This is a genomic window from Romboutsia timonensis, assembly GCF_900106845.1.
Classification (GTDB): domain Bacteria; phylum Bacillota; class Clostridia; order Peptostreptococcales; family Peptostreptococcaceae; genus Romboutsia; species Romboutsia timonensis.
Map to the genome: position 1 here is coordinate 1570678 of NZ_LT629850.1, position 53538 is coordinate 1624215.

At 26.5% G+C, this 53538-nt stretch carries 45 protein-coding genes; 7 read left to right on the forward strand and 38 right to left on the reverse strand.

Features of this window, described 5'->3' with window-relative positions; genetic code table 11:
• Positions 1-109: 109 nt before the first annotated feature.
• Both BN7997_RS10140 and BN7997_RS10145 read right to left on the reverse strand, forming a co-directional pair.
• Positions 110-925 (reverse strand): HAD family hydrolase, encoded by an 816-nt coding sequence (locus BN7997_RS10140; RefSeq protein ID WP_071120671.1) that lies wholly within the window; start codon positions 923-925, stop codon positions 110-112.
• A 158-nt stretch (positions 926-1083) separates the two neighbouring features.
• Positions 1084-3144, reverse strand: coding sequence for an ATP-dependent DNA helicase (locus tag BN7997_RS10145; protein WP_071120672.1), 2061 nt, complete (start codon positions 3142-3144; stop codon positions 1084-1086).
• Between the two features lie 282 nt (positions 3145-3426).
• Here BN7997_RS10145 and BN7997_RS10150 point away from each other — a divergent pair, with 282 nt between their 5' ends.
• The gene (locus BN7997_RS10150) at positions 3427-4068 is read left to right on the forward strand and encodes a hypothetical protein (protein WP_071120673.1); all 642 of its coding nucleotides are present in this window, start codon (positions 3427-3429) and stop codon (positions 4066-4068) included.
• A 224-nt stretch (positions 4069-4292) separates the two neighbouring features.
• Here BN7997_RS10150 and BN7997_RS10155 read toward each other — a convergent pair whose 3' ends face one another.
• The 9 genes from BN7997_RS10155 to BN7997_RS10200 form a co-directional block, all read right to left on the reverse strand.
• Positions 4293-4514 (reverse strand): YdbC family protein, encoded by a 222-nt coding sequence (locus BN7997_RS10155; protein ID WP_071120674.1) that lies wholly within the window; start codon positions 4512-4514, stop codon positions 4293-4295.
• A gap of 99 nt (positions 4515-4613) precedes the next feature.
• Positions 4614-5771, reverse strand: coding sequence for an MFS transporter (locus BN7997_RS10160; protein ID WP_071120675.1), 1158 nt, complete (start codon positions 5769-5771; stop codon positions 4614-4616).
• A 341-nt stretch (positions 5772-6112) separates the two neighbouring features.
• Positions 6113-6631 carry a serine O-acetyltransferase EpsC gene (epsC, locus tag BN7997_RS10165; protein ID WP_071120676.1) on the reverse strand — a complete coding sequence of 173 codons (519 nt, stop codon included), beginning with the start codon at positions 6629-6631 and terminating at the stop codon, positions 6113-6115.
• Positions 6632-6686: 55 nt separating this feature from the next.
• On the reverse strand, positions 6687-7583 hold the full coding sequence (gene cysK, locus BN7997_RS10170) for a cysteine synthase A (RefSeq protein ID WP_071120677.1): 897 nt from the start codon (positions 7581-7583) through the stop codon (positions 6687-6689).
• 549 nt (positions 7584-8132) lie between these two features.
• Positions 8133-8933, reverse strand: coding sequence for a CPBP family intramembrane glutamic endopeptidase (locus tag BN7997_RS10175; RefSeq protein WP_071120678.1), 801 nt, complete (start codon positions 8931-8933; stop codon positions 8133-8135).
• Positions 8934-9189: 256 nt separating this feature from the next.
• A complete protein-coding gene (locus tag BN7997_RS10180; protein ID WP_071120679.1) occupies positions 9190-10380 on the reverse strand; it encodes a DUF819 family protein in 1191 nt (396 codons plus the stop codon).
• Between the two features lie 432 nt (positions 10381-10812).
• Positions 10813-12285: a protein adenylyltransferase SelO gene (locus BN7997_RS10185; protein ID WP_071120680.1), complete on the reverse strand. Its 1473-nt coding sequence runs from the start codon at positions 12283-12285 to the stop codon at positions 10813-10815.
• A 374-nt stretch (positions 12286-12659) separates the two neighbouring features.
• Positions 12660-13307, reverse strand: a complete 648-nt coding sequence (locus tag BN7997_RS10190) for a protein adenylyltransferase SelO family protein (RefSeq protein WP_083335088.1) — start codon at positions 13305-13307, stop codon at positions 12660-12662.
• Positions 13308-14053: 746 nt separating this feature from the next.
• Complete coding sequence (locus BN7997_RS10200; RefSeq protein WP_071120682.1) at positions 14054-14842, reverse strand: protein adenylyltransferase SelO family protein; 789 nt, start codon at positions 14840-14842, stop codon at positions 14054-14056.
• Between the two features lie 399 nt (positions 14843-15241).
• Here BN7997_RS10200 and BN7997_RS10205 point away from each other — a divergent pair, with 399 nt between their 5' ends.
• Both BN7997_RS10205 and BN7997_RS10210 read left to right on the forward strand, forming a co-directional pair.
• On the forward strand, positions 15242-15793 hold the full coding sequence (locus tag BN7997_RS10205; protein ID WP_071120683.1) for a hypothetical protein: 552 nt from the start codon (positions 15242-15244) through the stop codon (positions 15791-15793).
• Positions 15794-15977: 184 nt separating this feature from the next.
• On the forward strand, positions 15978-16805 hold the full coding sequence (locus BN7997_RS10210; protein ID WP_071120684.1) for a DegV family protein: 828 nt from the start codon (positions 15978-15980) through the stop codon (positions 16803-16805).
• A gap of 108 nt (positions 16806-16913) precedes the next feature.
• Here BN7997_RS10210 and BN7997_RS10215 read toward each other — a convergent pair whose 3' ends face one another.
• From BN7997_RS10215 to BN7997_RS10300, 20 genes are all read right to left on the reverse strand, one after another.
• The gene (locus tag BN7997_RS10215) at positions 16914-17534 is read right to left on the reverse strand and encodes a 3D domain-containing protein (protein ID WP_071120685.1); all 621 of its coding nucleotides are present in this window, start codon (positions 17532-17534) and stop codon (positions 16914-16916) included.
• A 642-nt stretch (positions 17535-18176) separates the two neighbouring features.
• Complete coding sequence (locus tag BN7997_RS10220; RefSeq protein ID WP_071120686.1) at positions 18177-20081, reverse strand: PTS fructose transporter subunit IIABC; 1905 nt, start codon at positions 20079-20081, stop codon at positions 18177-18179.
• Positions 20082-20107: 26 nt separating this feature from the next.
• A complete protein-coding gene (gene pfkB / locus BN7997_RS10225) occupies positions 20108-21043 on the reverse strand; it encodes a 1-phosphofructokinase (protein WP_071120687.1) in 936 nt (311 codons plus the stop codon).
• 138 nt (positions 21044-21181) lie between these two features.
• Entirely contained in the window at positions 21182-22945 is a 1764-nt protein-coding gene (locus tag BN7997_RS10230) for a BglG family transcription antiterminator (RefSeq protein WP_071120688.1), read from the reverse strand.
• A 164-nt stretch (positions 22946-23109) separates the two neighbouring features.
• Complete coding sequence (locus tag BN7997_RS10235) at positions 23110-23742, reverse strand: PglD-related sugar-binding protein (protein WP_071120689.1); 633 nt, start codon at positions 23740-23742, stop codon at positions 23110-23112.
• 541 nt (positions 23743-24283) lie between these two features.
• Positions 24284-25084: an urease accessory protein UreD gene (locus BN7997_RS10240; protein ID WP_071120690.1), complete on the reverse strand. Its 801-nt coding sequence runs from the start codon at positions 25082-25084 to the stop codon at positions 24284-24286.
• Positions 25077-25703: an urease accessory protein UreG gene (gene ureG / locus BN7997_RS10245; RefSeq protein WP_330385898.1), complete on the reverse strand. Its 627-nt coding sequence runs from the start codon at positions 25701-25703 to the stop codon at positions 25077-25079. The genes BN7997_RS10240 and ureG overlap by 8 nt, the downstream gene beginning before the upstream one ends.
• Positions 25704-25715: 12 nt before the next feature.
• The gene (locus BN7997_RS10250) at positions 25716-26417 is read right to left on the reverse strand and encodes an urease accessory protein UreF (RefSeq protein WP_083335089.1); all 702 of its coding nucleotides are present in this window, start codon (positions 26415-26417) and stop codon (positions 25716-25718) included.
• 23 nt (positions 26418-26440) lie between these two features.
• Entirely contained in the window at positions 26441-26911 is a 471-nt protein-coding gene (locus tag BN7997_RS10255; protein WP_071120692.1) for an urease accessory protein UreE, read from the reverse strand.
• Positions 26912-26923: 12 nt separating this feature from the next.
• Complete coding sequence (locus tag BN7997_RS10260) at positions 26924-27433, reverse strand: AmiS/UreI family transporter (protein ID WP_071120693.1); 510 nt, start codon at positions 27431-27433, stop codon at positions 26924-26926.
• Between the two features lie 17 nt (positions 27434-27450).
• Positions 27451-29169 carry an urease subunit alpha gene (ureC, locus tag BN7997_RS10265; protein WP_071120694.1) on the reverse strand — a complete coding sequence of 573 codons (1719 nt, stop codon included), beginning with the start codon at positions 29167-29169 and terminating at the stop codon, positions 27451-27453.
• A gap of 14 nt (positions 29170-29183) precedes the next feature.
• A complete protein-coding gene (ureB, locus tag BN7997_RS16060; protein ID WP_071120695.1) occupies positions 29184-29546 on the reverse strand; it encodes an urease subunit beta in 363 nt (120 codons plus the stop codon).
• A gap of 15 nt (positions 29547-29561) precedes the next feature.
• Positions 29562-29864, reverse strand: a complete 303-nt coding sequence (gene ureA / locus BN7997_RS16065; protein WP_071120696.1) for an urease subunit gamma — start codon at positions 29862-29864, stop codon at positions 29562-29564.
• Positions 29865-30044: 180 nt separating this feature from the next.
• Positions 30045-31031: an AmmeMemoRadiSam system radical SAM enzyme gene (amrS, locus tag BN7997_RS10280; protein WP_071120697.1), complete on the reverse strand. Its 987-nt coding sequence runs from the start codon at positions 31029-31031 to the stop codon at positions 30045-30047.
• On the reverse strand, positions 31021-32268 hold the full coding sequence (gene amrA / locus BN7997_RS10285) for an AmmeMemoRadiSam system protein A (RefSeq protein WP_334292254.1): 1248 nt from the start codon (positions 32266-32268) through the stop codon (positions 31021-31023). The genes amrS and amrA overlap by 11 nt, the downstream gene beginning before the upstream one ends.
• Positions 32269-32306: 38 nt before the next feature.
• Positions 32307-32441 carry a hypothetical protein gene (locus BN7997_RS16340; protein ID WP_330385877.1) on the reverse strand — a complete coding sequence of 45 codons (135 nt, stop codon included), beginning with the start codon at positions 32439-32441 and terminating at the stop codon, positions 32307-32309.
• 805 nt (positions 32442-33246) lie between these two features.
• A complete protein-coding gene (locus tag BN7997_RS10290) occupies positions 33247-33897 on the reverse strand; it encodes a nitrite/sulfite reductase domain-containing protein (RefSeq protein ID WP_071120698.1) in 651 nt (216 codons plus the stop codon).
• A 315-nt stretch (positions 33898-34212) separates the two neighbouring features.
• Positions 34213-34758 (reverse strand): NADH peroxidase, encoded by a 546-nt coding sequence (locus tag BN7997_RS10295; protein ID WP_071120699.1) that lies wholly within the window; start codon positions 34756-34758, stop codon positions 34213-34215.
• 273 nt (positions 34759-35031) lie between these two features.
• On the reverse strand, positions 35032-35199 hold the full coding sequence (locus BN7997_RS15615; protein ID WP_154665249.1) for a hypothetical protein: 168 nt from the start codon (positions 35197-35199) through the stop codon (positions 35032-35034).
• Between the two features lie 21 nt (positions 35200-35220).
• The gene (locus BN7997_RS10300; RefSeq protein WP_071120700.1) at positions 35221-37410 is read right to left on the reverse strand and encodes an alpha-galactosidase; all 2190 of its coding nucleotides are present in this window, start codon (positions 37408-37410) and stop codon (positions 35221-35223) included.
• A 142-nt stretch (positions 37411-37552) separates the two neighbouring features.
• Between BN7997_RS10300 and BN7997_RS10305 the strand changes: the two genes are divergently transcribed.
• Positions 37553-38416 (forward strand): AraC family transcriptional regulator, encoded by an 864-nt coding sequence (locus BN7997_RS10305; RefSeq protein WP_071120701.1) that lies wholly within the window; start codon positions 37553-37555, stop codon positions 38414-38416.
• A 100-nt stretch (positions 38417-38516) separates the two neighbouring features.
• Here BN7997_RS10305 and melB read toward each other — a convergent pair whose 3' ends face one another.
• Positions 38517-39890 (reverse strand): melibiose:sodium transporter MelB, encoded by a 1374-nt coding sequence (gene melB, locus BN7997_RS10310; RefSeq protein WP_071120702.1) that lies wholly within the window; start codon positions 39888-39890, stop codon positions 38517-38519.
• 726 nt (positions 39891-40616) lie between these two features.
• On the opposite strand from melB, the gene BN7997_RS10315 reads away from it, so the two are divergent.
• The 3 genes from BN7997_RS10315 (at position 40617) to BN7997_RS10325 (ending at position 44454) form a co-directional block, all read left to right on the forward strand.
• Positions 40617-41573, forward strand: a complete 957-nt coding sequence (locus tag BN7997_RS10315; protein WP_071120703.1) for a carbohydrate kinase family protein — start codon at positions 40617-40619, stop codon at positions 41571-41573.
• Between the two features lie 18 nt (positions 41574-41591).
• Positions 41592-43061, forward strand: a complete 1470-nt coding sequence (gene gtfA, locus BN7997_RS10320; protein WP_071120704.1) for a sucrose phosphorylase — start codon at positions 41592-41594, stop codon at positions 43059-43061.
• A gap of 418 nt (positions 43062-43479) precedes the next feature.
• Complete coding sequence (locus BN7997_RS10325; RefSeq protein ID WP_071120705.1) at positions 43480-44454, forward strand: LacI family DNA-binding transcriptional regulator; 975 nt, start codon at positions 43480-43482, stop codon at positions 44452-44454.
• A 390-nt stretch (positions 44455-44844) separates the two neighbouring features.
• Here BN7997_RS10325 and BN7997_RS10330 read toward each other — a convergent pair whose 3' ends face one another.
• The 6 genes from BN7997_RS10330 to BN7997_RS10355 form a co-directional block, all read right to left on the reverse strand.
• Positions 44845-45297: a MarR family winged helix-turn-helix transcriptional regulator gene (locus BN7997_RS10330; protein WP_071120706.1), complete on the reverse strand. Its 453-nt coding sequence runs from the start codon at positions 45295-45297 to the stop codon at positions 44845-44847.
• Positions 45298-45755: 458 nt separating this feature from the next.
• Positions 45756-47213 (reverse strand): MocR-like pyridoxine biosynthesis transcription factor PdxR, encoded by a 1458-nt coding sequence (gene pdxR, locus BN7997_RS10335; RefSeq protein WP_071120707.1) that lies wholly within the window; start codon positions 47211-47213, stop codon positions 45756-45758.
• A 430-nt stretch (positions 47214-47643) separates the two neighbouring features.
• Positions 47644-48855, reverse strand: a complete 1212-nt coding sequence (locus tag BN7997_RS10340) for a cation:proton antiporter (protein WP_071120708.1) — start codon at positions 48853-48855, stop codon at positions 47644-47646.
• A gap of 478 nt (positions 48856-49333) precedes the next feature.
• Positions 49334-49627 (reverse strand): nitrous oxide-stimulated promoter family protein, encoded by a 294-nt coding sequence (locus BN7997_RS10345; RefSeq protein ID WP_071120709.1) that lies wholly within the window; start codon positions 49625-49627, stop codon positions 49334-49336.
• Between the two features lie 10 nt (positions 49628-49637).
• Positions 49638-51611, reverse strand: coding sequence for an aminotransferase class I/II-fold pyridoxal phosphate-dependent enzyme (locus BN7997_RS15285; RefSeq protein WP_456300066.1), 1974 nt, complete (start codon positions 51609-51611; stop codon positions 49638-49640).
• Positions 51612-52113: 502 nt separating this feature from the next.
• Positions 52114-53325 carry a cation:proton antiporter gene (locus BN7997_RS10355; protein ID WP_071120708.1) on the reverse strand — a complete coding sequence of 404 codons (1212 nt, stop codon included), beginning with the start codon at positions 53323-53325 and terminating at the stop codon, positions 52114-52116.
• Positions 53326-53538: the final 213 nt, after the last annotated feature.

The window sequence follows — 53538 nt, forward strand, 5'->3', positions numbered from 1 at the left end:
TTATTCCCGCCAGTAAAGACTCTTAGTTTATACTAAGAGTTTTTTTATGTATAATAAATAATATAAATACACCTCTTAATAGCTATTTTGCCTTGAGGTGTATTTGTATTTAATCTATTGTTGCATATTCATTTTTTAAAACATATTTTTTAATAGTTTCAATTACTCCATTTTCATTATTAGTAAAATCTGTTTCAAAATTTGAAACTTCTTTAATTTTTTCATGACCATTTTTCATAGCATAGCTATAGTATGCATTTTCCATCATTTCTAAATCATTTAAGTAATCACCAAATACCATAGTTTCTTTTTTACTAATATTAAATTTCTTTTGAATTATATCTATTGCAGTTCCTTTGTTAGCATTACTACTATATATATCTAACCAATTAACTCCAGACGGTCTTACTATTATACCTGGTAAGTTAAATTTAGCAAACTCTTTATAACTATTAGTTTCTGTATTAACTAAATCATATATATTTACCTTAAATATTAAGTCTTTAACATTATTTAAATTATCTACATTAATTACGCTATCTTTATTTAAACATATATCTCTAATCTGATTTGCAATACTTTCATCCTCTATATAAAAACCTCTATCGCCAGATAAAGTTACATAAGAATTTGAAATATTTCTACCTATACTTATAAGCTTATCTATTGTATCTTTATCTAAAGTATTACAATAAATACATTCATCTCTATAATAAACACTTGAACCATTATCACAAATAAATATTATATCATTTTTATATTTCTCAAATCTATGTACTGCTTCTCTATAATTTCTACCACTTGCAATTGCAAATTTAATATTTTTTAAATTTAGTACTTCTATAATATTTCCAAACTCTTTTGGAATATTTCCATTATTGTCTAGTAATGTTCCATCCAAATCTGATGCAATTAATTTAATCATAACTATTCCCTCCCCCCTAATTTTATTTATATTAAACCTTAGCTATAAAAATTCACTTCGCTTAAACAACGTGTATGCGAAACATTTCATTTCCCCAACCATATATCCGTTGCTTGAGCCACTGCGTGGGCGAAGCATTTGAAATTTTATTAAATATATTATTTATTATTATCTATAAAGCTTTTAACTCTATCTAAGCTTCTTGTTGCAGTTTTTTTGTACTTAAAGCTACTAAGTACTTTATTCTTATAAGTAGCAGTTGATAATCTTTCATCTAAAATACATATTACACACTTATCATCAACACTTCTTACTCCCCTACCCACTGCCTGTTTTAATGTTATTATCATTTGTGGAAGCATGAACCTAGCAAAATAGTTTGGTCTCATTTTTAGTTTTTGATTAACTGGATCTCCTGGTGATGTAAAAGGCAATTTATCTATAACTATACATCTAAGTGATTGCCCTGGTATATCTATTCCTGTAAAAAATGATTTAGTAGCAAGTAAAGTACTATGATAATCTTCTTTAAATAATTCTGTAAGCTTATTTCTTCCCATATCACCTTGTGCATAAATTTTATGACCTATATTTTTTTTAAGTAATTCTCTTTTACATAAACTTAAATTTCTATTAGAAGTAAATAAACAAAGCACTCCTCCATCTGTAGCCTTTATTATTTTTTCTATTTGATTAGTCATAGTGGCTTCAAAGTTTTCATCATTTCCTGGCACTGCATCCTTTGGAAGATACCATAGTTCTTGATTTGTTAAGTCAAAGGGTGATTTACCCATAAACTCTACTACTTTATCTTTGTCTATTAAATTAAATCCTAAGTTGTTTTTTAAGTATTCAAAATTACCATCAACACTTATAGTAGCTGAAGTTAATATACAAGTTTTCTCAACTCCATCTTCTTCTTTTTCTAAAAAGTATCTTTTAAAAGTTTGTGATACATCTATACTTTTTTTACCGAGTACTACCACACCTTTTTCTATTTCAACCCACATTACTATGTTTTTATCCTGTAATATATCATCTACTCTATATATCATTTCTACCATATTTTCTATAGTAGTTATAAGAGTTTTTGTTACTACTAAAGCTGATTTAAAATCATCATTTCCACCATCGTCTTTTGGTGCATCCTCATTATTTTGGTTTTGTCCTTCTATATCTAAAACTTGTTCTACATTAAGTTTTACTTTTTTCAACCTTCTAATAGTGTCATTTAACATAAACACTAGATTTTCATTATCTGGTAAATCTTTTTGACTGTCTATTATTTTAGCTCTTAGGTATATAGTTTTTTCATATCTTTCTTCTATACCTTTGAAAAACTCCTTAGCATAGTTTGATAATTTTTCTGTATTTTCAAGTCCTAGTATTTCATTTTTACGACCTAGTTTATTTTCTATTTCTTTTATCTTTTTTTCTATATACTCTACAGTACCTATACTTACTTGACTTGCATTAAACTCCCTAAGTATATCTTCTGCTTCATGAGCTTCATCAAAAACTATAAGTGATGCATCATTAAATACTGCACTATTAGCATTCATACAACTAAATAACATATGATAATTTGTAACTACAACTTTTGCTTGTTGTGCTTTTTTTCTGTGTAAAGTATAAAAGCATTTATCTTTGTATGGACAAAAATTTGACTTACACTCTACACTATCTACTGTAGTTAGTTTTCTCATTTCATTACTTAATAAAAAGTCACTTTTAGTTAAATCTCCATCTTCTGTTTTTTGATAATAACTCCATAATCTATCCATTTCATTTTTATTAGTTAATGTTTGTTTTGCAAAAAAGTCTTCATCTTCTAGCTTATCCATACATAAAAAGTTACCAATTCCTTTTAATACTGCTGGTTTTATATTATTTGAAACTTTCTTATTTGGATATAATTCATCAAAAACATCTAATACAAAGGGCAAATCTTTGTTATATAACTGTTCTTGAAGTGATATATTTGAAGTAACTAAAACTATTCTTCCATCATAACCAGTTTCTATTAAATTCTTTATACTAGGTATTAAGTAAGATATAGATTTACCAAATCCACAAGGCCCTTCTAATATAAAGTGATTTTTATCTTTTATAGCTTTTTCAAGTAATATTGCTGCTTTTATTTGAGATACTCTTTTTTTATAGTTTTTATTTTTCTTTTTTAATATTCCGTTGTCTTTAAATATTTCCTTTATGTCCATAGTTATTACCTCGTTATATTATTTATCCTTTTATTGTACCATATATATCACGGTTATTTTTAGCTATTATATTTTTAAAATACTAAAGTATTATAAAAAATCTATACGGTTTATATTAATATAGATAAAGCTAATTATAAAAAATTAACTTTGTTTATATATATAATTAATATTTTTTATATTTTTATGAGTATATAGTAAATTTTTCAAATATTTCAAACTATAATCTTATATTATATGAATTGTTTAGGCTAATCCATTATAATCAGAAGGTGGGATTTTATGAATGAGAAATATATAGGTATTATTATTCAAAACCAAGATGAAAAAATCCTTTTATATGATGATACTTATTATATAAAAATTAAAGTAAATGAAAATGATAATATAAATAAGATTATAGCCTCTAAAATAAAGGAAACTGTAGATATGAATCTATTTAAAATAATTGAAACTTATGTTTATACTCCGGATTCTAAATTAGTTGACCTAAACATCATATCTGATGAAAAATTTATTATATATTTGGTAGAGGTCTGTATATATCATAATGAATTTAACTTTATCAAAAGAGAAGATTTGTTAGAAATTATTACTAATCATAGTGAACGAGATTTTTTCAAAAAAAATTTTGTAGATCATATTTTATATGAAAGATCTTCACGCTCTTTTATATTTAACAACATATTAATTATGTTTAATTTATTAATATACTTAGGCTTTTCTATTTCATTATCTAAAGCTACATTTTTTGCTATGTTATTTCTAATATTTAGTTCATATTTTATTATATCTAAATATGTGGTTCCTAAGTTCGTAAGATTTTTAGTAAACTCTAAAATTAGTACAAATACTATTAATAAACTTGATTTTCTTTCTTGTTTTTTATTAATCTTTCTTCTTATAAATATATATATTTTATAGTTTACTTTTTTTTAATAATAATTAAAAAGTCAAAGAATACAGTATTAAATTATTATATTCTCTGACTTTAGTTTACATAACTTAATTATTAAAATTTTAACTTCCTAATACTTAAAATTTTAATAAATTAAACTATCATACTTCAATCTTATTGCTCAGACTTATATCTAAAATTTATCATAATTGGATAATGATCTGATAAATCTACCCCTTATTGTATTTATTTATATATCCATATTATTTAATAATTTTTTAAGCTCTCTTAACTCATTAATAGATAATGTTATACCCTTACCCATTTTAGCATGATCTGGTGCCCAATCTCTTAAATCATATTTAGCTTCTCTATTATTCCAGCTTATAAGATTTAACTCTTTTGTCCACCCCGTACTACTTTCTGATACTGCTCCAATTTCTTCTACTATATCATATTTTATATCTGCCATTTTTATAATCCTTCTTTCTCTACTTAGTTTATCTAGTAAATAATATACCATTATTTTACAAATTTCTAAAATAATATATACTATCATTATAGTATAATTTTACTGTATATTTTTTCCACAATTTATACTTTTTCTAAAGTATATATATATTCCTCCTATACCTATAGATATTATAAAAAAGCAAGCTATAAATGCATATTTTAAATATATATCTGCATAAAAACCTATAATTATATTTATAAAAGCTGATATAATACTACCGAGCATTGAATATATAGATAAAATAGTAGCTCTATTTTTAATTATAGATTTATTCTTAATATCTAAAGCTATAGTAGATACAATAGATATTAATCCACTTAAAAGACATATAGCAATTATACTTATAAATATATTTCTTGTAAATATAAGTATAGCTACACATATTAGCATTATATTTAACATAAATTTTAATGTTTTATTTTGACCAAATTTTTCGCTAAGTATATAAGTTTTACAAGATAGTATTCCTAAAATCTCTGAAAATGCACTAATATAACCTAAATATTTAATATTAAATCCTATCTCTTCAAAGTGTATTTGACCTAAGTTTATACTTATACCATATGATATTTCAGATATTATAGCTATTGATATAACAAATACTAATATCCACTTTACATTACTAAAATCTTTAAAACTATCCTTTATTATTAATGATTTTTTATGATTTGATTTTTCGATCTTAACATCACTTGCAAAACATATTAATATAACACTTATACCATATGAAATAGTCGTCATAAATACTGCAACTTCCATTGATATAGATATGAAAAAATATGATGTTATAGCTGAAATAAAAACTGCTAAGCTATTAAAAGCATTGTACCTTCCAAATATTTTTTCACTCTCATTTTTGTTACATACATTATATAAAAACGCTGTATCACATCCTGAAGCTCCAGATATTCCAAGAGCTGTAAGTATTGTTTGACATAAAAATCCTACAAAACCATTGCAAAATAATAAACTAACTCTTCCTAAGAAGAATAGTAAATAAGATATAATTAAAGTCCTCTTGTAACCATATTTATCTGCAAAGTATCCCCATGGAATTTCAGTAATGACTACTATAAATAACAATATAAACTCTAAAATAAAAAACTGACTTACAGATAATCCTCTTTCTATTCTATATAAAAGGCTTATTGGTGCATAAAACACTAATCCTTGTAAAAATGATATTATATACATTAACTTTAAATTTCTTTTCATAAATTTGCCCCCTAGTTTTATGTTTAACTATTAGGGGCTTTAACATCTAGCATAAATATGATCCCTCCTAACTTTAAGTCTATATATTTTATATTTTTATTATATCTAACTATAATAATTTATGCATTGATATATTAAGTAAATAATCTGTTGTGCTAAGTTTTACTAAGCATATTAAAATTACTATATAAAGTTTTTTAACTAGCAAAATATAGCTTACTAGGCTCTAGTATTTTCAATAATCATACTTAACTAGCACAAGTAGCTAAATAGTATAAAAGTACTAAGTATAAAATAGATTGTTCTCTATTTATATTTAGTACTTTTATTAACTATATATATTATTTATTTATCTTAACAACTTTACCTGGTATACCAACTACAGTAGCACCTTCAGGAACATCATCAAGAACTACAGAGTTAGCACCTATTTTAGAATTTGAACCTATTTTTATATTACCTAATACCTTTGATCCTGCTCCAATTACAACATTATCGCCTACAGTTGGATGTCTTTTTCCCTTTTCTTTGCCTGTACCACCTAAAGTAGTTCCATGATATATTGTTATTCTATCACCAAGTTCTGCAGTTTCACCTATAACAACACCCATCCCATGGTCAATTAATATTCCTGCTCCAAGAGTTGCCCCTGGATGTATCTCTATTCCTGTTAAAAATCTTGCTATTTGAGAAATTAATCTTGCTAAAAAAAGTAAATTTTTCTTATATAAAAAATGTGAAATCATATGTGCTAATCTAGCGTGTATCGATGGATATAACAAAAACACTTCTAACTTTGTTCTAGCTGCCGGATCATTTTCCATTATATATTCTATATCTTTTTTAATTTTATAAAACATTTAAATCGACCCTTTTTTATTAAAATTTACTTTCCTTATTGCATAAATTATATAATTAAAATATTCCCATAGACATATATTTGTCTATTCCATCTGGTGCTACTGTAACTATCTTTTTATCAGGATACATTTCACATAATTTTAATGCCGCATATATATTAGCTCCTGATGATATTCCAACTAATATACCTTCCTTTTGTGCCATTATTCTAACACCTTCATAACTTTCTTCATCAGTTATAGTCATAACTTCATCTACAACATTTTCGTTATAATTTTTAGGTATAAATCCAGCCCCTATTCCTTGTATCTTATGAGATCCTTTTTTATTTTTAGATATAACTGGTGAACCTTCAGGTTCAACTGCAACTACTTTTATATTTGGATTTTGCTCTTTAAGATATTTACCTACTCCGCTTATAGTTCCGCCTGTTCCAACACCACATACAAATATATCTATATCCTTAACTTGATTATATATCTCAACACCTGTTGTTTCATAATGTGCTAAAGGGTTATATTCATTGTCAAATTGTTTTAAACTTATATAATTTGAATTTTCACTTAAAAGTTTATTCATCTTTTCTATAGAGCCTTTCATACCTAAAGACCCATCTGTTAATATAAGCTCAGCTCCATATGCTTTCATAAGAGTTCTTCTTTCTACACTCATAGTTTCTGGCATTACTATAATAACTTTATACCCTTTTAAACTTCCTATCATAGACAAGGCTATTCCTGTATTTCCACTAGTTGCTTCTACTAATACATCACCTTTTTTTAATAGTCCATTTTTTTCAAGGTTTTCTACCATATAATAAACTGCCCTATCTTTTATACTCCCTGCTGGATTATACTTTTCTAGCTTTACATATAGATTAGAATTTCCTATATTATTTAATTTAATCATAGGAGTGTTTCCAATCATATCTAATACATTATTATTTATCATGCTAATCCCCTTCCACTTTATTTAGTTCATTTATTCAATTCATACATTTAAGGTATTTTCATAGCATTTTAGTATGAATTTATACCTATTATATTTATAGATATTCAATTTCTAAAAAGTATAATATACTTTTTAATATAAAATTTATAATTATTTAATTTTAAATGTATAATCTTCAAAATCTAGTCAATAATTTAAATATAATCCTCATTATATTACTCATAATATGCTCATTATTTTTTTATTTTTTATACTCCACAAAAAAGACAGGTTTTTAACCTGTCTTTTTACTATCTATTTAATGCTTTTATTACAAATTGTATACAAACATTTTTAAAAAGAATCCTTTTCTCAACTTACATTATCTATACTTTAGTCTATATAGTAAAGATATAGTCCTTGCTATAAATTTTATAAAACTTTTAAATAAATGTATAACTTCTATATATTTGGGCATAATTTAAATACATCCTTATTATATTACTCATACTCATTTAATAAATATTTTTCATATTCCATAAAAAAGACAGGAATCGGGACCTGTCTTTTTTATATACTATTTATTAATTTTTCACTAAATACTAGTTTATTTTTAGAAAATGTATTCTTTTTCTGCTTTTTTATGATAATAGTCCATAATATAATTGATATTATAATATTTATAGGATTACAAAACAAATATACTTTTGATATATTTATTCCCATAGTAGAAGATGCTATAATTATAAAATTCCATAAAGTATGAAAAATTGCCAAAGGCAATATATTATTTAATATAATAGCCAGTGGTACAAAAGCAAACCCTAATAAACTTGAAGCTATTACATTAACTAAAGCTTGAATTAATGTTTTTCCAGCAAATATTGTTGTAATGTGCATAACTGAAAATCCTAAACTACTTATAATCATTGCACTTATTAAAGGTATTTTTCCCTTTAATGTGTTTAGTAACATTCCTCTAAACATTATCTCCTCTGAAAATCCTGCTATTACAGTTCCTATGAATATAAGAACTATACTTATTAAAGTAGTACTATTAAAGTATGATATGTTTTTATAAATCCCTTCTATAAATTTATATAACATGGATATTAATATAAAAATATATGGTATAAACCATACTAACTTATCTTTTTTTATCTTTGAAAATCCTATATTCTCCAATTTATAGAATTTTTTTATAATATAAACTATATATCCTGATGATATAAGTTGAATTATAGAATTTCCTATTAATTGAGCTAATTTATTATCGCTTGTGATATCAAAACTACTCATTATCATTGATCCAATTATCATTATAAGTTCATAAACTATTATTGATCGTATTGATATTTTTAAATCTTCCAAAGAATCCCTCCAATCCCTTTATTTCATTATATTATAACATAATTTAACATTATTCTCCTAATCATATTAATAATATAGTTTCCTTATACGTAAAAAGCCTTAAGTTAAATACTTAAGACTTTTTACTATTTAAAACTTTATAAATCTAGATTTCTTTGCTTTAATTTCTCTTTATTTATTAATATTAAACATATAAAAAAGGCTAGACTTTGGATACATCCATAGTTCTAACCTTTTTAACTATTTATAACTATTACTACAAAATAATTTGAAGTATATGTCCAACAATTATTCCTGCATAATTTCCTAAAACATATCCCCATACACCAGCTATCATTGTAGGAACTATTAAACTATTCCATCCTTTAGCTATAGCCATAGCCACAGCTGTAGTTGGACCTCCTATACAAGCATTCGATGCAAGTAATAGTTCGTCTAATTTAAACTTAAACATTTTACCAACTAGTAAAGTTACAACTAAATGTATAGACACTGCTAATATACAGAAAATTAATATAAATGCACCATTTTTTATTATTTCAGATATAGATGCAGGTACTCCAAGAACTACAAAGAATAAATAAATTAAAAATGTACCTATTTCCTCAGCTCCGTTAATTTCTTCTAATTGTTTAGAGAACACTGTAGCCACTATTAACATTAAAGTTGTCATTATTAGATACATATTTCCCAAAATAGAATTAGCTATTTTTAATATCATATTTGAAGTAGGTATTATTGCTGAGATATATTCAGATAATAAATTAGATAAACTTGCTACTGAAAAAGCAATTGCTAAAGAAACAGCTATATCCTTTAATGATATCTCTTTTTTTGTCCAATATGTAGAACTTCCTCCACTACTTTCTTCACCTTCTGTAGCCATACCCCATTTGTTTTTGAAAAATAATATTGAAGGTATTGACATAGTTACAAAGAAATATACAGCCATAACTAAATTATCAGCTACTATTGTTGCATTAGTTATATTTTCTGGAGTTTTAAAAGCATTTGTCATGGCAACAAAATTAGCTCCTCCTCCAATATATGAACCTGTCATCATTCCAGCTATCTCAGCTATATGTGGTATTAGTGAACTTAGTAAAAATGCTGATATAAACGTACCTGCTACTGTTCCTAGTGCTGATACATGAAATGCACCTAACATTTTTCCACTTTCATTTTTAACCTTTTTTATATCTGCTTTTAATAATAAAAGTGGTATTGCAACTGGTACTACATATGTCCAAACTGAATCATATACACTACTTTCTGTTGGTATTATTTTTAGATTTGCAAATATAATTGCTCCTAATAATGCTATAATTGCACCTGTTACCTTAGATGCCCATTTGTATTTTTGTTCAAGTACTATACTTATCGCAGACCAAACTACTAAGAACGTCCATAGCATCCACGTATTATCACTACTTATAAATGAGTTCATATTATCTCCTCCTCTTTATGTCTTACTCAAAGTGGATTTTACCATATATGATATATTTCATCATAGGACCACTCCCCTTGCTTTTTCAGTATATAGTGGTCTATAAAATAATAATAGGATACCAACATTGGTATCCTATTTCATAATATATAAAAATTATGAACCTTAGTTGTATATTACATATCTTAATAACAAAAACTAACATAGTCTAATTTTAATATATCATAAATTATAAAATTATTATATATAAATATTTTTAATATTAGTTTCTTAAAAGAGTAACATATGTATAGGCAAAATCATACAGACTTAATAAAATAGCTAGACATTTGAATATTAATGCCTAGCTATTTTTAACTATTATAAATCTCATAATTATCTAACAGAACTTTTATTTATAATATTACAAATATATTTTTTAATAATTTAATTTTATGTTCCACAATATGTTTTATAAGGACAACTTGAAGGTTTTGGAAGAGTTGTGTAATCATCTTGATCATTTGAATAATCATATGGTCTTGAAAGTACATTAAGAAGCTTCATCATAACACTTAAATCCCCTTTATCAGCAGCTTCTATTGCTTCTTCTACTCTATGATTTCTTGGAATCACATAAGGATTAGATTCCTTCATAAGTTTATTAACTTCTTCACTTGAATTTGGTTGTCTTTTTAGTCTTTCTTGCCAACTATCATACCAATTTTTAAATTCATCGCTAATAAACATACCTTTATCCATATTATTTTTAGTAGTTAAAGAAACAAAAGTATTAGTATAGTCTTCGTTATACTTTTCCATCATACTAAGTAAATCTTCAATTATAGCTTTATCTAGCTCTTCTTTATTAAATATACCAAGCTTTGATCTCATTATAGATATCCAATTATTGTAATATATCTCATCGTAATCAGAAATCGCCTCTTGAGCTATATTTATAGCTTCATTTTGATCTTCATCTAGAAGTGGCAATAAGCTTTCTGCAAATCTACATAAATTCCATCCTAGCATTTTAGGTTGATTTTTATATGCATATCGACCATATACATCTATTGAACTAAATACAGTATCTGGATTATAAGTATCCATAAAAGCACAAGGTCCATAATCAATAGTTTCTCCACTAATGGTCATATTATCAGTATTCATAACTCCATGTATAAATCCAATACATTGCCATTTAGAAACAAGACTTGCTTGAGCTTTTATTACTTCTTTTAAAAAGTTAATGTACTTATTTTCATCATCTTCTATATATGGATAATGTCTTTTTATTGAGTAATCAGCTAATTCTTTAAGTTGTTCTTTATTTCCCCACTGTGATATATATTGAAAAGTTCCAAATCTAATATGACTAGACGCCACACGAGTTAGGATTGCACCTTCTTTTACAGTTTCTCTAATTACAGTTTCTCCAGTTTTTACTACTGCCAAGCTACGTGTTGTTGGAATTTTAAGATTATACATAGCTTCACTTATTATATATTCACGAATCATAGGTCCAAGCACTGCTCTTCCATCCCCTCCGCGAGAATATGGAGTTTTCCCTGATCCTTTAAGTTGTATATCATATCTTTTTCCTGATGGTGTTATTTGCTCTCCTATTAATAAAGCTCTTCCATCTCCGAGCATCGTAAAATGCCCAAATTGATGCCCTGCATAGGCTTGTGCAATAAAAGCACCTTTCTTTATAGTTTCACTCCCAGATAGTATTTTTACGCATTCCTCAGTTTTTAAATAATTACTATCTAATCCCAACTCTTTTGCTAATGTGTCATTTAAAATAATTAATTGAGGAGATGATACAGGATTTAAATTTATCTTACTAAAAAATACCTTAGGAAGATTTAAATAACTATTGTCTAGGTTCCATCCTATTCCTTTAGATTCTTTTTTATCTTTCATTTTTTCTCCTTTATATATCGCTTATTAATTTACATTATATTAACTTGTAACCTATATCAAACTTATGATATGTATTTTATATTAATTTATTATACCCTTATTAACCTTTTCCAATAATTTTCTTATCTTATTAGAGTTTAAATTATAACTATATCAAAGCCTAATAAAGAATTTGTAGTTCCTTTATCAGTTGTTGTTGATATATATTCACTCTATCCTTTTAATAGCAATACGTTAAAATACTTGTTATATCAAACTCCAATAAAATCAAATGTAAAATAGTAGTTTAACTTATTATTTATATTACTTTTTTCTTTTTTTATATCCAACATATTCTATATTTCGACACTTTATCATATAATATAATTTAGTAATTATTTNTGTCTTTTTATTGAGTAATCAGCTAATTCTTTAAGTTGTTCTTTATTTCCCCACTGTGATATATATTGAAAAGTTCCAAATCTAATATGACTAGACGCCACACGAGTTAGGATTGCACCTTCTTTTACAGTTTCTCTAATTACAGTTTCTCCAGTTTTTACTACTGCCAAGCTACGTGTTGTTGGAATTTTAAGATTATACATAGCTTCACTTATTATATATTCACGAATCATAGGTCCAAGCACTGCTCTTCCATCCCCTCCGCGAGAATATGGAGTTTTCCCTGATCCTTTAAGTTGTATATCATATCTTTTTCCTGATGGTGTTATTTGCTCTCCTATTAATAAAGCTCTTCCATCTCCGAGCATCGTAAAATGCCCAAATTGATGCCCTGCATAGGCTTGTGCAATAAAAGCACCTTTCTTTATAGTTTCACTCCCAGATAGTATTTTTACGCATTCCTCAGTTTTTAAATAATTACTATCTAATCCCAACTCTTTTGCTAATGTGTCATTTAAAATAATTAATTGAGGAGATGATACAGGATTTAAATTTATCTTACTAAAAAATACCTTAGGAAGATTTAAATAACTATTGTCTAGGTTCCATCCTATTCCTTTAGATTCTTTTTTATCTTTCATTTTTTCTCCTTTATATATCGCTTATTAATTTACATTATATTAACTTGTAACCTATATCAAACTTATGATATGTATTTTATATTAATTTATTATACCCTTATTAACCTTTTCCAATAATTTTCTTATCTTATTAGAGTTTAAATTATAACTATATCAAAGCCTAATAAAGAATTTGTAGTTCCTTTATCAGTTGTTGTTGATATATATTCACTCTATCCTTTTAATAGCAATACGTTAAAATACTTGTTATATCAAACTCCAATAAAATCAAATGTAAAATAGTAGTTTAACTTATTATTTATATTACTTTTTTCTTTTTTTATATCCAACATATTCTATATTTCGACACTTTATCATATAATATAATTTAGTAATTATTTGAAAGAAATGAGGATTTATATGAGAAAAAAACTTACGTGTATAGACATATCAAAACTACTTGAATTAAAAAAGATATTACTAGAAGAAAAGTTTTTGAAAATATCAACTACATTTTTCTTAATATTTGACCCAGTATGTATATCTATATTTAACAATTATATTAGTAAAGATGTTAACGAATTATACCTATTATTAAGATTTGTAATGATGTTTTTCGCATTATTTAATCTATTTTTATTTACATCAAATGAGTTTATAACATTTTGTTGTAATCCATCAGTTGAAAAAGATTTAAATAATTTACGTGACTTAGATATTGAAAAATATAAAGATGCTTCTAATATTTTTAGAAAAATATTTTTTACTCATGTTAAATATTTATGTTTAGTAATATTATGTGTAATTTGTTTATANCCAATACATTGCCATTTAGAAACAAGACTTGCTTGAGCTTTTATTACTTCTTTTAAAAAGTTAATGTACTTATTTTCATCATCTTCTATATATGGATAATGTCTTTTTATTGAGTAATCAGCTAATTCTTTAAGTTGTTCTTTATTTCCCCACTGTGATATATATTGAAAAGTTCCAAATCTAATATGACTAGACGCCACACGAGTTAGGATTGCACCTTCTTTTACAGTTTCTCTAATTACAGTTTCTCCAGTTTTTACTACTGCCAAGCTACGTGTTGTTGGAATTTTAAGATTATACATAGCTTCACTTATTATATATTCACGAATCATAGGTCCAAGCACTGCTCTTCCATCCCCTCCGCGAGAATATGGAGTTTTCCCTGATCCTTTAAGTTGTATATCATATCTTTTTCCTGATGGTGTTATTTGCTCTCCTATTAATAAAGCTCTTCCATCTCCGAGCATCGTAAAATGCCCAAATTGATGCCCTGCATAGGCTTGTGCAATAAAAGCACCTTTCTTTATAGTTTCACTCCCAGATAGTATTTTTACGCATTCCTCAGTTTTTAAATAATTACTATCTAATCCCAACTCTTTTGCTAATGTGTCATTTAAAATAATTAATTGAGGAGATGATACAGGATTTAAATTTATCTTACTAAAAAATACCTTAGGAAGATTTAAATAACTATTGTCTAGGTTCCATCCTATTCCTTTAGATTCTTTTTTATCTTTCATTTTTTCTCCTTTATATATCGCTTATTAATTTACATTATATTAACTTGTAACCTATATCAAACTTATGATATGTATTTTATATTAATTTATTATACCCTTATTAACCTTTTCCAATAATTTTCTTATCTTATTAGAGTTTAAATTATAACTATATCAAAGCCTAATAAAGAATTTGTAGTTCCTTTATCAGTTGTTGTTGATATATATTCACTCTATCCTTTTAATAGCAATACGTTAAAATACTTGTTATATCAAACTCCAATAAAATCAAATGTAAAATAGTAGTTTAACTTATTATTTATATTACTTTTTTCTTTTTTTATATCCAACATATTCTATATTTCGACACTTTATCATATAATATAATTTAGTAATTATTTGAAAGAAATGAGGATTTATATGAGAAAAAAACTTACGTGTATAGACATATCAAAACTACTTGAATTAAAAAAGATATTACTAGAAGAAAAGTTTTTGAAAATATCAACTACATTTTTCTTAATATTTGACCCAGTATGTATATCTATATTTAACAATTATATTAGTAAAGATGTTAACGAATTATACCTATTATTAAGATTTGTAATGATGTTTTTCGCATTATTTAATCTATTTTTATTTACATCAAATGAGTTTATAACATTTTGTTGTAATCCATCAGTTGAAAAAGATTTAAATAATTTACGTGACTTAGATATTGAAAAATATAAAGATGCTTCTAATATTTTTAGAAAAATATTTTTTACTCATGTTAAATATTTATGTTTAGTAATATTATGTGTAATTTGTTTATATAAAGGAACTTCAATAATTTTTAATTCAGATTACATAGTTTCTTCTCTTTGTATAATATTGCTTAATATATTGATTGGACTTGTTTCTATATTTATAAATAAAAAATCTAAAAGTATAAATATATATTTTTCAAATCTTATAGCTATAATTAAATAATAAATTAATATATAAATATCAAAGTTAAAAGAGTATGACTTGAAAAATTTTTAAGTCATACTCTTTTATAAAATCCTTCACATATCAATTATTTTGATTATCAAAAAACTGTTTACTTTTATGCTTGTTTCATGATACTATAATATTACTTAGTTAATCAAAGTATTTGGAGGACTTATAAATAATGATAAAAATATTATGTGATAGTATAACGGATTTACCAATTGAAATAATAAAAAAACACAATATAGATATAGTTCCACTAACAGTTATATTTAATGAAAAAGAATATTTAGACAGAGTTGATATAACTACTAATGAGTTTTACAAAATGCTTAGAGAAAATGATACTATGCCTAAAACATCTCAGGCTACATATGCTCAATTTGTAAAATTCTTTGAAAAATATAAAGATGATGAAATTCTGTATCTTGCAGGTTCATCAGCTGCATCTGGAACTTACCAAAGTGCCGTACTTGCAAAAGGAGATGTAGATGCTAATATAACTATATTTGACACTTTCAACCTTTCTATAGGTGCCGGTCCACTAGTTATAAAGGCCTGTGAAATGGTTGAAAAAGGATTATCTGTTGATGAAATAGTTAAGAACTTAGAAAACCTAAAAAATGATATAGAAGTTATATTCTCTGTTGATGCATTAGAGTACTTAAAAAAAGGTGGTAGAATATCATCTACTAAGGCTGCTCTAGGAAGTTTACTTAATATAAAGCCAATACTTAATGTTAAAGATGGTTTAGTTGTTCAAAAATCTCAAGTAAGAGGTAAAAAACAAATATTCACTAGTTTAGTAAATTCTTTAGTTGAAAAGTATGGGGATGATTTAACTGATAGAATTATTTTTCTTGGTTGTGGAGACAACAAAGAAGATTTAGAAACACTAAGAGAAACTTTATTAAAACATGCTAAGGTTAAAAATGTTTACGATGTTAATATAGGATGTGTTATCTGTTCTCACTCTGGACCTGGAGTAATAGGAATATCTTGTATGTAATCTAAAATTCGCTTTGCTCAAAATATTACTTATTACAAAAAGTAGCTTATGATTAAATAAGCTACTTTTTATTATTTACTAAAATATATTTTATATTAAGATTTTATATTATTTTAACATGTAGATAGTAATATTTTTTACTCCCCACTCATTACATTTTGCTTCACTTTCCATAAATATATCTATTCTATTACCTTTTATAGCACTTCCACAATCTTCAGCTGTAAATACCTTGTCAAACTCAGGTATATAAACTTTTGAACCATAAGGTATTACACTTGGATCAACTGCTATAGTAGTTCCCTCTGTAGGTACAGTACCTGTAGATGTTATAGTGTCTCCTGCATAAGCTGTAGCCTTAACATCTAAACTTACTGTGTTACTTTCATCAATATTAGATGCATCTATAACTTTATTACCAGCAGTTATATATTTTGTATAAACATATCCTACAGTATCATTTATTTTTACCTTACTCCAATCGCCTTCATAATCTAATATAGTTACACTAGTATTTTTATCTAATACTTTATAGATATCTGAATTTGTTGACGCTCCTTTACGGAAGTTAACTCTATCTGAATTTACGTATCCATTATTATATGTTAATTCTTGTTGATTATCATTTTGTGTATTATCATTATTGTTTATTGTATCGGCAAAGGCTAATCTGTTAAAGCCTAACATAACAGTCATAGCAACTGTAGACATGATTAGTTTCTTTTTCATAATAGTCCCTCCAATTTTTTGTTACCGTTTTGTTACTTTTAGTATATCGTAAAATCTCTATAATGTCTTAAAAAATATAAAATTACATTTATTTACTACTTATTACAACTATTTCTATTTCAATTTTCATATATAAAATTTTCATTATATATCAACACCTACGCCCTTTCTTAGCTCTCTTTTTCTTTATAATATTTAGATTCAAACTATATTTTTATAGTAAAAATAAACAATCTAGTTCTAAATTATGTAAACCTTAATAATAAAAAGCTCATATGGCTTTAGTGACGAGTCGTCGAATTAGTTTATACCGCCAATGATATTTCACTCGCTACCACTTTGAAAAACGTATTTAGCGAAATATTTCGGACACATCTAATGCTGAAATTATCATTTTTTATGTTTTAAATTTATTAATCTTATCCTAAAATCTAAAATTTTTATATCATAGTTTCTTATACGTAAAAAATTCGCTTCGCTCATGTCGCCAACGACTTTGTCCGTTGCTCAAAATCTTTTTTACGCTCAAAACCAGTTGATTGATATTACTTACATTCAGAAGTTATCCACATTTTTTAAAATATTATAATATCCTTAAGCGTAAAAAAGCCCTATAGATAAATTTCTATAGGGCTTTTTATTTTATGCTTCTTTATCTAAAGGCTTTTTTAAAACTGCTAATAAAGCCATACCTACTATTGAGCCAACTACTATTGCTACTAAATACATAATAGGATTTGTAACAACTGGTACAACAAATATTCCACCATGAGGTGCTCTAAGTGATGCATTAAATAACATACTTAATGCTCCTGTAACTGCTGAACCTACGGCACAAGCTGGTATTACACGAAGTGGATCTGCTGCTGCAAAAGGTATTGCACCTTCTGTTATAAATGATAATCCCATTACATAATTTACTTTACCAGACTCTCTTTGTTCCTTAGTAAATCTATTTTTAAAGAATGTTGTACAAAGAGCTATTGCAAGTGGTGGTACCATACCGCCTGCCATTACTGCTGCCATTATTTCATATTGACCTGCATCAAGTGATGCCACACCAAATACATAAGCAGCTTTGTTTATAGGACCACCCATATCTATTGCCATCATAGCACCTAATACTAAACCTAGTAATACTTTTGAAGTTCCACCAAGACTAGCTAAGAAGTTAACCATAGCATTATTTATTGCTACAACTGGAGGAAGTATTATAAATGTCATTATTATACCAATTAAAAGTGTACCAAATAGTGGAAATAATAATACTGGTTTTATACCATCTAAAGACTGTGGAAGTTTACTAAATAACTTTTTAAGTCCTACAACTAAGTATCCTGCTAAGAAACCTGCTATTAAAGCACCTAAAAATCCTGCTCCACCATCTTTTGCTATAGCACCACCAACAAATCCTACTACAAGAGCTGGTCTATCAGCAATTGAATAAGCTATATATCCTGCTAAAACAGGTAGCATAAAACTAAATGCTAAATCTCCAATACTCTTTAATGTTGCTGCTACTGGAGTGTTTGAACCAAAGTTTGCTCCACCTACTTGACCAAGCATTGTATCTATTAAAAATGCTACTGCTATTAATATCCCACCTGCAACAACAAATGGTAACATATTTGAAACACCATTCATTAAGTGCTTATATATTTTTCTACCAATGCTTTCATTTTCATTATCTTCATTATTTGATACTACATCACCACTGTGATTATAAATTGGTGCATCACCTTTTGATGCTCTTTCTACAAGTTCATCTGCCTTGTGTATACCATTAGCAACTTTAGTTATTATAACTTTCTTTCCATTAAATCTTGCCATTTCAACATTTTTATCTGCTGCTACTATTATACAAGTTGCATTTTCTATTTCTTCTTTAGTTAATATATTTTTAGCTCCTGAAGAACCGTTAGTTTCTACCTTTATAGATACTCCCTTTTTCTCTCCAGCCTTTGCCAAGCTTTCAGCTGCCATAAAAGTATGAGCTATTCCTGTTGGACAAGCTGTAACTGCAAGTACTGTAGGGTATTTAGAATCAACAACTACTTCTTCTACAACTTCTATTGATTCTTCAGGGAATTTCTCACTTTCTTTTTTATCTATTAGAGCTATAAATTCATCTACTGAAGTTGCATTTATTAAGCTATTTCTAAATTCTTCATCCATAAGTATTGTAGATAATCTTGATAATACTTCTAAGTGAGTATCATTAGCTCCATCTGGTGCTGCTATCATAAAGAATAAATGAGATAAACTTCCATCAAAAGATTCATAATCTATACCATCTTTTGATACCCCTGCAGCTAAACACGCTTTATTTACTGCTTTAGTTTTTGCATGAGGTATTGCAACCCCTTCTCCTATTCCTGTTGTACTCATTTCTTCACGAGTTATTATTGCTTTTTTGTATTCTTCTTTATTATTTAAATTTCCACTGTTTTCTACTAAATCTATCATTTTATCTATAGCTTCTATTTTAGTAGATGCTACTAGATCTAGTGTTACAGACTTCTTATCTAATAAATCTGTTATTCTCATTTTAATCACCTTTCTATGATTTAAATTTATAATACATTATCATATTTTATATTTTTAACTTCTATCTCATTTACTAACCTATCTATATAATCTTTAGTTGCTAAATCATTTGAAAATGCTGTAGCACTTCCACATGCTGCACCTAATTTTAAAGCTTCTTCATATTTATTAGTATTTAAGTACCCTGCAATAAACCCTGCAACCATAGAGTCCCCTGCTCCTACAGAGTTTTTAACAGTTCCTTTTGGTGTGTTACTTAAAAATACCTCATTATTTTCTGTAAGAAGTAATGCGCCATCTTTTCCCATAGATATTAATACATTTCTTGCTCCCATATCTTGTAGTTTTTTAGCATACCTAGATATATCTTCTATAGAGTTTAGCTTTACATTAAACATTTCTTCTAATTCATGATTATTTGGTTTTATTAAAAATGGATTATATTTTAATACATTTAATAATAAGTTTTTAGTTGCATCTACTACAATTTTTATATTTTTATCTTCTAATCTCTTCATTATATTTTCATATAATTTATCATCTACAGTAGATGGTATACTTCCTGCAAGGACTAATATATCATCATTTTTTAAATTATCTATTTTATTATAAAGTTTTTGTAAATCTTCTTCACTAATGTTTGGACCATTTCCATTTACTTCTGTTTCTTCATTACTTTTTATTTTTACATTTATTCTAGTAAATCCGTTTGAAAGTTCAATAAAATCGCAGTTTAGATTTTTTGCAATCATAGAATCTACTATATATTTCCCAGTAAATCCACTTATAAATCCTAGTGCTATATTTTTATATCCTAATTCGTTAAGTATATTACTTACATTTATTCCTTTTCCACCAGGATATATATTTTCTTCATTTACTCTATTTACACTACCATGATTTAAGCTATCTAACTTTATAACATAGTCTATAGATGGATTTAATGTTACTGTATATATCATCTATTTCCCTCCTCTTGTTTCTTTATATTTATATAATAAATTGAAAATGTTTTCCGTGAAAGCCAAAAAATTTCTCTTAGTTAAAAGAGAAATTTATCTATATTTATTATTTATTAATTTTTAATTTATATACTTTAATTATTTAAATAAGTTTATAAACTTTTCATAGCTTTTATTTTCACATATACTTATTACCTTGGCAATAGAGTCTACCCTTTTGTATATTTTTGAAAATACCTCTTCATAATCTAGTATTTTATCTTTATCTAAAGCAAGCATTATAATAAGTCTTACTTTTCCTACTTCCCAGGAAATAGGTTCTTTTAATATTCCTATAGCTACTTTATTTTCGTATACTTCTCCTTTAGCACCATGAGGTATAGCTACCATATTTCCGATTTCTGTAGTTGCTATTGTTTCTCTTTCAAAATATGATTGCCTCATAGTATCATCTATATATCCTTTTTCAACTAACTTTTTAGACATTATATCTATTACTTGTGAACGAGTTTCAGCTTTTATATCCTTAAAAAATAATTCACTGCTAAATAAATTTTGTATATCTAAATCTATATAAACATTTTCTGTTTCAATATACTTTTCTATTAGTTTTATTTCCTTGTCAGTAAGCATTGGAGATACTTTTATTACATTAACATTTTCTAAATTTACTTCAACTGTAGATATTACAAAATCTATATCTAAAACATTTACATAATCTATTAAATACGAAGGGATTACTTTTATTATTTCTAATTTTCCTTTAAATATATTCTCAAGCTTAGATTTAATTAACATGGATGTACCTACACCGGAAGTACATACTATTATAGTTTTATATACTTTTTTTTCGTCCCTTTTATCAATTCTTTCAAGTGCTCCACCTATATGAAGGGCAATATTTTCAACTTCATCTTCACTTATTTCCATATTTAAGTTTTTTTCTATTGTCTTTTTCGCTATTTTCCCAAGCTCAAAGGCAAAAGGATATTTAAGCTTTATTTCCCCAGCAGTTATTTCATATTGATTTATACCTAAATCAGCTCTTTTGTATAAATTACTTATATGATTAAATAAACACTCTTCAAATACTTTATCATGTGATAGATTTATAGATGTTGCAATATTTAAATCTCTACAAAATTCTTTTATAGCTTTTCTTATTAAAAGTTGTTCATCTTCACTTATAGGCTTTTCCTTTTTACTTTTATATTTTTTTATATATTCTTTTATAAAATCACTTTGATTAGTATTATTTCTACTTAAGTATATACTTATATAGTTTACTATATTTTTAAACTCATTATCTGTTAAAATCATATTTTCATAATTTAATGTATCTAATAAAATTTTCTTTAGGCTAAATAGATTTTCAATTATATTATTATCTAAAAAGTCTTTTATACTTAAACTATTATCAACTTTATTTGAATAATTTATTATAAATTTGATTATATCTTCTTCTGATGCTTCTATACAAACTCCCTGTTTATGTTTTGAACTTATTTTTAAATTATATTCATTTAATATTTTCTTAACTTCTTTTAAATCATTTTTAACTGTTGAAAGACTTACATACATAGAGTCTGCTAAATCCTCTAGCTTTATAGTATCTTTCTCTGTAGAACTTATATTTATAATCTTCTTTATTATGTATTCAACCCTATCATAATTATATAAATCACTATTTTTAATGTCTATATCATCAAGATTTCCTTCTATCTTATACCCTACACCTCTTATTGATACAATTTCACAATTTTTAAGTTCTTTATTTACCTCCTTTATTTCATTTTGTATGGTTTTTGTAGAACATCCTATTTCTTGTGATAGTGCAAGGCTACTTACAGGTTCTACTGAATTTAATAATATTTTTATAATGCTTAATGCTCTTGTATTCATAGTTTACTTCACCTTTTGGTTGTATTTAAAGTATAATTATATTTTAAATATACTCTACTTTTATTTTTCTTGTCAAATAATACAAAGCTATTACAATGATAAGTAACTTCATTTAACCATATTATAAATTTAAGTTTGAATTGATTAAATGAAGTTACTGCAATTTATAATTTTTTTATAATTTTCGCTGTAGTTCCTTCCATAAGACAATTGTCTCCTACATCTTCTATTACTATTGATGCGTTTTTAACTATACTTTTTTTGCCTATATATATCTTTGGTATTACTAAAACATCTCTACCTATACTAGTTAATGAATCTACCTTTACAAGCTTGCCTAGGCTAGATGATTGTAATAAATTAACATAGTCTTCAACTATAACTTCTTCATCTATTATACATCCATTATTAATTATTACATGATTACCTATTTTAGTATTATCTTTTATATTAACTTCATCCATTATTATACTTCCTTTGCCTATAGATACATTCTCTCCTATATGCGTTTTAGGATGAATAACTGTGTAATAATCAAATTCCTGAAATTTATCTGCTATTTCTTGTCTAGTCTTATTATTTTTTATAGCTATTATAAAACTAGTGTCTTCATCATTATACAAATTAGCATTATCTATTTTATCTAGTATTTTATATCCTTTTACATCATTTTTTTCTTCGTTATTATCTAGTATGCCCTTTATACTTATTTCCTCTCCAGATTTTATAAGAGCTTCTATACATTTAATAACTCTACGAGCATATACATCTGATCCTATAATTATTAAATTTGTCATAGACCATGTCTCCTTGATGTTTTTAATCAATTAATAGTATATAAATTTTGACTTTATAATCAAAAAAAATGCTTAATTTCACTTTATCTTATGATTTTAAAACATATTATGTTACTTATTCTGTGTAAGTTTTATAGTAATCGAACTTAATAATAAATGTACATAATGTGTATCAAATCAACATTTATCTTAGAACTTGTAAAATAATTATAGCTTACTTTTAAATATTATAATTAGTTTCATCAGTTGCTTGAGCTACTTCGTTGGCGAAGTATTTCAAAAATTTATTTTTTTGCGATTATCAGCAAAATTTTTCATACCATAATTTCATTATATATGCAAAAAAGAAGATTAACCTTTAAGGCAACCTTCTTTTTTAATAATTTTATTTTACATATTTAATTGTATTAATCTATTGTGCTAGTTATTTTACTAAGTATATTGAAATTACTATATAAAGTTTTTTAACTATCAAAATATATATTGATAGAATACAGTATTCTCAGTAATCATATTTTAACTAGCACAAGAGTTATATTATTTAATTTACATCTAAATCCATTAAGTATTCACTTATTTTATCGCTCACTTGTATTAATTTATCCGAACTGTATCCAAGTATCTTAATACTTATATAATTATATTGGGTGATAGAGGCAGCTCCCTCAACATCACTATTTTTTAAAATATCCCTAATAGTATTTAAAACTTCATTATTATTTGTAAAGTTTGCTATTAGTATATTTGCAAAATGAGTGTATCCTTCATACATACCGAAATTCTCTATATCCATCTCTTTTGGATTATAATTAGTATTATCTACATATACAAGCTTATTATCGCATTCAACTTCTACATATGATTTATAATATTTATATTTAAACTTTTCACCATGTGCTACTCTTCCACAATTTATAATATCCATAAATATTAACTTAGATGATGAATCTTCAAGTTTTATATTTATATTACTTTTAAAAGCAGAGTCTTTGAAAGGAATTGTAGGAAGTAAGTTATATCTTAAAAAGCTATTCTTACCTATATATATATCACAATCTCTAGTTGCCTCTTCATCTATCATAGTATGTATTTTTTCAAAAGACTGTGAAGTAAGTTCCATCTTAGTGTTATCACCTAAAGTTATATCATACTCTTGAACATCACCTTCTAAAGTTCCTGCTGAAGATGACATAATTATAACCTTTATAAAATCATCACTTTTATAAAATGGTGGAGCAACCTTAAATGGTGAAGTAAAATAAATATCATCAAGTATAGTTTTGCCATTTTTATTTAATGTTCTTATTTTTACCCTTGAAACTTCTGCATATTTATTACTCATACTGATTTAACCCTTCTAATAATACATTGGATTTTATCCAATCTACAACATCATCTACTCCTTCCATACCTCTAATATTAGTAAATATGAAAGGTTTATCATCTCTCATTTTCTTTGAATCTCTTTCCATTACAGAAAGATCAGCTCCAACATATGGTGCTAAATCAATTTTATTTATCACTAATAGGTCAGAACGTGTTATTCCTGGTCCACCTTTTCTAGGTATTTTATCACCTTCAGCTACATCTATTACAAATATTGTAGCATCTGATAATTCTGGACTAAATGTTGCTGATAAGTTGTCTCCTCCACTTTCTATAAATATTATATCAAGATCTAAAAACTTATTAGCTAATTCATCAACTGCTTCTAGATTCATAGAAGCATCTTCTCTAATTGCAGTATGAGGACATCCTCCAGTTTCAACACCAACTATTCGCTCCATTGGTAGTATAGAGTTTTTATGTAAAAACTCTGCATCTTCTTTTGTATATATATCATTAGTTATTACACCTATGCTATAATCCTTTGACATTACTCTTATTAATTTTTCTATTAAAGCAGTTTTACCAGAACCTACAGGTCCTGCTACTCCTATTTTTACGTAAGAAATAAAAATCCCTCCATTTCATTATGACATATAAAGTCTTGAGTAAAGATTTTCATGTTGCATACATCTTATATCAAATCCTGGTGTTGATAAACATAAATCATCTATTGTTAATTCATCTAACTTATTAATTACTTCTTCAAATATATCATGCGATTTATAAAGTAATTGCTGCCCTTGAGTTTGGCTAAGAGGAATACTTTTTACACAGTTTGTAATTGTTGACGATGTATAAGAGTATAGAAAGCCCTCTATTGCTCTTTCCCTTTCAATCCCTACTGACTGGCAAAATACTCCATATGCAACAGTATGCGTAGGTAAATTATTTTTACTTTTATTCACATAATCTAAAAAGTTATTATTTTTATAATTAATCTCAGTACTTAATAATGTTTTTATAAATCTTGAGCCTAATTTTTGACTTGCCAATCTTATTTCTTTAGGTGATTTACTTGCATTTAATATATTATCTAATCTTATTAGTTTATCTAAACGTTCTTTATCGGCATATTCATATGATAAATTTATAGCCAATAGTTCACTATACAAGAAGTTAAATTTTAAATTACACTTTAAATATTCAAATGCTGTATCTACATTTGTAACCAACTTCTTTTGTATATATGTTTCAAGGCCATATGAATGACTATACGCTCCTATTGGAAATAAAGAATCATTTATTTGAAATAGCATAAATAAATTTTTATCTATAGAACTTTTCATGTGTCTATCCCTTCATTAATATTTTAATGATGATGTGCATTTATAGATGATGATATACTTTTATTAAAATCAAATTGAATTTCTTCTACTGTAACATTTGCTCCTATTTTTTCTAGCATTTCTTTCATTGGCTCACTATATATTGTTATAAACTCATTGTGATTATCTCCTTCAAATAAAGTAGCATGTCTATTGCCTATCTCATAACAAACCTTTGGAACTAAATGAGTATCATCAACTTTAACAACTAATGCTTTATCTTTGGGGATATTAACAGCTATAACATTATCTTCATTTATAGATAGTACATCACCTTGACGAAGCCCTCTTGTTAATATATCATTATCTAATTTTATACCTACCTCAATTCCACTTTGGCTAGTTTTTCTATGAAGCTTTTTAAATGCTTCATGCCATTCAATATCTACATAATCAATGTTACTATTTTTAAATTGTTCATCATTTATATTTCCAATTACTTTTTCAACTAACATATAAACTCCTATTTACCATAATTCTGTTAATATCATAAATCCTGGTATCCAAGCTGTAACTATACCTTCAAATATTGCTAAATATGGTACAAAACTTAGATGTTTCTTTAATACATTTTCGATAAAACCTGTTAGCCATAAAATACCCCATAGTATCCATATTACAGCCATTCTCCAGTCACCATTTACAAAATACTCTATATAAGCTGCTGGTACTGAGTTAATTGCAACGAATAAACTATACCAACCATATAATCTAGGATCTAAATTAAATATAGAGTTTACAGCTACAAATAAATATGTAAAGCCAAATAATAGCCCTGTAGCTGCTGAATAGAAATCTCCTATGTCATTCATTGCTTGAAAGTCTCCATGTACTATAGTTATAATATTAATAATTATAGACAATAAACCTACAAAAACATTCATTACTGCTGCTGATTTAGCATCAATATTATTGATTCTTGCAATACCATTATTTATTAATACTATACCTACGTATAATAAAACTACTCCTAACATTTTTATCTACCTTCTTTTTAGAATAAATTATATCTTTGAGCTAAAGGCAGTTCTTTTGCTGGTTCACATTTTAGTAAAACACCGTCTGCTTTAACTTCATATGTTTCTGGATTTACTGTTATTTCTGGTGTTGCATTATTTAATACCATGTCTTTTTTACCTATATTTCTACAGTTTTTAACTGGGTAAACAGTCTTTTTAAGACCTAATTTTTCATTTATTTTATTTTCATATGATACTTTTGATACAAAAGTTAAACAGCTTTTATATTTAGCTTGTCCGTGAGCTCCAAACATAGGTCTATATATTACTGGTTGTGGAGTAGGTATAGATGCATTAGGATCTCCCATTTTAGCTGCAACTATCATACCACCTTTTATTATCATTTCTGGTTTTATTCCAAAGTAAGCATTATTCCATACAACTAAGTCTGCAAATTTACCAACCTCAATAGATCCTATATAATCAGAAACTCCTTGTGCTATAGCAGGATTTATAGTATATTTTGCTACATATCTTCTAGCTCTAAAGTTATCATTATCTCCCTTTTCTTCCTTTAATGGACCACGTTGTACCTTCATTTTATGAGCAGTTTGCCAAGTACGAGTTATAACTTCTCCAACCCTACCCATAGCTTGAGAATCAGAACTCATTATACTAAATACACCCATATCGTGAAGTACATCTTCTGCTGCTATTGTTTCAGGTCTTATTCTTGAGTCTGCAAATGCAACGTCTTCTTCTATTTTTTTATCTAAGTGGTGACAAACCATTAGCATGTCTAAGTGCTCGTCTATTGTATTTACAGTAAATGGCATAGTTGGGTTTGTAGATGCTGGTAATACATTTCCAAAAGCAGCTGCTTTTATTATGTCAGGTGAATGTCCTCCTCCTGCACCTTCTGTATGGAATGTATGTATAGTTCTTCCTGCTATTGCTTCTATTGTATCTTCTATATACCCAGCTTCATTTAATGTATCTGTATGTATTGCAACTTGCACATCATATTCATCAGCTACACTTAAACAAGTATCTATTACTGCTGGAGTTGCTCCCCAGTCTTCATGTATTTTAAGTCCAACTGCTCCTGCTAATATTTGTTCTTTTAATGCACCTTTTGTTGAGCAGTTGCCTTTACCAAAGAACCCTAAGTTTATTGGATATTCTTCTGCTGCTTCAAGCATTCTTTCCATATTCCAAGGTCCTGGTGTACATGTAGTAGCATTAGTTCCATCTGATGGTCCTACTCCACCACCGATCATAGTTGTTACACCACTATATAGCGCTGTATCTATTTGTTGCGGAGATATAAAGTGTATGTGAGTATCTATACCACCAGCAGTAACTATTGCACCTTCTGCAGAAAGTGCTTCTGTACCTGCTCCAACTACCATATTATGGTCTACTCCATCCATAGTATCAGGATTTCCTGCCTTACCTATTCCAACTATTTTTCCATCTTTTATACCAATATCAGCCTTTACAATACCCCAGTAATCAAGTATTAATGCATTAGTTATTACTAAGTCTAAATCTCCATTTTTACTAGTTCCTGTAGCTGATTGACCCATACCATTTCTAAGACTTTTTCCACCACCGAATTTACATTCATCTCCATAAACTGTGTAGTCTTTTTCTACTTCTATAAATAAATCTGTATCTCCAAGTCTTACTTTATCTCCAACAGTCGGACCATACATTGATATGTACTTACCTGCTTCTATTTTTTGACTCATGTTTATCACCTACCTTATTTTATAAATCCTTTTATTTTTGCATTTTCTAATGATCTTTTTATAGTTGTGTCATTTATTTGTGCATCTGTTAAAGCATTAAATCCAAATACTCTTTGAGTACCACCAAATGCTACTAAGTTTACTTCTTTTTCTTCACCTGGCTCAAATCTAACTGATGTTCCTGATGCTATATCTAAGTGCATTCCATATGCTTTTTCTCTATCAAATTGTAATGATTTATTAACTTCAAAAAAATGATAGTGAGATCCTACTTGAATAGCTCTATCTCCACTATTTGCAACCTTTAAAGTAGTTGTATTTTTACCCTCGTTTATAGTAATTTCTTTTCTAGCTGGTATTATTTCTCCTGGTACCATAATTTTCACCTCTTTTTATTGAATTGGGTTATGCACAGTTACTAATTTAGTTCCGTCTGGAAATGTTGCTTCAATTTGAACTTCATGTAAAACTTCAGCAACTCCTTCCATAACATCTTCTTTAGTAAGAATTTTTGTTCCTAGTCTCATCAACTCTGGAACTGACTTTCCTTCTCTTGCTAATTCTAAAAGTTCTGATGATATAAGTGCAGTTGATTCTACAAAGTTTAATTTTATTCCTCTATTTTTTCTATCTTTTGCTAATTCTCCTGCACAATGTAAAAGCAATTTTTCAATTTCTTTAGGTGTTAATCTCATAAACTTCTCCTTATATCTAAATTTCTATACCTTTGTAATTATTTACAATTTTTGTTATTATATTCTGAATTATCCATTTCTATATTAATAATTTCCTTATATATAAAAAATACTTTTATCATATTGATAAAAGTATTTTTAAATTTATGTTTTTAGTTGCAGTAATAAAATAAATATTGTCTATAATACAATGTTTATATCTTTTCCACAGTTATCACATTTGTTATCATCTATGTGCACTGTAGTTGTGTATATACCTCTAGTTAATAATTTTTCATTACAATCAGGACAATAAGTATTATTATCAACACCTGCCACATTACCTATATATACATAATTTAGATATCTCTTCGCTATATCTCTAGCTTTTATTATACTCTCTATATCTGTAGGTGGATTATTTAAGTTATATCTTGGAAAATATCTACTTAAATGGAGTGGGATATTTTTATCAACACTAGCTATAAACTTAGCTATATTTTCTATCTCATCTATTGAGTCATTTTCACCTCTTACCATAAGAGTTGTTATTTCTATATGGCAATACTTACTAGCTAAAGCTATTGTATCCAAAACAGGCTCTAGCTTTGCACCACATATATTATTGTAGTATTTATTTGTATATCCTTTTAAATCTATATTCATAGCATCAATATATGGAAGTATTTTTTCTAATGGTTCTTTATTTACATATCCATTAGTAACTAAAACTGTACTTATATCTTTATTTCTTCCTTTTATTTTTTTTACTACATCATATATGTATTCATACCACATAAAAGGTTCATTATAAGTAAATGCTATTCCTATATTATCATTTAATGTTTCAATTATATTTATTAATTTATCAGGGTCTATGTATTCACTTTTCGGCACTTGTTGAGATATTTCATAATTTTGGCAAAAGCTACAACTCATATTACACCCAAACGTACCTACTGACAGTATATTTTTTCCTGGCTTATAATGGTATAAGGGCTTTTTTTCTATAGAGTCTATATTAGCCGATGTTACTTCTCCATAGTTTATAGCAACACCTATATTATTTTCTACTGTTCTTACATTACAAACTCCAAATTTATTTTCTTTTAGTATACAATTATGAGGACATAACTTACATCTAATACTGTCTTCTTTTTTATCGTAAAACATTATATTAGATTTCATTATTTTCACCTTCTTTGTATCTTATAACTTCAAATTTTTCTATATTATAATCACTATTTGGATTTATACCACCTTTTTGACAAGCAATGTTTAACTGTTCTTCTACTGTATCAACCCCTTCAAGGTCTGGCAATAAAAGACCTCTGTTTTGTCCTTTACTTACTATTACTCCATATATTTTAGGATTTAATTCTTCTTTTATAGCTTTAATAGGATTTGTTAGTACATCTACTGATATATCAATATCTACAAGCTCATCTTCTGTTACTTCTAAAAATCTAGGATCTGCAATTGCTGCTTGTATTGCATTTCTTATTATTTCATTTGCTACACAATCAGTTGTTGGAAAAATAGTTCCTATGCATCCTCTTAATTGTCCAAACTTTTTAAGAGATACAAATACTCCATGTCTTTCTTCAAGCATTTCTCTAGGTAAATCATTACTTGCTATCATTAATCTTTTGTTTTTAAAGTAATAATTTAAACTTTCTCTAGCTAATTTTACATAAGGATTTGAATTAGATATCTTTTTATTAAAACTTTCTTCTTTAATCTTTAATAATTTATCTAGGTTACTTATATTTTCACCTTCTTGCTTAAATTTCATAACACCATATCCAACACCAAATGGACCTTCATATGATAATAATTCTCCCTGTATACTATTTCCTTCCATAGCACCAAGGAGTATATATAAAGACCTTAGCCCACATTCTCCAGCTTCTTCAATCATACATTTATCCATATTAAATATATTTACAACATTATCATTTTCCAAGTTTTCAATTAATTCTTTATCAAATTTAGCTCCTTGTGGTGAATACTCATAAGGACCATCTTCTGTTAATCTATGTGATAAATCCCCACTAGCTATTATTACTGTATTTTTGTTTAAGTTTTTTGCAGTTTTTTGTATAGCCATTCCAAATTTATATAATTCTATATCGTTTAATATTGAGTATGTTATATGTACTAACTTGTAATCTGTATAATACTTATTTATAAAATACATTGGAACCATTGTGCCATGATCTAATTCATAATCTTTATTAAATCTTCTAAGTAAATTAGAGTCTATCCCTGCTGCAGATATATTTTCACTTTTACATAAATTTAGAAGTTCATCATTAAACTCTTTATCTATTTCTAATTCTATATTAGTTTCAAAATCTCTAAATTTTATTAAATTTCCTTTTATTTTTTCTTCATTAGATATAGCTATTGCATCTGAAAACATTGTTGCATGAGGTGTTATAACTACAATAGTTTCAGGTTTTAAAATGCTATCTCCTTACCTATACTTTCACATGCATTTATAGTATTTTGTATTTTTTTCTCTTCACCTTTTCCTATACTTGGAATTATTAATGGTGGATGTGGCATTAAATAGTATCCTAATATATTTTTCATTTCATTCCTCCTAACATTGTTTTATATACGCATAAAGCAACGGATATGATTAGTAAAATATTTATTATTCATACACGTTGCTTTATTAAATAATCTATAGTCAGATACTTCTTTACGTAGTTTATAAAAATCAACTTTTTGTAATAGCTTAAGTTTCCCAACGACATAACCTTAAGCTACAGTAAAGAAAAATGAAAGTTCTTGATAAATCTTTAGTTCATTTACAAACCAATTTATGTTAATCATAACCTACATTTTTCTATATTTTAAAACTTAAATTCACAAACTTAGTATTTAGACTTTAATTACTTTTTATTCTTACTATGACCAATATTTTTTATAAGAATAAAATCCTATTTTAAATTTTCAAATAATAGCTTTTTATACTATATTTATCTATAAATAAAAAATTCGCTTCGCTCATGTCGCCAACGACTTCGTCCGTTGCTTGAGCCACTGCGTGGGCGAAGCATTTCAAAATCTTTTTTACGCTCAAAACCAGTTGATTGATATTACTTACATTCAGAAGTTATCCACATTTTTTAAAATATTATAATATCCTTAAGCGTAAAAAATTCGCTTCGCTCATTTCGCCAACGATATATCTTTGCTCACGCTACAGATACATCCGTTACTCAAAAATATTATTTTTTACATTTATAAAGTTATTGATATTACTCATATTCATAGGTTATCCACAATATTTTTCATAATATAATTCCCTTATACGTAAAAAATCCAAACAAAGATGTAATCTTTTATTTGGATTTTTTATTTATTACAATATTTAAGTTTGATTTCTTTTCTAAATAACACTTTGCTTTATTTCTTGTATACCTACCCTATCTATAAAACTAGAAAGTCTTTCTTTTTCTAGTCCATTTTCTTTATAATAACTTAATAAATTATCAATTATTTTTATAACTTCAACTTCGCATAAACCTTCAGCTAATAAATCATACTTTCTTGGATTTAATCCACCTTTTCCACCTACTACTATAAATAACTTTCCATCTAAACTAGATAATACACCGATATCTTTTGTGTATGCATTTATACAAGCATTTTTGCATCCCGCTACTGCAATCTTAACTTTCCCAGGAAGTTCTATACCATGAAACTTTCTAGTAAGCTTCATGCCTATACCTATTATCGGATATTTAGATCTTTTGCAAAAATTAGCTGAACAGACTTCAACATTAATTACTGAACATATATTTTTTATTGCAGGCTCCATATTTAATTCTTCCCATATAGTATCTATATCTTCTTCTTTTAAATTACCTATACATATCTTTTGGGCAGAAGTAACTTTTAATGAAGCATTGTATTTTTTTGCTACTTCACCTATTTTTATAAGATTTTCAGGAGTTATATAACCACCAGGTATTTGTGGTGTTATAGAGTATTTTTCTTTTCCATCTATATTCTTTTGTATCTTTGCATATTTCGCCATTTCATTTCCTCTCTTGTGTTCTTTATATAAAGGTATATATCCCATATTACCAAATATTAATTAATTTATATATATTCTACATTATATTTATTTTCATAAAAATTTCGATACACTCATGTATCTAATTATATGACACTGGCTACCACTTTGAGCAACGTGTTGACGAAGCATTTCGGTCACATTCGTTTATCAAAATATTATTTTTTATTTCTAAAATTATTGTTATTACTTATATTTATAGGTTGTCCACAAAAAATTTTATCTTATAATTTACTTATATGTAAAAATACACCCTTATTTAAGGGTGTATATATATTAATTATTAAAATGTCTTTGTAATAATCCTAAGAATGCTTTACCATGTCTAGCTTCATCTTTACACATTTCATGAACTGTATCATGTATTGCATCAAGTCCTAATTCTTTAGCTTTCTTAGCTATTTTTAATTTACCTTCAGTTGCTCCATATTCAGCTTCAACTCTAGCTTCTAAGTTAGCCTTAGTATCAGCAACAACTACTTCACCTAATAATTCAGCAAATTTAGCAGCATGTTCTGCTTCTTCAAATGCTATTCTTTGGTAAGCTTCTGCAACTTCTGGATATCCTTCTCTATCAGCTTGTCTAGACATTGCTAAATACATTCCAACTTCTGTACATTCACCAACAAAGTTTGCTCTTAATCCTTCAAGTATTTCTTCGTCTACTCCTTGAGCTACACCTATTCTGTGTTCATCAGCCCATTTTAATTCACCTTTCATTTCTTCGAACTTGTCAGCTCCAACCTTACATACTGGACATACTTCTGGAGCAGTTTCTCCTTCATGTATATATCCACATACTACGCATACAAATTTCTTCATAATTATATTCCCTCCGTATATTAACCTTTTTTATCGATAATTTATTATATTATATATATACCTAATAATTTTATTCTTAAACATAATTTTATAATATTTTTTTATATTTTATACACTATTTATTCCATTTATGTATACAATATACGTAATTTATATTTATTCATAAAAATAAAGAAATCCTATATTTTTCTTATTACATTTATTTTAAATAATTTATTATATCTATTTATAAAGTTGCATTATTTTATAAATAAAGGTTTCACTTAGTTTAAACTATGTGTTAGTGAAACACCTCATATAATAGTTTCCTTGTATAAATACTACCTTTGTTTTATCACCTTTATTTGCTGTATCATCTTTACTTGATGTACAACCTGTTAAGCTACTTACCATTAATCCCATTACTAAAGTAAGACTCATTACCCTTTTTGCAAATTTCATAGAAATTATCCCCCTATAAATTTATTTAACTTTTTTTAATCTCCACATCTTAGCTTGATAGTCTCCTTTTAACTCAGGAACATTCAAACCAATATTCATTAGTTCATCTCCACCAACTATTATGTTTTCTCCCAATATTTCATATTTTGAACTTTCATCTAATCCTACAAGTTTTAAAGAAATAAACTTAGAGTTAGGTTTTGCTAATGTTCTTACAAAGCTAACTATAATTTCTTCACAATCTTTAGATATAAACATCCAAGCTATATCATTGTTTTCAAATGGACTACTTAATCTGTAACATTTACCAAATTGTATAGTCTCTCTTATTTCTTTGTATAGTTTTACTTGTTCTTTTATAATTTCTTTTTCACTTTCAGGAAGCTTAGTTATATCTAACTCATAACCAAAATTTCCACTCATAGCAACTACTCCCCTAGTTTCTATAGGTGTAATTCTATCAACTTGATGATTAGGAACCGCAGATACATGGCATCCTATAGATGCATTTGGATAAACCATACTTGTTCCAAATTGTATCTTCAATCTTTCTATAGCATCTGTGTTGTCACTAGTCCAAGTTTGTGGCATGTAGTATAACATTCCTGGGTCAAACCTTCCCCCTCCACCTGAACAACTTTCAAATAATACATCAGGAAATCTTGTAGTTATTTCCTCTAAAACTTTATATAAACCTAGTATGTATCTATGTGCCACCTCTCTTTGTCTATTAGCAGGTAATTTAGCAGAACCTATCTCTGACATATTTCTATTCATATCCCATTTAACATAAGATATTGGAGCTGATGATAATACCTCACTTATTTTTTCTATTATATAATTACAAACATCTTCTCTTGAATAATCTAATATTAATTGTCTTCTAGCTTCAGACCTATTTCTTCCTGGAATGTGAATACACCAGTCTGGATGTTCTTTGTAAAGTTCACTTATTGGTGATACCATTTCAGGTTCAAACCACAACCCAAATTGTAATCCCATTTCATTTATTTCTGTTGCCAATTTATTTAATCCACCTTTTAGCTTCTCTTCATTAACAAACCAATCACCTAAAGATGAGTTATCATCATCCCTTTTTCCAAACCATCCATCATCTAATACAAACAATTCCATTCCTAGGTTTGTAGCTTCCCTCGCAATTTCTTTTATTTTTGTTTCATTAAAATCAAAATATGTAGCTTCCCAGTTATTTATAAGTATTGGTCTTACTTCATCTCTATACTTACCTTTACATAAACGTTTTCCATAAAGACAATTATAAATATGGCTCATACCTGTTAATCCTTCATTTGAGTATACAAGCACAGCCTCTGGTGCTGTAAATTCTTCTTTTGATTTTAAAAGCCATGTAAAATCAAATGGATTTATACCTATTTGAGCTCTTGCATTTTCATACATATCAACTTCAACGTTAGCTAAAAAGTTTCCACTATAAATTAAACTAAATCCATATACTTCTCCATGTTGTTCTGTTGTATCTTTTCTAACTAAAGCCATAAAAGGATTTTGAGCATGACTACTTGAACCTCTTCTACTTTCAATACTTTGACTACCACTTCTTATTTCTTTTCTTATTATATGTCTTTCTCTAGCCCAAGCCCCTGACAATTGTAAAAGCTCATAATCGCTATCTCTAAAATCAACATTCGCGCTTAAAACTCGATTTATATTAACATCTTCATTAGATTCATTTATAATTTTTACACTTCTTGTTATTGCATCAAACTCTTCAAAAACACTATAGCTTAATATAAGCTTTACATTTTTTAAAGAATCAACTAACGTTAACTCAAGAGTCATTGCTTCATTTTCATCTTCAACATAAGTTGCTGGTAAATTATTTAATTTATTCTTACCTGCATATATATTATGTGATTCATATCTAAAATCTGTAGCACTTGTACCATCTGAAAACTGCAATTCAACTGCTGGCGTTCTTAAATCTGTACTACCATATCCTGGATATTCTTGAGGTGTCATTTCTAACATAAAATCATCTATATTATCTGTATTTGTTAAAAAACTTCCCCAATTTTTACTTCTTAGTACATAATCTAAATTTTTAGCCTTTATTTTTTTCCCCCAGTAAACATGGGCTACATGATTAGAATCTAGCACTTTTAAAACGTAGCTAGTTTTTGATGTAGATAAATTAAAAGTCTTGCTACTTGCGTCATAAACTATTGCCATTTTATAAATTCCCCCTGTATTTTATTTACTAATTTTTTCTTTATATCTAGTATTGTATATTTTTATGTATTAAAATAATATATACATATGTTAACAAAATATGGTTTTATGTTATATTAAAATAAACAAAAGGGGTTTTTATATGTCATCATATATATATTTCGAAGACGATGGAATTAAATATTTAGAGTCAACAAAAAAAGAATATGTAGATTTATGTTTATGTTTTTGTGGAATAGAGGTTTGTAAATCTTCTCATAGTTTTGGGCCTGCAATAAGAGAGCACTATATTATACATTATATACTTGATGGAAAAGGAATCTATAAAGTTGGTGATAAAGTATATAATTTAGAAAAAAATCAAGGATTTTTAATATGCCCTGGTGACTTAACTTACTATGAAGCGGATAATGATGATCCTTGGACCTATATATGGGTTGCATTTAATGGTATAAAGTCAGAACAATATTTAAAATATGCTAATTTAAGTCACGAAAATTTAATATTTGAAAGTAATCATAAAGAATTACTTAAAGACTATGTTTTAGATATGTTAAAAATAAATAGAATGCGTAATTGTGATGAGTTAAGACTTCAAGGCTTATTATACTTATTTTTAAGTACTATATCAGATTCAGTTGATTATAATGTTTCTGAAAATAAAGATCTTTCTTATACATTATATATAGAAAAATCAATAGAATTTATAAATAATAACTTTGCTAATAATATAAAGGTAACTGATATAGCTAATTATGTTGGATTAAACAGAAGCTATTTATCTAGCTTATTTAAAAAAAGCTTAAATGTTTCTCCACAAGAATTCTTACTTAGTGTTAGAATGAATAAAGCTTATGAATTATTAAAAAAACTAGAACTATCTATAGGGGATATTTCTAGATCAGTTGGATATATAGACCCTCTTACATTTTCTAAAACATTTAAAAAATATAGTGGCTATAGCCCTAAGCAATATAGAGAAAACCTCTATAAAAATAATTTATAATTAATAATATATTCATAAAAAAACTAGAGGTTAGTAAACACAATGATAACCTCTAGTTTTTTATCTATTTTATTTTCATTAGTTAATATAACTTATATAATTAAACTTTTTGTGTTTTATTATTTATATTATTTCTTCTTTTTTCTATTTCATTTAAAACATGATCTTTAAATTCACCATTTAATTTATAGAATTTCAAATACAATCCTAAACATGCTAACATTAATAACGATGGTATTACAAACATGATTACTTTCATTCCAATTATAGTTTGAGCACTTTGTACAGTATTTGGAACATAATTGATTATATTAAGCCCAATACCTACTATAAGACCACTAAATGCTGTAGCAAACTTAACTATAAACGTTTGCATAGAGAATATAATACTTTCACTTCTCTTACCAACTTTGTATTCTCCATAATCAACTGCATCACACAACATAACTGTTGTTGATGCTGATGAGAAAGCAAATCCTAAGTTATAAATAACTCCTGCTATGCATAATAATACTGAACTAGTAGATAAACTACTTATAAAAAGCATTGATGTAAATCCTATTACAGGCAGTAAACAAGCTAAAATATAAACTATTTTTCTTGATAGTTTGCTTACTAATTTAGGAAATATCATTAATGCACAAACTTGAGCTATTGTTGATAATCCTGTAAATACTGCATATAAACTTTCATTTTGTATTGCATATTTGAAAAAATATAATGCAAATCCTGCAACTAAAAATAATGCTATTTGATAAATTATTACTGATCCAATTATTACTAATAATTGATCATTTTTAAATAATATTTCAAATACACCTTTTAAAGTTATCTTTTCTTGATTTTCTACAATATTTCTTTCTTTTACATTAAATACTGTTATTAACGTTGATATAACAAATATTATAGCTATACCAACACCTAATCTAAAATATCCTATAGAGTTATTTCCTATTCCTAAAAATGATATTAACATTAACCCAAAAGTATTAACTGTTGAGCCGCCGATAGTTGCAAAAACTCTAGGTATAACCGACATCTTATCTCTCTCTGAAGAATCACTTGTAAATGACGGTATCATTGACCAGTATGGTATATCCATTATTGTATAAGTCATTCCCCATAATATGTAAGCAGCTGAGCAATATACATATACCATTTTCCCAGATAAAAATTTAGCTGGATTAATAAATAAAAATATAAGAACAACTGCATTTATTAATGTCCCGATTAAGAGCCATGGTCTAAATTTCCCCCACTTTGTATTAGTATTATCAACTATTTTTCCCATTATAGGATCATTAATTGCATCCCAAAATCTCGATACAAAGAACAATCCTCCTACAAAAACAGAAGATATACCTACTTCATCTGTAAAAAACATCATTAAATAAGTTGCTACAAAAGCATAAACTAAATCTTTACCAAAAGCACCTATTCCATAAGAATATTTTTCTCTAAAAGTTAGTTTCATTTTCAATTCCCCTTTTTATTTAATTTTATTCGATAAACTTTTTTAGTAACTACATAAATATTTCAAATCCCCTAAAAATTATCTTCTTTTTCATTATTTATGTAGATCCTAGATTATCCTTACTTATTGAGAGTAAATTTAACCCTTAAAATTCTCTATACTTCCCTATAGTTTACTTTATCCTCCTTTTTTTACAATTAAAACCTTTTCCTTATATTGTAATTTTTGTTTATCTTTTTATAAATATTTTTATGTGTGCTAAATATGGTAAAATGTTAGTTTTATTAATTATTTTATTAAATTCTATATTTTTATGTCAATCGGTTGACATATTTTGTATAACTATCTATACTGAAAAAGTAAAGGAATTAATAATAGGGGGAATAAAATGTTTTCTTTTGATAACNCCCTAAATATTATCTTCTTTTTCATTATTTATGTAGATCCTAGATTATCCTTACTTATTGAGAGTAAATTTAACCCTTAAAATTCTCTATACTTCCCTATAGTTTACTTTATCCTCCTTTTTTTACAATTAAAACCTTTTCCTTATATTGTAATTTTTGTTTATCTTTTTATAAATATTTTTATGTGTGCTAAATATGGTAAAATGTTAGTTTTATTAATTATTTTATTAAATTCTATATTTTTATGTCAATCGGTTGACATATTTTGTATAACTATCTATACTGAAAAAGTAAAGGAATTAATAATAGGGGGAATAAAATGTTTTCTTTTGATAACACATTAAAATTTAATAATAAGGAAATCGATGTATTTACTATTGGGGAATTATTAGTAGATATGATTTCAAATGATTATGATGATAATTTTGATTGCAGTCAATATACTAAGTGCTTCGGTGGGTCACCTGCTAACATTGCTATGAATATAAAAAGATTAGGAGGAAATTCTGCTTTATCATCAGCAGTTGGAAATGATGGTTTAGGTGATTTTTTAATCAATCATCTAAAAAACAATAGTATAGATACTAGGTATATTAGTAAGGTCAATAATTCTACTAGTATGGTTCTTGTATCAAAAAGTAAAACAACTCCAGTTCCAATATTTTATCGTGGTGCTGATTATAACCTTCAATACGATGATAATATTGAGTATGCATTAAAAAATTGTAAAATAGTACATTTTTCTTGTTGGCCTATTTCTCAGAAAAACTCAAGGCAAACTATTGAAAAGGTAATAGATAAGGCAAAAGAAAATAATATTCTTATTGGATTTGATCCAAACTATCATGAAATGATTTGGGAAAAGAATCACAATGGATTAGAGTATATAAAAAATATTATATCTAAAGTTGATATTGTAAAACCATCTGAAGTTGATGCAGAAAGAATCTTTGGATGTGATACTCCTGAAAACCAAGTTAAAAAATTTATAGATTTAGGAGCAAAACTAGTAATAATGACCCTTGGAAAAGATGGGGCTATTGTAACTAATGGAGATGAAACTCTTACATTTAAAACTTTCGCTACTGAAATAGTTGATACTACCGGAGCTGGAGATGCATTTTGGTCTGGTTTTTATACAGGATTAACAAAATCATACTCTTTAAAAGATTCTTTAAATCTTGGATTTGCAACAAGTGCTTTTAAGCTTAAACACGTAGGTGCAATCGCTAACCTACCTACTATAGAAGAAATTAAAGATATTTATAATATATAATATTGGGGGAATTTAGAAATGGCAGTAAAAAATCAAGTTCAACTTATAACTTATCCAGACTCTCTAGGGGGAGATTTAAAAACACTTAATCAAGTACTTACAACATATTTTCCAAATACATTTAAGGGAGGTATTCACATACTTCCTCCATTCCCATCATCAGGAGATAGAGGATTTGCACCACTTACATATTTTGAAATTGAACCTAAATTTGGTACATGGGAAGATATAAGAAAAATAGGAGAAAAACATGATGTACTTCTTGATTTAATGGTTAATCATATATCTAGACAATCAGTATTTTTTAAAGATTTTTTAAAAAACGGAAGAAAATCTAAGTATTCTAACTTATTCCTTACACTTGATAAAATATGGAGTGATTCAAAACCAGTTCAAGAAGATATATCTAAAATGTTTTTACGTAGAACTACTCCATACTCTACTTTTACAATAGAAAGTACTGGTCAACAAGAAACTGTATGGACTACATTTGGAAAAGAAACTCCATCTGAACAAATAGATTTAGATATTAATGCTCCAGAGGTTAAACAATTGCTTACAGATTTCTTGACTAACTTTAGCAAACAAAATGTTAAAATTGTCAGATTAGATGCTGTTGGCTATGTAGTGAAAAAAATAGGTACAAGTTGTTTCTTCGTTGAACCAGAAATTTATAAATTTTTAGATTGGGTCACTGAATTAGCTACTTCCTTAGGTATAGAACTATTACCTGAAGTACATGCACATTATACAACACAATTTAAATTGGCTAAACATGGTAACTGGATTTATGACTTTATATTACCATATATGATACTTGAAACATTAATAAATAAATCAAGTAATAGACTTTATAGCTACTTAAAAGTTCGCCCTCATAAACAATTTACTATGCTAGATTGTCATGATGGTATACCAGTTAAACCTGACTTAGATGATTTAGTTGAAACTAAAGCTGCTCAAAAAATAGTTGATGTTTGTGTTGAAAGAGGATCTAACTTAAGTTTAATATACTCTGATGCTCACAAAAATAAAGATGGATTTGATGTTCATCAAATAAGATGTTCATACTACTCTGTTTTAAACTGTGATGATGATGCTTACTTAGCTGCAAGGGCTATACAATTTTTCGCGCCGGGTATACCTCAAGTATACTATGTTGGATTATTAGCCGGTAAAAATGATGATGAAATGGTGAAATTAACTGGTGAAGGTCGTGAAATAAATAGACATAACTTTACTATTTCGGAAATAGAAAAAGAAGTTCAAAAACCAGTTGTACAAAGATTACTTAAACTTATAGATTTTAGAAATGATTATCCTGCATTTAATGGTGAATTTATTATAGAAAATGCTAAAGATAATGAGATTAAACTTACTTGGAAGAAAGATGATAAGTTTTGTACATTAAATATTGATCTAGATACATATAAATCAGTTATAGAATATATAGATGAAAATAAAAATATTGTATTATACAATATATAGTTATACTTTCATTTAAGTTATCGTATACTATTTATTTACAATTTTTATAAAATTATATAGATAAAATAAAATTTAATTTTTATATAAAAGATATAGTTGTAAGATTTAAATTATAATTACAACTATATCTTTTTATGTTAAGAGATAATAATTATATTTTTATATAGAATGTGTCAAATAGTATGTATAAAAGTTTATTTATTTAAAAATAAGTTAATCTGTTGTGCTAGTTAATCTCTACACATATTGAAAATGCTATCAAATATTTTTTAATAATTCATTTTTATATAATCAACCTTAGTAATTTCAATGACTAAATTTAACTAGCACAACGAGTTAAGTTATTATGTACTTACTCAAAATCTCTAAACTATTATGGTATAATATACTAATTAAGTAAGACAAAGGAGGTACTTTTTTGGCTAATATAAAAGATGTTGCAAAGGAAGCTGGTGTATCCGTAACAACAGTATCTAGAGTTATGAACGATAGAGGATATATATCTGAAAAAACTAGAAAAAAAGTATATGATGCTATGGAAAAGATAGGATATCATCCTAATGAGTTGGCAAAAAATTTCTTTAGACAAAAAACTAATATAATTGGATTAATACTTCCAGATATAAGTATTAGCTTTTATGCTGAAGAAACTAAATATATAGAAGAACATTTATATAAAAATGGATATAAGCTAATGTTATGTAATGCATATAATAGTAAAGAAAGAGAAAAAGAATATATAAATATGCTACAAAGAAATAAAGTAGATGGAATTATAATAGGAAGCCATACCTTAGAAATTGAAGATTATTTAAAAATAGACATGCCTATAGTAGCATTAGATAGATATTTAGGGGAAAATATTCCTATAGTATCTGCTGACCACATACAAGGTGGTATTTTAGCCGCTAATCATTTAATAAATTGTGGATGTAAAAATGTAGTTCAATTTGCAGGTACAAGTGTATTAAATTCTTCTGCTAATAAAAGACATATATCATTTGAAAAGGTAATGAATGATAGTAACGTAAATGTTCATACTATCGAAATGGAGTTAAATACTTTTTCAAAGGAACAAAACTTACATTACATAGATTATATGTTTAATAGCTATAAAGATATTGATGGGGTATTTGCAACTGACAATATGGCTATTTTAGTTATAAAAGAATGTTACAAAAGAGGCATAGACATTCCTAAAGATTTAAAAATAGTTGGATATGATGGTACAGAAAGTTCAGAATTATTTATTCCTACTTTAACTACTATAAAACAACCTATTAAAGAAATTTGTATTGATGCTGTTAATAAATTAATTAAATTAATCAATAATGAAAATATTAGTTTGGAATCAAATCATACTGTTACGCTTATAAAAGGTGAGACTACTTGATAGGTTGTCAATATAAGTGCAACACTTTATGTTTATTTTACAGCTAAGGCCTCTGTAGGTGTTTTATATCCAAAACACCTACAGAGGTCTATTTTTTATACTTTTACCTATGTTAATATGATTATAATTCATAATTTTATGTTCCTTAAGATTAAATATTTTTGTGGTTATTATTACTGTAACATAAACTTATGAGCTATTTTTTTATAAACTTTTAGGTATTGCACTTAATATGATAATTCATTTATTTAATTAATTCTAATAATCCAAAAGAAATTACTAAACTTATAAATGATTATATACTTTTATAATCATGATTCTAGTTGAATATCAAATACATGCACATAGGGTGCTTTTTTATAAGTATCTACTTGACAGTATCATAACTAATTATTGGAAGCTTTTATATTTTTCTTCAAAGAAAGTATTTAATTTTTCAAGTGACTTTGATAAAACCTGTTCTTCTTCATCTGAAAAGTTACTAAGCATTGCACATATCATTTCTTCATGAAATACTTGATGAACTTTATAAACTTCTTCTCCTTTAGAAGTTAAGTTCACAAGCACCACTCTTCTATCTTCTTCAATTCTTTTTCTTTCAACATATCCCTTTTTAATAAGCTTTGTTATTGCTGTAGTTAATGTTCCTACAGTTATTCTTAAGTCATGTGCAATTTCTCCCATAGTTCTAGATCTATCTAAGCCAATTGCCTCTATCGTATGTATTTCAGTTATAGATAAATCAGTGAATTGTGTATTCTTAAGAGACTTTTCTTCAATTTGTAAAATATCATTAAATAATTGAACTAATAATTTATTTAATATGTCTTCTATTTTTCTCATAATCACGTTCTCCATAATTTTATTTTCCAATATTATTATAATAAAATCTACATTTAACTTCAATTGGTACATACATATTTTAACAAAAAATATATAATTAATAATTTTTTTATAAAAAATATTATATTTTATATTTTATATTTAATATTTTCTATTCTTTTTATTTATAATCATTATTTTATACCTACAAAATATATAATTGCACAATTAAGATAAAGTTTTTATCATATTTTTATTTTTTAATATATAATACTTATTAGGATTAATTTTGAAAAAATTTGTTCTTTATTTTCACTTATATTTTTATATTAAAAAATCTTATTCTAAAATATTTAATTTATTTATATAAAATTTACTTAAATGCTATAATAATATCATATACTTTTGTAATAGTAACCTAAAACTAAACTATGAGGTCTATATCTAAAACTAATAAAATATATAAAAAACTCCCTATTTTAATCATCAATAGGAAGTTCTTTAATAGTATCACCAATAATCTTTATACCCTTTTCTATTTCTTCAAAAGATAGTCTAGAAAAACCTAGTCTCAAAGTGTTATTTATTTCATTATTAATATAAAATATATCTCCTGGCATAAAAATAACACCTTTTTTATAACATTTATTTAATAATTCTCTAGTGTCTATATTTTTAAACTTTAAAAATAAATGAAGTCCACCATCTCCAAAAATATATTCATTAGGAATATACTTTTCTACACATTTATATGCAAAATTAAATTTCTCTCCATAAAATTTACGTGCTTTTTTGATATATTTTTCAAATGCTCCACTTTGTAAATAATCATATAGTATTCCTTGATCTAAAAAAGATACATGTATATTTCTACATCTTTTCACACTCTCTAATTTTGAAATAGCATTTTTATCTGCTAATATCCACCCTATTCTCATACCTGGAAATAATATTTTTGAAAAACTACCAATATAAATTACTCCATTATTTAAATTATCTAATGAGCATATAGGAAATATATGGGAACTAGAATAAAGCAGCTCCTCATTAAATCCATCCTCTATAATTGGTATATTATTATTTTTCATCAAATTATAAAATTTGTACCTATTTTCAGGTGACATTACAGTACCAGTTGGATTATGATATGATGGTGTAATATAAGCAAACTTTATTTTATCTTTATATTTCTCTAACTTTGATTCTAACATATCAAAGTCTAATCCATTTTCATCTATATCTACTCCAATTAAATTTAATCCTAAAGCCTTCATAATCTTTATAGATGTGTTGTGAGTTGGATTTTCACAAATTATATAATCTCCTGGTGAAGTAAATGAAGATAAAATAATATCTAAGCCTTCTGTAAATCCATTAGTTATTAATATATCTTTGTTACATGTATCAACACCTTTTTTATTCATATATTCTAATAGATACTCTATAAGAGGCTTATATCCCTTTGCATAACCATAATTAAGTAACTTATGTCCTTCTAAAGATAATCTATTTAAAAATGATTTTTTTAATTCATCTATATCAAACATATCTCCATTTGGAGATATACTTTTAAAAGAAATCAAACCATTTTCCCAAGGTATTTCATTTTTTATTATATCCATATCATTTGCCACTTTAGCATAGCTGTTTTGTTTATCTTCCCAATTAATACACCAATTACTTTTAGTTAAGCTACTATTTGACTTTGCAAAAGTTCCCTTACCTGATACTGAATATATTAGTCCATCAGCTTTTAATTCTTCATAGGCTAAATTTACAGAATTTCTACTTACCTTTAAAATTTGGCTAAGTTCTCTTGTAGAAGGTAGCTTACTATTATTAGGTATCAATCCTTTTAATATCATATTACTTATATATCTTTTTATTTGTATATAAATTGGTTCATCTTTGTTAATTACAAGATTAGAAAGTAACACCTTATCACCTCAATTTTATTGTCTACTTGATGGTTTTAAGGAATATTCTATTATTTTATATAATAAATCATTAAAACTTAAACCTGCCTCAGTTTCACTTTTGGTATTGAACTAATTTTAGTTAATCAATAAAGTGCATTTAATTTAAGAGCATATGGTACACCATCGTATATTATCATATCAATTCTTACATAAGCTTTGCAATAAAAAATTCGCTTCGCTTGAGCGATGTGTCGGTGAAACATTTCATTTCACCAACGATATATTTAAAAAATAAAATAATACTCTTAGACCTAACACAATTACCATTAAGTTTACATAATTTAAATAAAGTAACCTTAAGTTGGGTTAAATAAAATTTACATATTCTATTAATATATTCTAATGTTATAAATTATCCATAATATAATATATCATCAAATCCTGCTGGTTATTTGCCATCAGGATTTAATGCTATATTATTATTTTTATCACTAAAAGCTAATTTTAATAAAATAGGTGAAATTATAGTTGTGACAACAACAACTATAACAATAGGTCCTAACATTAAACTAGAAAGCACTCCAAGTGCTGCACCCTTGCTTGCAACTATAAGTGCAACCTCACCTCTAGACACCATACCCGTTCCTATTTGTATACATTCCTTATTTGAAAAATGACAAATCTTAGCACCTATACCTGCACCTATAATTTTAGTTAATATAGCCACAACAGTAAGTGCAGTAGCAAACATTACTATTGCCATACTCATATTAGGCAATACTACCTTAAGTCCGATACTAGCAAAAAACACTTGTGATAGTAAAGAATAAGATAAAATATCTAATCTACTAGCTACATATGTTTTTCTCTCTACATTAGATAATATCAACCCTGCAATAAATGCACCAGTAATATCTGCAACACCAAATATCTCTTCAGAAACATAGGATAATAGTAAACAAAATACAAGAGCAGCAGTTATAAATCTTCTTCTATCTCTATTTTCATATTTCATCCATATATCAAATGCTTTATGTGAAGTAATTCCAATTACAATTACAAAAATAAAGTATGCAACTATTTTTAGTAATACAAAACCAACATTTACAGAAGTATCTGCCATACTACTTATAATAGTTAATGCAATAATACCTAGTATATCATCTATAATAGCTGCCCCTAATATGGCAGTACCTGCAGAAGTATTTAGTTTTCCCATTTCTTTTAAAGCCTCTACAGTAATACTTACAGAAGTTGCTGTTAAAATAACTCCTATAAATATATTTTGTAATAAAACATTTGTAGTAGCTTCTTTCATTAAATCTAGGTCACTAAATAGATATGCCACTAAAAATCCACCAATCAACGGAATTAATACACCAAATAAAGCAATTATAAAAGATGCTTTCCCGGTTTTCTTAAGTTCATTTAAATCCGTATCTAGACCTGCAGAAAACATTAATAAAATAACTCCAAGTTCAGATAACTGTATTATAAAATTTGTTTCTTTTAAAATATTAAGCATTGCTGGCCCAAAAATTAATCCTGCTAATAATGCACCTACTACTTGAGGCATTTTAAATTTTTTAGTAATTATACCTAAAAGTTTTGTACTTAATAGTATTAATGCTAAATCTAATAAGTATCCATAAGACAACATACAACAATCCACCTCCAATAAATTTTGTTTATATAAGAAATAACATTATATTAATATATGAAAACTATACCAAAATGCTACATTTTAAATTAAACTAATCATAAAAACTTACTTTACTTGATATTTTACTTAAATTAACACTTTAATACTTTTTAATGCTTATTTAAAAAATCTTCATCTAAATATCTAACTTAAAATATATTATTTTTTCCCTAATATATATTTTTTAGATTATTACTAAATGACAATTCATTTAAATAAGTTTTTAAGTATAAAATATACTTATATAAGAAAAACCTATATAAAGATATAGATTTTATTAAATCAAATTATCTTTATATAGGTTTTATGTATATTTTATCTTTTATTGTTCTTTCTAATATTTCTCTTTATTTGAGTTGTTGGAGCATGATTTGTTCCATGTTGCCCTTATGTATTCAATATTCTTTATTAGTTTCTACAAAGAAGACAATTTTATTTACTCAAATATATGTTTAATAAACTGCATAGGACTATATATAATAAGTCTAGGTCCAGAAAACTTCATAACATCTTTAATCTTAACTTTCATATCCTTTTTGTAGCAATGTATCGGACATTTACTACAAAAGCTCTTTTCATTTCCAAACTTACAAAAATCAAGTCTCTTATGTGCATACTCTAATAGTTCTTGGCAATCTTCACATAATCCATTTTTATGCTTATGCTTCTTTTTACAATATATATTTATCATAAGATTTATAGTTTGTTTTTCTTTTTCTATTCTAGTCATAATCTCACCTTTAGTTGTAACTTAATGTATTATTTTTTACATAAATCTTTTTATCACATATAGCTGCACTTGATTTTCTGTGAGATACCATTACAACTGTTTTGTCTTTACAATGATTTTCTAAACTCTTTAGTATTTCAGCTTCATTTAAAGTATCTAAGTTACTTGTAGGTTCATCAAGTATTAATATATCTCCATCATGTAGGAAAGCTCTAGCTATACCCAATCTTTGTCTTTCTCCAGAAGATAAATTTCCACCTAACTCTCCAACATTAGTTTTATATCCTTGTGGTAAAGTAGTTATAAAATCATGTATTGATGCTTTTTTACAAGCCTCTATTACTTCTTCTTCAGTAGCATCTATTTTACCTATTTTTATATTATTTTCTATACTATCATTAAATAAGAATGTCTCTTGTGTAACCAAAGTTTGAGTTTTTCTTAAAGTCTTAGTTGGCACATTTTTTATATTCTTATTATCTATGTTTATTGATCCATTGTTTACATCCCAGAATCTCATCATAAGCTTAAGTAATGTACTCTTACCGCATCCACTTTCTCCAAGTATAGCTATTTTTTCACCTTTTCTTATATCTAGGTTTATATTATTTAATAATTTTTCATTTCTATCACCGTAGTTAAAGTCCATATTTTCTATAGACATTTCTGAAGTTTTAAGAGTTATTTCACCTTCTACTTCATCAACTGCTGGTACTTCATCTAATATATCAAATAATCTTTGAGCACAAGCAAAAGTATGTNATTTATTTAATAATTCTCTAGTGTCTATATTTTTAAACTTTAAAAATAAATGAAGTCCACCATCTCCAAAAATATATTCATTAGGAATATACTTTTCTACACATTTATATGCAAAATTAAATTTCTCTCCATAAAATTTACGTGCTTTTTTGATATATTTTTCAAATGCTCCACTTTGTAAATAATCATATAGTATTCCTTGATCTAAAAAAGATACATGTATATTTCTACATCTTTTCACACTCTCTAATTTTGAAATAGCATTTTTATCTGCTAATATCCACCCTATTCTCATACCTGGAAATAATATTTTTGAAAAACTACCAATATAAATTACTCCATTATTTAAATTATCTAATGAGCATATAGGAAATATATGGGAACTAGAATAAAGCAGCTCCTCATTAAATCCATCCTCTATAATTGGTATATTATTATTTTTCATCAAATTATAAAATTTGTACCTATTTTCAGGTGACATTACAGTACCAGTTGGATTATGATATGATGGTGTAATATAAGCAAACTTTATTTTATCTTTATATTTCTCTAACTTTGATTCTAACATATCAAAGTCTAATCCATTTTCATCTATATCTACTCCAATTAAATTTAATCCTAAAGCCTTCATAATCTTTATAGATGTGTTGTGAGTTGGATTTTCACAAATTATATAATCTCCTGGTGAAGTAAATGAAGATAAAATAATATCTAAGCCTTCTGTAAATCCATTAGTTATTAATATATCTTTGTTACATGTATCAACACCTTTTTTATTCATATATTCTAATAGATACTCTATAAGAGGCTTATATCCCTTTGCATAACCATAATTAAGTAACTTATGTCCTTCTAAAGATAATCTATTTAAAAATGATTTTTTTAATTCATCTATATCAAACATATCTCCATTTGGAGATATACTTTTAAAAGAAATCAAACCATTTTCCCAAGGTATTTCATTTTTTATTATATCCATATCATTTGCCACTTTAGCATAGCTGTTTTGTTTATCTTCCCAATTAATACACCAATTACTTTTAGTTAAGCTACTATTTGACTTTGCAAAAGTTCCCTTACCTGATACTGAATATATTAGTCCATCAGCTTTTAATTCTTCATAGGCTAAATTTACAGAATTTCTACTTACCTTTAAAATTTGGCTAAGTTCTCTTGTAGAAGGTAGCTTACTATTATTAGGTATCAATCCTTTTAATATCATATTACTTATATATCTTTTTATTTGTATATAAATTGGTTCATCTTTGTTAATTACAAGATTAGAAAGTAACACCTTATCACCTCAATTTTATTGTCTACTTGATGGTTTTAAGGAATATTCTATTATTTTATATAATAAATCATTAAAACTTAAACCTGCCTCAGTTTCACTTTTGGTATTGAACTAATTTTAGTTAATCAATAAAGTGCATTTAATTTAAGAGCATATGGTACACCATCGTATATTATCATATCAATTCTTACATAAGCTTTGCAATAAAAAATTCGCTTCGCTTGAGCGATGTGTCGGTGAAACATTTCATTTCACCAACGATATATTTAAAAAATAAAATAATACTCTTAGACCTAACACAATTACCATTAAGTTTACATAATTTAAATAAAGTAACCTTAAGTTGGGTTAAATAAAATTTACATATTCTATTAATATATTCTAATGTTATAAATTATCCATAATATAATATATCATCAAATCCTGCTGGTTATTTGCCATCAGGATTTAATGCTATATTATTATTTTTATCACTAAAAGCTAATTTTAATAAAATAGGTGAAATTATAGTTGTGACAACAACAACTATAACAATAGGTCCTAACATTAAACTAGAAAGCACTCCAAGTGCTGCACCCTTGCTTGCAACTATAAGTGCAACCTCACCTCTAGACACCATACCCGTTCCTATTTGTATACATTCCTTATTTGAAAAATGACAAATCTTAGCACCTATACCTGCACCTATAATTTTAGTTAATATAGCCACAACAGTAAGTGCAGTAGCAAACATTACTATTGCCATACTCATATTAGGCAATACTACCTTAAGTCCGATACTAGCAAAAAACACTTGTGATAGTAAAGAATAAGATAAAATATCTAATCTACTAGCTACATATGTTTTTCTCTCTACATTAGATAATATCAACCCTGCAATAAATGCACCAGTAATATCTGCAACACCAAATATCTCTTCAGAAACATAGGATAATAGTAAACAAAATACAAGAGCAGCAGTTATAAATCTTCTTCTATCTCTATTTTCATATTTCATCCATATATCAAATGCTTTATGTGAAGTAATTCCAATTACAATTACAAAAATAAAGTATGCAACTATTTTTAGTAATACAAAACCAACATTTACAGAAGTATCTGCCATACTACTTATAATAGTTAATGCAATAATACCTAGTATATCATCTATAATAGCTGCCCCTAATATGGCAGTACCTGCAGAAGTATTTAGTTTTCCCATTTCTTTTAAAGCCTCTACAGTAATACTTACAGAAGTTGCTGTTAAAATAACTCCTATAAATATATTTTGTAATAAAACATTTGTAGTAGCTTCTTTCATTAAATCTAGGTCACTAAATAGATATGCCACTAAAAATCCACCAATCAACGGAATTAATACACCAAATAAAGCAATTATAAAAGATGCTTTCCCGGTTTTCTTAAGTTCATTTAAATCCGTATCTAGACCTGCAGAAAACATTAATAAAATAACTCCAAGTTCAGATAACTGTATTATAAAATTTGTTTCTTTTAAAATATTAAGCATTGCTGGCCCAAAAATTAATCCTGCTAATAATGCACCTACTACTTGAGGCATTTTAAATTTTTTAGTAATTATACCTAAAAGTTTTGTACTTAATAGTATTAATGCTAAATCTAATAAGTATCCATAAGACAACATACAACAATCCACCTCCAATAAATTTTGTTTATATAAGAAATAACATTATATTAATATATGAAAACTATACCAAAATGCTACATTTTAAATTAAACTAATCATAAAAACTTACTTTACTTGATATTTTACTTAAATTAACACTTTAATACTTTTTAATGCTTATTTAAAAAATCTTCATCTAAATATCTAACTTAAAATATATTATTTTTTCCC

Coding starts and splice junctions, on each gene's coding strand:
- BN7997_RS10140 (WP_071120671.1), bottom strand. CDS start 925: ATGATTAAATTAATTGCATCAGATTTGGATGGAACATTACTAGACAAT.
- BN7997_RS10145 (WP_071120672.1), bottom strand. CDS start 3,144: ATGGACATAAAGGAAATATTTAAAGACAACGGAATATTAAAAAAGAAA.
- BN7997_RS10150 (WP_071120673.1), top strand. CDS start 3,427: ATGAATGAGAAATATATAGGTATTATTATTCAAAACCAAGATGAAAAA.
- BN7997_RS10155 (WP_071120674.1), bottom strand. CDS start 4,514: ATGGCAGATATAAAATATGATATAGTAGAAGAAATTGGAGCAGTATCA.
- BN7997_RS10160 (WP_071120675.1), bottom strand. CDS start 5,771: ATGAAAAGAAATTTAAAGTTAATGTATATAATATCATTTTTACAAGGA.
- epsC (WP_071120676.1), bottom strand. CDS start 6,631: ATGTTTTATAAAATTAAAAAAGATATAGAATATATAATGGAAAATGAT.
- cysK (WP_071120677.1), bottom strand. CDS start 7,583: ATGATAAATAATAATGTATTAGATATGATTGGAAACACTCCTATGATT.
- BN7997_RS10180 (WP_071120679.1), bottom strand. CDS start 10,380: ATGAACTCATTTATAAGTAGTGATAATACGTGGATGCTATGGACGTTC.
- BN7997_RS10185 (WP_071120680.1), bottom strand. CDS start 12,285: ATGAAAGATAAAAAAGAATCTAAAGGAATAGGATGGAACCTAGACAAT.
- BN7997_RS10205 (WP_071120683.1), top strand. CDS start 15,242: ATGAGAAAAAAACTTACGTGTATAGACATATCAAAACTACTTGAATTA.
- BN7997_RS10210 (WP_071120684.1), top strand. CDS start 15,978: ATGATAAAAATATTATGTGATAGTATAACGGATTTACCAATTGAAATA.
- BN7997_RS10215 (WP_071120685.1), bottom strand. CDS start 17,534: ATGAAAAAGAAACTAATCATGTCTACAGTTGCTATGACTGTTATGTTA.
- BN7997_RS10220 (WP_071120686.1), bottom strand. CDS start 20,081: ATGAGAATAACAGATTTATTAGATAAGAAGTCTGTAACACTAGATCTA.
- pfkB (WP_071120687.1), bottom strand. CDS start 21,043: ATGATATATACAGTAACATTAAATCCATCTATAGACTATGTTATAAAG.
- BN7997_RS10230 (WP_071120688.1), bottom strand. CDS start 22,945: ATGAATACAAGAGCATTAAGCATTATAAAAATATTATTAAATTCAGTA.
- BN7997_RS10235 (WP_071120689.1), bottom strand. CDS start 23,742: ATGACAAATTTAATAATTATAGGATCAGATGTATATGCTCGTAGAGTT.
- BN7997_RS10240 (WP_071120690.1), bottom strand. CDS start 25,084: ATGAGTAATAAATATGCAGAAGTTTCAAGGGTAAAAATAAGAACATTA.
- BN7997_RS10250 (WP_083335089.1), bottom strand. CDS start 26,417: ATGAAAAGTTCTATAGATAAAAATTTATTTATGCTATTTCAAATAAAT.
- BN7997_RS10255 (WP_071120692.1), bottom strand. CDS start 26,911: ATGTTAGTTGAAAAAGTAATTGGAAATATAAATGATGAACAATTTAAA.
- BN7997_RS10260 (WP_071120693.1), bottom strand. CDS start 27,433: ATGTTAGGAGTAGTTTTATTATACGTAGGTATAGTATTAATAAATAAT.
- ureC (WP_071120694.1), bottom strand. CDS start 29,169: ATGAGTCAAAAAATAGAAGCAGGTAAGTACATATCAATGTATGGTCCG.
- ureB (WP_071120695.1), bottom strand. CDS start 29,546: ATGGTACCAGGAGAAATAATACCAGCTAGAAAAGAAATTACTATAAAC.
- ureA (WP_071120696.1), bottom strand. CDS start 29,864: ATGAGATTAACACCTAAAGAAATTGAAAAATTGCTTTTACATTGTGCA.
- amrS (WP_071120697.1), bottom strand. CDS start 31,031: ATGAAATCTAATATAATGTTTTACGATAAAAAAGAAGACAGTATTAGA.
- amrA (WP_334292254.1), bottom strand. CDS start 32,268: ATGTTTTCAGATGCAATAGCTATATCTAATGAAGAAAAAATAAAAGGA.
- BN7997_RS16340 (WP_330385877.1), bottom strand. CDS start 32,441: ATGAAAAATATATTAGGATACTATTTAATGCCACATCCACCATTAATA.
- BN7997_RS10290 (WP_071120698.1), bottom strand. CDS start 33,897: ATGGCGAAATATGCAAAGATACAAAAGAATATAGATGGAAAAGAAAAA.
- BN7997_RS10295 (WP_071120699.1), bottom strand. CDS start 34,758: ATGAAGAAATTTGTATGCGTAGTATGTGGATATATACATGAAGGAGAA.
- BN7997_RS15615 (WP_154665249.1), bottom strand. CDS start 35,199: ATGAAATTTGCAAAAAGGGTAATGAGTCTTACTTTAGTAATGGGATTA.
- BN7997_RS10300 (WP_071120700.1), bottom strand. CDS start 37,410: ATGGCAATAGTTTATGACGCAAGTAGCAAGACTTTTAATTTATCTACA.
- BN7997_RS10305 (WP_071120701.1), top strand. CDS start 37,553: ATGTCATCATATATATATTTCGAAGACGATGGAATTAAATATTTAGAG.
- melB (WP_071120702.1), bottom strand. CDS start 39,890: ATGAAACTAACTTTTAGAGAAAAATATTCTTATGGAATAGGTGCTTTT.
- BN7997_RS10315 (WP_071120703.1), top strand. CDS start 40,617: ATGTTTTCTTTTGATAACACATTAAAATTTAATAATAAGGAAATCGAT.
- gtfA (WP_071120704.1), top strand. CDS start 41,592: ATGGCAGTAAAAAATCAAGTTCAACTTATAACTTATCCAGACTCTCTA.
- BN7997_RS10330 (WP_071120706.1), bottom strand. CDS start 45,297: ATGAGAAAAATAGAAGACATATTAAATAAATTATTAGTTCAATTATTT.
- BN7997_RS10340 (WP_071120708.1), bottom strand. CDS start 48,855: ATGTTGTCTTATGGATACTTATTAGATTTAGCATTAATACTATTAAGT.
- BN7997_RS10345 (WP_071120709.1), bottom strand. CDS start 49,627: ATGACTAGAATAGAAAAAGAAAAACAAACTATAAATCTTATGATAAAT.
- BN7997_RS10355 (WP_071120708.1), bottom strand. CDS start 53,325: ATGTTGTCTTATGGATACTTATTAGATTTAGCATTAATACTATTAAGT.